Genomic DNA, 55,088 nt, shown 5'->3' on the forward strand with positions numbered 1-55,088 from the left:
AGGGTACAATACAACAACGAATGAAGGAACTGCGAATATATATAATGGTGCCCAGGGAAGCACCACCGGCTGGTACTATCCGGGAGGGGCCTGGTTTTACTATGATGACTATGGAAGAGCAGCCACCGGATGGAAGTATATAGGAGACAGCTGGTATTACTTTGACAATAAGGGCCAGATGATGACTGGATTCCTGGTGGACGGTGACGGAAGTACTTATTTTCTGGATCCTACCTACGGAAGGATGCACACCGGCTGGGTGTTTATAAACGGCTTCTGGTACTATTTCAACAGCAGCGGAAGGATGCAGACCGGATATCTTTATGACGGAGGCAAGGTTTACTATCTTGATGATTTTGGCCGGATGATGGCACAGCAATGATTAAATTTACAGTGTACTTAATAAAGGGGGATGTGTTATATGCCACTTATGGAGTCTATCTCAGAGATCAATAAAACCGGAAAGGGAAGACCTGAGGGAACCACCATTCTTTCGAAGGATACAAAAACCTTCAAGAATGTTCTGGATGGTGTAAAGGCTGCGGGAACAGCTGAGAAAACAGCCGAGAAAACAACCGCTAAAACGGTTTCCGGAACGGCCGGTAATCTTGACTCGATTTTCAAGAAAGCCGCCAGTACTTACGGGGTTTCTGAGAAGCTGTTAAAATCGGTTGCAAAAACAGAATCGGATTTTCAGGTAACTGCAGTATCCAAAGCAGGCGCAATGGGGATAATGCAGCTTATGCCGGCAACTGCTAAGGAACTGGGAGTCAGCGATCCCTTTGATCCGGAGCAGAATATCATGGGTGGTGCCAAACTTCTGGCAGCCAACATTAAGGAATTCGGCGGTGATCTGAAGCTTGCTTTAGCAGCCTATAATGCAGGTTCCGGAGCTGTGAGAAAATATGACGGGGTTCCTCCATATGAAGAAACCCAGAATTATGTTAAAAAGATAATGGCAGATCTGCAAAGTGATGCTGCCATAGACATCAATTCTGTACTTGGAACTGTCTCGGAGGCAGGATCCGGTTTCATAGGTGAAGGCAGCAGCGTTGATGAACTGAAATCCCTGATATCAACTCTTGGATTCGGTTCTTCACAAAACAGCGGAATGATGGGAATAAACACCATATTCTCCGGCCTTCTTAACAAAGAAATTGATGAGACGGGTACGGTAGATAAAGAGATGTTTGCGAATTTCATCGAGATACTGAGGCTTCAGATGCTCATGAATACTACGAACAGTATCGGCGACATGGATTTTGATGATGACTGATACTATAGAATAATTAGAACCGTAATGATAAGAGGTAACAGATGATACTTAAGGATTGTCACAGCGGCACCGTTAGATATGAGGATAAGGATTATAAGGTCAGAGTGGTAAGCGGAATTGACAATAAGCCTGCCCTGTATTTTAAAGACCCTAACCTTCAGGATATTCGAATGAGCAGGACAGAAGTCATTTTCAATGACAATATAAAGGGCTGCATCAAAGCAAAATGTGATGTGGTGGTTCGTAAAAATCCCGGATATCCCAGAATGAGTGAGTTCTGGATGGGAGAATGTGAAATCCTGGAGGTTGTCGAGATCATACAGAGGCAGCAGGATATAAGAGCTTCTGTGGATATAACTGTCCAGTTTACCTCGGAAAATAATGGGAAAAGCTTTTTTGGTGTCATCACCAACATAAGCGCAGGCGGTATATATATGGTTACTTCTGAGCCTTTGACCATAGGGGAGATCCTTAATTTTCACTATACCTTTAAAAATGTTGAAAGACCCTTCAGGTGTATGGTGCTTTGGGGGCAGATGGATGAGTCCGGAAGTAATGGCTATGGTTTAAGATTTATAGAGCTTAATGAAGGCGGAGAAACCGCCATCCGTGGATATGTTTTTAATGTACTCAGAGAGCAGCGTAGAAATGAGGCTGAGGAGAGCGGGGAACAATGATCGTAAACTTAGTGATGATCGTAAAAAATGAAGAACGTTGTCTGGAAAAATGTTTAAGTGCAGCTGCGCCCTTTGTGGACAATATAGTTATAGCGGACAGCGGCTCCACAGATGGCACCATCGAAATAGCTAAAAAATTCGGTGCCCATGTTTACGATTTTCCCTGGGTTAATGATTTCTCCGAAGCAAGAAACTTCGCCCTTGGTCATTCTGAAAGGGACCATGGCGGGGAGATACACCTGATTCTGGATGCAGATGAGTATCTAAAGAATGATGAAGAAAGTAATCCTAAAGCATTAAGGGATTTTATAGACATGATGTATGACCGTCAGGGTATGAGATGGCTGGGTCTTATAAAAAGAGAGGATTCGTATCCTAACGGGGATGAGATAGACAGAAGTATTACTCAGATAGCAAGGATAATTCCCGCAGGAATCAGATACAGAGGAAGCATCCATGAGCAGGTTAATGCCAAAGTAGTTAATAAGATGTCTCCACTCTATGCGGAGCATGACGGTTATCTTCAGGAGGGTAAAGGTCAGAGGAACCTTGAGTATCTGATCGAAGCTTTGAAGAAGGAACCAAACTATCCTTACTATAATTATCAGATGGCTATAACTCTTCGTAATTTAGGAAGAGAAGAGGAGAGTCTTCCCTATTTCAGGACCTTTTTCAGGTTTTCCGGCAAAAAGGAGATACGACAGGCGCCGTACTGGACTGACGGAATCATGAGATATCTTTATACTCTTTATGATATGGATACCGAGGAGAGTCTGGAGGAAGCAAACGATATCATGGGAAAGGTCCAGTACGATTTCACAAGAAATCCGGATTTTTATTTCTACTCAGGTCTTTTCTATATGAAACTGGTACTTAAGAATACTGAGAAATATCATCATTTGCTTCCGTATATAGAGAAAAGCTATCTTAAATGTCTGAGTCTTGGGGAAGTTGAGAGGCCGGAAGGGGTTATAGGAACCGGTTCCTTTAAGGCAGCCTATAATCTGGGAACCTGGTATGAGGTGTCCGGACAGAAGGAAAAGGCGCTTCACTATTATAAGCAGGCAGCAGAACAAGGGTATAAAAAGGCAGAGGAGCGCATAAAAGTTTTGTGACAAAAAAGGGGATGCTTAGATGGGTAAGATCAATGATTTTTTTGACAGGTTCAATCAAGACCATCCATTAAGTACATTTACCAGGATCCTTAATGGCAATGACAAAAGTCGTGAAGAACCTGTGGATTATCAATACAGCAATAAGCCGGTATCGCTTTACAATATTTCCGGAGAGGAGATAGTGGAGCTTACCCCGGAAGCCAGAGTGAACATAAGGAAAAATGAAGGCAGTAATCAGCTTATAGTTGAATCTGTAAATGGCCAGGGCACGAGGACCGTCATTACGACCTGCGAAGCATCTGATGATCAGGGGGATCAGAATGAAATCAATCATATGCTTAGTATTCTGGTTCAAAATATACAAAGAGCCAGAAGAAATGGTGTAGAGGGTCTCACAGTTCCCATAAATGAATATGAACTGGTAGCTTATATTCAAAATCGTCCTTCCATAGAGATCGATCTTGACCGCCTGGAGGAGGCCATAAATTTCCGTCAGCGGGATGAGGTACTTTCGGATTTCATCGGTGATCTTCACCAGAATAAAAGGGTGGATGTATATACAGCATGCAATAATATATACAATGTTGAGGCTGCCAATATTTTAAAAAACGAGTATCAGAAGTATTCCAACATCCATTTTTACGAGTTGAAGGAAAACTATAATCATATGGTTTTCTGGAATGACGAAGTTATCCTTAACAACATCAAGAGATCACCTGAGGCGGTGATCATCGGCATAGGACTTGCGGGTGAAAAGCCCATGCATGCGATATCCATACGAAATGACAGGGAGTCAAGTGTTATAAGGAAAGTATCCTTTCTTACAAATCATACAATGAATGTAAGAGAGGAGATGTTAAATGCCCAGTTTCTGAGACATGCCTCAGGTGTTGAAGAAGTGGCGAGAGCCAGGAATATGTCTGAAGAAATAAAGAATAAGATCATTCTTGAGCTTGCGGTAGCGGAAGCCAAATACAGATATGATGATGTGAGAATCCATGATTTTCTCAGAGCCATTCTTAACATTTATTATACAGAGACGAAAATGAAGCTTATAAGGGTGCCCTTCAATGACCCGAATCTCATCATGAATCTGATCCCGGAAGCTTCATCCGGACTTCTTGCGGAGATCAGAGAGGAGCAGATCATCTACTACGGTTTTGATTCCGCAGCCAGAATACTGGTGGATGAATACGGATGGATAGATATGGGTTACGGAAGAGCCGGTCACGATGCCTCAAGAGTTAGTATGAGGACATATGAAAAGCAGGCTTCGGAAACTACCATAAGGGCAAGATATATATCTGAGATGAATCAGGTTCTGGTGGCAAACGAAAGACGTTCTGCCACGGTTTCTTATAAGTATGTAAAAGACGTGGTGCTTAAATACAATGATATAGGGCTGGATGCCGATGCACAGATCGGTCTGCTTTCGGAGATTCCGTCAATTAACGATCCGGGTTACAGGGTATCCATAACTAACATCATAAAGGAAACCTTAACGAAGGAATCACCTTTCAGGCTGTTCGGTGAGATAAGAAGGCGCGCAAAGCCAAAGAAGAGCGATCCGCAGCCCGAAAACAGACTTTCCGAAAGCCCTATTGGTTATGAATGAGATTAAATTTTCATCCCGGGATAATTATAAAAATATAAATTTTTTGAAAAAACGTTTATAATTTTGAGAAAGCGTGCGATAATAAAGGTGTAAAAAAAATCATAATAAAAGGCTTGGTGCTCAGGAAGCTGAGTGCCGGTTTGGACAAGGATGTTCTTACACGGGCCGACAATAGGAGGAATTTATGGTTATACAGCACAACATTTCAGCAATCGACTCTTACAGAAACATGTCTAAGAACACAAACGCTCTGAGTAAGAACTTAGAGAAGCTGTCATCCGGTTACAGAATCAATAAGGCCGGCGACGACGCTGCAGGTCTTGCAATTTCCGAGTCAATGAGAAATAAGATCAATGCACTTGATCAGGCAGAGGCCAACGCAAACGACGCCATCGGACTTATCCAGACAGCTGAAGGTGCTCTTACAGAGACACATGCGATGCTTGAAAGAATGACAACCCTTGCAACACAGGCTGCTAACGGAACTTATGGTACAGGTGCAGATGACACTGTTGGTGACAGTACCACAGCAAGACAGAATATCCAGCTTGAGCTTAACGAGCTTAAGAGTGAGATAGACCGTATTGCAACAGCAACCGAGTATAACGGAATCAACGTCCTTACAAATACTAAGGAAAGAAAGTTCCAGATCGGTGCTTCTTCAGGAGAAGTTTTATCACTGAAGGGAGCCAATATGAAGTCATCAGCACTTGGTGGTACTAATAAGGTAAGTGGTATAAGTGCTTCGTCTGTTTCTTCAGCAAATACGGCTATTGAAACACTTAAGAATGCAGTAAATGAAGTATCAAAGTTCAGAGCTGAGCTCGGAGCAAAGCAGAACAGACTTGAGCATACCATTAATAACCTTAAGGTTAATAATGAAAACACAACGTCTGCAGAGTCCAGAATCCGCGATACTGACATGGCTAAGGAGATTTCAGCTTACACCAAGAACAATATCCTTAACCAGGCTGCACAGTCAATGCTTGCACAGGCAAATCAGTCACCTCAGGGTGTTCTTTCACTTCTCGGATAATATACTCAGATCTACAAATATTGATTATTGGAGGAAGAGCTTTTGCTCTTCCTCTTTTTATTGTGGTATCACTTAAAAGATTATGTCTTCTCTGAAGATAAGTGACCCGTGGGCGAAAAAGAAAAAACCTGCCCTACTCTATTTGCCTGGCTTATTAAGTATAAATCCTGGGCGATATAATAGTATGAAGGCAGATAGTATTTATATGATCGGAGTGTCTTAATGAAGATTTCGCAGGCAATGATAGTTAAAAATGAGGAAAAGAATATAGGAAAGGCACTGGGATGCGTCAAAGGGGTGGCATTTGAGCAGATTGTTGTTGATACAGGATCAACTGATGATACAGTCCGGATAGCTGAAGAAGCCGGAGCAACTGTTTATCGTTTTAAATGGATAGATGATTTTGCAGCAGCAAAAAATTTTGCCATAGATAAGTGCAAAGGTGACTGGATTGTATTCCTTGATGCTGATGAATATTTTGAGGATGCCTCCAATCTTTGCGAAGTAATATCAAAGGCTGAAGAAAAAAAAGAATACGTCATAGCTTCCAAGTTATTGAACCTTAATGATGAAGGAAAGGTGATCGGAACCATAACTCAGCCCAGAGTTTTTAAAAATCATGTCGGTATAAAATATGAAGGAAAGATACATGAACATCTGAAAAATGATCAGCCAACAGATATATATGATGCAACAGATGAGTTGATAATTTATCATACAGGATACAGCGAGACGGTGTATAACGAAAAAAATAAAGATAAGTTATACAAAACCATGTTGGAAAAAGCTATAGCAGAGAATCCCGGTGATTCGGATCTGTATGGATATCTCGGAGATATATATGCCAAGAACAAAAAATACGCAAAAGCTGAGGAACTGTATTTTAAATCAATAAAATATATGGACGATAAAGTCACCGAAGAGTCAGAGAGAAGAGGCGATACCCTCAGACATCTTCTTATGATCCTGGGTGAAGATAAAAAAAGAACCGGGGATATACTTAAGATTTATAACTATGCAAGAGCAATACTTCCTCATGATGCTGATTTTTCCTGTGTGGTGGCAGATCATTATTACAGGTTTAAGAAGTATAAAAAGGCTGCGGATTATTATAAAGAAGCAATCGATATATATGATAAATACGGATCGTTTCAAAGATCAGACCATGTTGAAGCATATTTTCCAAAGATATGCTCAAAAATGTTAGATTCCTACTATCAGGAAAAAGAATATACAAAGGTAGTGGAAGAGTCCGGATATTGTATCGGAAAACAAAAATATAATGCAGAGTATCTTGGTTATTTGATGTCAGCTTTTAAGGCACTAAGGCAAAACGGAAATGTTGAATTGAAAACCCAGGATGAGATTAAGATTATAAATGATTTATATGATCTTGGTACTATCAAGGATAAGGCATTTGTTTTTGTGAATTCTTATAAAACAGATGATAAAGAAGTATTTGAGCATGTCATAAGTTTATGTTCAGCGGCAGAGCTGGAGGCATTTAAACAACAGTTATTATGAAAAGTATACTCATATGTAATCTTTATAAACATTATACAATAAAGCATATAGCCGATTCATTCAAGGAAATGGGATTAAAGGTGATTGAAAAGAGCTACTTTACTCCTAAGGATATGTATCATGATGAAAAGCTTGAAGAGATGCTTAGGAAAGATTTTGGGTCTCAGAACTATGATCTTATCTTTACTGTAAATTACAGTCCCATTGTTTCCGGGGTTTGCTATAGACTGAATATTAAATATGTTTCGTGGACTTATGACACGCCTATGGATCTTTCATCAATGGAAACTATGGACAATCCGAATAATTATATTTTCATTTTTGACAGAGGAGAATACCTTAAGTATAAAAACATGGGGCTTGATAATGTCTATTATCTTCCTTTAGCGACTGGATTTACTCCTATGTCGGAAATTTTAGATAATTATGATTATGAGGTTTCTTTCCTGGGGAGTCTTTATAAGTCGACATGTCCATATATCATGGAGAAGCTGGATAATTATCATAAAGGGTATTTGGAAGGGATCATGACTTCGCAACGACTGATATATGGAAGTTACTTTGTCCTTGAGCTTCTGGAGGATCAGGAATCGGAGCTAAGAGCCATAAATGAAATGACAGGGTTTGATCTGTCTCCCGGACAGTTATCATATTCCATGGCATCTTATATGACATATATTGACAGAGTATCTCTTCTTTCTTTAATGAGCAATCGATTTAAAACGGCCCTTGTAACAGGTGCTATAGAGGATGAGAAAAAAATGATGCCGGATCTTACAGTGCTTCCTAAAATTGATTATTACACTGAGATGCCTGACTTTTTCAGAAAATCCAAGGTTAATCTGAATCCGCCTTTCAGAGCAGTGTGGTCGGCAATTCCGCAGAGGGCCCTTGATATCATGGGTTCAGGAGGTTTTTTGCTTTCAGGGTATACAGATGAGCTGTCATATTACTTTGAAAATGGTAAAAATCTGGTTCTGTATGATTCTATAGAGGATGCTGTGGAAAAGGCATCATTTTATATAAAAAATGATGCGGCAAGAGAAAATATACGTAAATCCGGAATGAAAAAAACACACGATGAATTCACGTATAAAGACAGAATATACAGTATAATAAATATTGTCGAATCGTAACCTGAATAATTTTGATAAACCTCACTAAGCTATGGTGATCAATGAACTATCCTGAATTGAATTCAGGATAGTTCATTTTTGTATTCTTCAAGAAATACTTTTCTGTAATGATTAAAATTAAGCAGGGATAAAATGTATCCGTCATCATGAAGACACCATGGAGTTGTCTGTTCGGGTACAACTATAAGATAACCGTGTCTTTTAAATTCAATACTTTGGGACATGTCATAAAAATCCCAGCCATCAAACAAATCTTCTCTCCATGGAATGTCAACACCGGTTACCATCAAAAAACCATCTATAGCGGAAACGATATGCGGGGGAGATGCAGGATTATATTGTTCTGATATATAGGGTTTATCACCTTCGGAACGAATCATAGTACATCCTACACGATCTGAACCCCACATTATAGCTGCTTTATTTAGTTTGACGGCACCCACAAGCCCTAACATGCCTATCTTTTCGTTGGACTTAAATATATTCAGAATATTAATGAGGAAGTATTTGTTTAATATAAAAACGTCCTGGTGCATGTAAATTTTATACTTTGCATCGGAGGCTTTCATGGCTTCATTATATCCGGATGCCATGGATTTTGCGTCCTTTATGGTCAGAACATCGATAGAATAACCATCCGGAATGATAAGGTTACTGATATATAAAAGACATTCTTTGGTATAATCTTCATTATTTGTGCAAATTATAAAGCAAAACTGATGTTCATTCATTTTCGCCTCCGAAAGAAGATGTCAATGATTGTAACTGAGAGATAAGTTTGTTTATCTCCTCATTTTTATGATCAACCATTCTGAGGTAATAAACAGAATATTTATATTCTTTTGACTTAATATGTTCCATGGCTAAACTTATGAAAACATAATCCTTCATAAAAACCGGAGATGTAAGATCTTCATAAATGGTCTGTAGTATAAAAGGAGTCATCTTTATCAAATGATCAAAACTTTCACGTTTATAAGCATCCGGTAAGTCGAAAGTTAAGCGCCTCAACATAAAAATAGTTTTGTTGTATTTTTTAAGCAGATCCTTCACGTTATCAGTGTCTTCCCAGAATAAATTAAAACCATTGCTGTATTCCTTTAACAAGGCATCTTTTATATAATCCAGTCTCAGCAATTCGGTAGTTATAAGTGAATGATCATGCTGCTTATCAAGATCAAAGAATTCATTCAATTTTTTTTCAAAAGAATTCAGGTCATGACATCTGATACATTCATTTATGGAAGTCTCATAATCGGATCTGTATTTTAAGATGACTTCTTTATTCTTTTCCAGTTTTTCGTATGTTTGAACTAAGTTTTCCAGTGTATCCATAACAGATTCCTTATAGTTTATTCATCATATTCTTTTAAAATCATAACAGGCTTTTTATGGTAACTGAGAATATGTGCATATGGGCTGGGATTACCCGCATAGGCATCAATGTCTTCCAGCTGATCAGAAGAAATGTGTTCTGTAAAAGTTCCCCATCCTTCATTATTGAATTCACGGGATATTCCCAGATAGTCTTCATACAGTTTTTTTCCGTCAGGGCAATCCTTTGAATTAAGGACTGATTTCATATTTTCAGAAACGCACCATATAACATTCAGTCTTCCGGAAGATTCTTTTAAAAGTGATAAAGAGGATCGTATCTTATCAAGAGATTTAGTGCCGTTTAATGCAATAGGTGCCACATCAGTGTAATATAAGATCGTCTTTTTCGTCTTACTGTGATCATTTTTATCCGAAGCATCATGTCTGTAATCTTCAACATGGATTTTTTCGTTCCAGAAAGATTCGTCCGTGTCTCCATTTGAAAATTCTACCAGGGCTCTTACATATTCTTCCTTAAGACGTTCGGTAGGTACGTATATGGTATCCGCATGAAGTAAAACGGGCATTTTGGCAATGAAATTGAGTCCAAATGCTGATTTTTGATCAGTGGGTTCAAAATCCTCCATATCGTACATAGGTACATAAATCAGTTCATCGGTGTATTTTAAAAGTTCACTGCTGTAAAATAACGGATGAACTGTCATGCCCGGATTCATATCATCATAGGGGCATTGAATATAAATACGTTTTGGCTGACGCTGACCGATATTGTATTCTTCATAGGTGGTCACAGGGATTTCATATCCCTCCGTCACATAATGGGAACGTGTGGCATCACCGTTAAGGGCTGTATCAAAATAGGAGATAGGGATAACATATACATCAGTATCCGGCTTGCTGTTTTCCATATCCCAAAAGTGAGAAAAGTTTTTCCAATACTCCGGACCCAGAGTCAAGAAGACAACTTCGGTTCTGGAATTTGGCTTTTCAATTTCGAGTTTTAATTTTTCGATCTCAGGTCGGATGTCTCCATATATATCAGGTGCAGAAGATATCAAAGCTTCGAATTTATGTATTTTTTCAGTGATCAATTTTTTTCTCAGATTTTTTTCTTCACGTATCCGTGAAGCAAGTGTCAATTCATCTTTGTCCCACTGATAATCCCAGGATTTCCATCCATACTCTTCGGTGAGTACAACTTCCTGCTTTTTATAATAGGGATATTCATGCAATCCTCCGCTGCGATTTACCTTCATGTAATCCCCATAATGGGCTTTCAAAATAGCATCATAGCATACCGGAACCTGCAGGGTAGTGCACTCATACGGAACACGCATAACCCGGTCACAATATTTTTTCTCCCAAAAACAGGAATGATGTTCCAGCCAAACGGCGGTAAGGCATACTTTTGAAGCATCAGCCCGATCTACTTCGGTCATGGCTTTATCTACAAGCCGGTATAATTGTTTACGTATAGAGCGGGAACGATCAAATTTGACATTACAGGCAGTTTCGATTGACTTGATCAATGATTTGACAGAAGCACAGGAGCTCACATCGTCTGTTATTGAATTTGCAACGTTCATATACATTTTAGCCCGTGCCTGACGTTCGTTTTCTTTGACGGTGTCTTCGTACATATAGTCAAGAACAAATATATCTATTCCGACAGAATAGGGAAATCCATGATAATAACTTAAAAAATCCTCATCAAAGCGAACACAGGTTGTATTTACCACACGTGTAAATGCATCGATCCAGTCCTCGTCCTCCCACCAGTTTAATATAGAATAATTCCCCGGAAGTTCACCCGCATGCTTAAGAAACAGTTCGTAGTCTTCCCTTAACATACATATATCCAGATCATCATCCCATGGAATATATCCGCCGTGACGAATTGCGCCTAACAGTGTGCCGCAATCTCCAAAATATTTAATGTTGTATTTAGCACACAGTGCATCAACGTCCTCAAGAATTTGAAGCTGTGCTGCCCAGCAACGTTTCATCATACTTGTGATAAAAAAGCCTTCACGTACTTCGTCTTCGAAAAAATCATCAGGAAATGTCATAAATAAAAGAGCTCCTATTCCAAAACCATTTATTTCTCTTTAGTTGGATTCAGTTAATATTTTTTCTAGATGTTGCTTAAAAACATCGTATGTAAAAAATGTTTGATAGACCTTTCTTCCAGATAATCTTAATTGGCTGAGATTATCATTATTGTCAATAATATATTTAAGAGTTTCACATAACTTTTGAGAATTACGTACTGGGACAACAAAACCGTTTTGCATATTTTTAATATACTTTGCTATCCCACATCCTTCAGTACAAACAACTATTTTGTTTTTCATGAGCCCTTCTACAGCAACTGCACTCATTGTCTCTTCCATAGAAGTTACGACAATTGAATCTACAGTATTCATCAACTTTAAAAATTCATTGTGATCCATTGTATCCATGAAGCGAGTATTGGGGAGCTTTGACGCAATTTCTTTAACTAATATGGCATATTCATTTTCATGATCATGATGGGTCTGACCAACAATGATAAATTCGGATTCACAAATATAGTTTTCGGGAAGATTGAAAATTGCATTTAACAGTATCTCCGGTGCTTTGTTCGGATCCAGAATACCAGCCCATAAGAACACAGTCTTATTGGATGTGAGTTTATAAGAAGTTCCCTGATCCTCTATGCATATATTGAATAGAGTAGAATCTAAACCCATGTATTATTTTATATGATCAGAACATATTTCGCTTACAGCAAGAATTCGCAATCCGGAAGTATTTGGAATATCAGTACAATATTTATCTTTGAACAAGTAGGAACTTTCATGTATCCACCAAAAAATTTGCCTGTTAGCACCAGACAAATACCTCACAAAGGAAACCATGGGCAGAGTATTTACAAAAATATATTTAAAGCCCCTGACCAATTCATTTACCCATTCTGCGGATTTAGCCGGTCCTATTCCGCAAATGATTGGGACATTCATTTTTATATAATCATCTATAAGATCACCCTCGGATAAAGAATAAACAATAGGCTGGTATCCGAGATCAATCAAAGCTTTAGCAAGAATATACAATTGAATAGGAGCACCGCTAAGTGTTAATTCGTGCGAGATGAGAAGAACACCCTTTACAACTTCAGTGTTTTCTGTTAAGAGTGCAGGAGGCAAATGTATCGATATATCATCTCTGTCAATTCTTTCGATATAATCTGAAATATTCATCATAATATATTCTTATTGGTTGATATTAATGGAATTGCTTTCTTTACCGGTGTATAACATTATAAGGTATATATATCTCGAAATTTACAATTTATATTCATTAACGATGTCTATTATTTCTTTAACCCGCACATCAAAGGTATGTTGTTCTTGAATCTTTTTATGTGCATTTTTGGCAATATCAACACGTTCATTTTCATTGACAAGGTAGTAATCTATCTTATCGAGTAGATCCTTTCTGTTCTCATAATAAACAAAATCTTCTCCCGGGACAAAATGGTACGCAAGATCATGCTGGAAGTTGGACATAAGGAACCCGCCGGAACCCAGAATATCATAAACTCTGAGAGGTATCGCATGCTGAATACTTCGGAGGGTGATGTTCAGATTTATCTTGCTTAATTTAAACACAAGAGGCATTTCCGTAAAATAGTCGGTAGGCCCCATATTTTCTACGCCTTTCGGAGAAAATGAGTTATTCTGTTTATAGGTATATAATTTCAAAGGATGATGAGCTCCTATAAGGGTGAGAAGTTCTTTTCGCTCAATTATTGTAATTTGTCTGTTTATTATGTAATTGGCATAAAGATATTCCAGTGTTTCTATGCTGTCAGAATAAGGGTAGATATTGCTTACTTCCTGTATTTTTTTTGTGATTTCCGGAGTGAGACATTCTTCTACAAAATTCACTCCGTCAACCTGTAACTGACTTTTTATAATTCCCTCTAAATAGCCATGAGTGTAGGGATCAAGTTTTGGAACAATTTCTTCGTAATACTGTTTTCGTTCTGTATATAGAGAACCCACAAAGGATATGTCAGCGGAATATTTCTTTTTAGCAGCCTTAGTAGGGATAATGGAATCCAATCGTTTGGTGGAGGCAGCTAGCGGAAGATATCTGACGTTTTTAATTCCTCCAACCATGAACTCCATATACTGTTTCGAGTCGAACATCAGCACTATATTACAGGGGTTCTTCATATTGTAATTGTACAGAAAGATTTCAGGGTTATCATAAATCCATGAAACGTAGATGACACCTTCTTTATTACATACCTTAGAAATGACTGGAAGAAAGTTCAAAGAAAAAACAAAGTCAGGACAATGAGTTTTCAGATCTTTTTGAAACTTCTCTTCAAAATAAGGATCATTTCGTGCTGTATCCTGGGTATATTTATAGTTATACTTAATAAGCTCCAATGGATTTCCATCGGAATCTCTGTATGCTTCAAATGCTTCAAGCATGTCTCTGTTAGCAAAGAATGTAGTTATATTAAGATGCAAAACTTTCATAATGGTCTCCCAAGAATAAAGTTTTTGGCGTTGTGCTGATTAGATAAGATTGTTTTTTGATAAGTAACTTCCCCATTTATTAATAAATTTTTCGCGGTTGATGTTATAGATATCTTCAAAATGTTTTGGGTTTTTTCCAAAACTTTTCGAACCAAAATGATAGATGTAGCTGTTATGGCAGAGTGTACATTTATAGCCTTTTTCCATAATTCTAAGACCATAATCATTGTCCTCGAAATTTCCCGGGGTAAACAATTCATCAAGCAATCCGACGGAATTAAGACATTTCCTCTTAATAAGCATGGCAAACATGATCAAAAAGATTTTTTCCTCATAAGGATTTGTATCAGGGATATTTATACCTGTCCCAAAGCGAATATACTCTTCAATAGAATTAAATTGACTACCTACAATCTGGTTATTAGAAGCATAATTTGTAACTGCTCCTGTTGCGCCTACATTCTCATCATTATATAACCCAATCCTTAACCAAAAGAGTGAATTGGGAAGCATAATTGTGTCATTGTTAAGTAAGAAGATATCATTATCCGGTTTGGCTGCATTTATACCCTGATTGCATCCGGCGGGGAATCCTTTATTCTCATTGTTTTTAATGAGAAATATATCGTCTTGTTTAGATAACCACTCAACACTTCCATCATTGGATGCATTATCAACAACGATGATTTCATAACACTGGGAAAAGCAGGTTGTCCGTATACTTTCGATACAAGCCTTTGTGTAATCCAGGGTATTATATGAAATGATCACAAATGATACTTGTCTTGCAAACTGTATCGTTGAAACATCAGTATTCTTTATAAGTTGTTCTATAAAGTTGCGATCATCATCATTACCTGTATTTATACAATGATACAAAGCATTTTCATAGGAAATGTGAGCTTGTATCATATTTTTCGTACTGTAATAATTTCCCAAAAGTAAATATAATTCATAATTGAAAGGATTGATTTTCAATCCGCCTCTGATGAACTCAAACATGGAATCATATTTACCAAAGTGTTCCATTATGGTTGCGCCAATGATACAAGTTTGCTAATCAAATTCATGATGATTTGTGTATTCAATAAATTCTTTTAGCGCTTCATCCCAATGATTATCATTTAACAATTTTAAAATAGTGTTCATATGCTATCCGCCTTGATTCCATAATATTTAATATCGTTAATAATCAGAGGATTTATAAGGGAATAGTTCAACGAAAAACATAGTTTATTATGTTAATACAGGCGCACTGTCTAAGTACAATTATAAACCTTAATTACTTATAAACTAAACAAATCCAGGCGATATTAATTATTATAATGTATGGTTGTCGTTTGCATCCTGGAATGGAGTCTATCATTACGGGGAATAGGACATATTAATGAGATACAGATTACTTGTTTAAAGGAGCTTCCTGTATGGCAAATATGAGTCTTGATGAATTTGTAGGTCTTTGTGAATCTTTGGAAAGCAACAAAGATAAGTATCTTGCTTATATTGAACATTACAAATCAAGGATGAATGAAAGCATTAAGAATCATAACCTTGAAGACTTAGATAATATTATGGATGAATATTATGATTTGAATGAAAAGCATAGTAATAATTTGTTGACTGCGGATTTCATAAAAATTAATCAGATTATAAAGGCTTTATATAATGAGAGACGTTTTGGATTCATGTTATTTTGGGACGATGTTGATGGTTTTGATAGCTTAATTGAAAAGTATTGTAAAATAGCTTTGATGTTAAGGAGGTTAGTATTTGATATTCAGATACAATTTAAAAATAATGCGCTTGATTATCTGGCAACCGTTTCTCCTTTTATTATTAAGACTGCTTATGAAGATTCAACAAATCTATTAGGTATGGAAGGAAATGTATATATTACACTTGCAAAGAACAGCCTTAAATTGTCAGATCAAGTATGATACCGTTTCACAGGTAGACGGCTTTACTGATGGAGGATTGGCATTGTATAGAAATGCTATAAATTATATTTTTAATGATCCGACTCTGTCAGCAGAAGATGCAGTAAAAAAATATCTGGATGAGACAGGAATAAAAAGCGGCAGGGATGAGTTATATAAACTATTTATAGTTGATAAGGTGTCAAGGCAGATAGAAGACATAGTGAGAAGACACTATAAGCTTTTGATCATGCATGCACTTGATGATGCCGACATTAAGGTGGATGTTTACGGAGAAGGATGGGAGGATGATGAAAACCCTTTTTCTGAAAATATACGTATACATGACAGGGTTTCCCCGATGGAGTGCCATAAGCTTATCGGAGATGCCAAGATCGACCTGAGTATCATGCCATGGTTTAAAAAGGGAAGCAGTGAGAAACCTTTCGCCGGCATGATGAATGGGGCTGTATGTGTATCTGATTCTTCGACTTATCTTGAAAAGAATTATATTGATGGAACCGATATTATGCTATTTGATCTAGATCAAGTTGAAAAGGCAGTAAAGGATATTAAGTGGTTGCTTAGTAATCCCGATCAGGCAGAAATCATTGCCAGGAATGGTTATTATCATGCTGTGGATTCAGACGGTACTGATGCTAGAATCAGACAGATGTTGGAACTTATGATGAGATGATAAAGATATAGTCAATGGGTATGAATATGATAAGACTCGATGAAGGATTTTATAAAGAAGAAATCTTATGTGGTTTTAGGGTTACTGAAAAGAGAAAAAAGTGTTGGTCAGTTCTTTTGAATATGTTGCAGGAATTTGATACTTTTGCTAAAGAGTTTTCCTTGCAATATTTTGTTGGTTTCGGAACACTTCTTGGTGCTGTCAGACACAATGGGTTTATACCATGGGATGATGATATTGATATTGTAATGAAACGTGACGAGTATATGCGTATGGAGGGATACGCTCGCGATTATTTTAATGGAAGGGAATTAAGAGGAAGAAGATTGCTATATGAGGATGCATATAACGATGAAGCAGTTATTAAATCATATTTTTCAAAGATTAGAGATCTTGGAACAACAATTGCAGAACCGTCCATGAGAAAAAATGGAGTATTTTCGGGTATTTCTATTGATATTTTTCCATTAGATGCTGTGAGTGATGGTACAAATGAATTGGCTATAAAATCGAGAATGAGAGCCGAACTGTGGTTGTGTTTTATACATGGCGTTAATTATAAAAAGATATTTAATGAATTATTTAATGGTCAAAGTATTTTGAAAGATGAGCTGTTATTTAGAATAAGTAATCTACCGATGAAAGAACGCTTCAGAATGTTTGAGGATTTTTCACTTTCAATGTGGGGAAAAAGTAATATTGTTGGTGATCTTATCGAAAATTTGAATCTAAATGGGAAACGTGATAATGATTTATCCTGGTGGCAGGAAGAAAAATATCTACCTTTTGAAAATCTGATGGTGCCAGTACCTTCCGGATGGAATAATGTATTGTCTGCAGAATATGGAGACTATAAGGAATATGTAAAGGGAGGATCGGCACATGAAAATAGCTTTTATGATCCTGATACACCTTTTAGTGAATACCAGAATGGAAATATTAAAATACCTGATGACTGGAGGGGAGAATTATAAGGTGTTTAAGTATAATCTTGATTTTTGAATTACTAGAACTGATAATATAAACAGAACTATAAATAATAGTAGACAAAATGTGTGCCAGTGAGTGAGTCTCTGGCACACTTTTTTTAAAAAAATAGTGGTTATTAGGTTTATGTAGATTTCTTAATTGTTTATACCTAGTTCTTTTAATAACGTGTCTGTTTTTATGGAATACTCATGCCATAAATAATAGTACTCTGCCTGTCCAAGCTTCAGAATATTAAGATCATTTAATGTGCATTCAGACTTATAGCTTAAAAGATTTGTACGTATGGGATATTTCATATTCCACGGTTTCTCGCTTCCGGCAAAGTGAATTACTGTAGGCGAATAAGCGGGTTTGACCGATTTAGTGTTGAAATACCACATACAAAAGTTATGTGGCATATAATAAAGGTCTTTATATTCGGGGAAACCAAATACGTTCATTTGACCTGCGAATGCAGCAGACAGGAGACCCTGGTCACCCCAGTAAACATTTTCTTCCTTGCCCAATACTCTTGATAAGGTTATCGCAAGACTGGTGTAGTCAGCTATTCCAAAGTCTAAAGTTCACATCATTTTAAGATTAATAACATAGGAGCCGGAATTCATAAGTCCTCTTACAATTCCCGGAAGTAAAGCCATGTTTGATAGATCACTTTCTAAATAAAGTGCAAGATTACCTTCCGGCGTAACTTTAAATCTTATAGGAGTTACCGTAAGAGCGTTGTCTTGAAAATCTGTATCATAATATGCAGAAGGATCTGGAGCTATAAATGTGTCACCTGCATCTATGTACATAATCCGATCAATGTCGTTCGGCAGATAACGATGAACATAACTGAACTGCGATATACCTAAGCAGATTAACGTCCGATGATGTCATTATGTTTATAGATTTTGTCATAAGGTAACACCCCTTGGAACTAACCTATCCGGTTTAATTCAGAATCCGAATATTTTTATAAAAGAAATATTCCAGCTTCATTGTTTAAATGCATTAACAGCGTTCAATATACTTGCAACTGTCTGTTTCCATGTGTATTTATCAAGCACTATAGATTTACCGTTTTTTAAAACAGTTTTTGCTTTTTCGGGATTATTTAATATTTCTTCAATGATATCGGGAATATGGTTTAGTTCCGTTAGTTCATAATAGTATATGGATTCCTGATCCTTAAAGTTTTCTTTCAAGTAAGTACTTGGATTGGTCAGAGAAACGGATTCACGAAGTAAAGTGTTGAACACTCTTTCATGAGTGCCGTCCTTAAACCATGGCATAACATTAAGATTTATTCTTGCGTCTGCCATAATATCAAGGGAATCTGCAAATGGAATACGTTCCGAGATATGATGAAAATGAGGATGATTGCACTTGGGGTAATTATTCCATCCACGACCTACTATCCAAAGATCCCTGCCGGAATTAAGAACAGAATCAATAACCTTTTCCCTATAGTACATTCTGATAAACCAGTCAGCTTCCTCGCCTGATTCCATGACAGACAATCTGGTTAGATCGTCAGCATTGTAGTCTGCATAGGACAAGATTCTGTCAACTGCTGCTGGAAGAGAAAATGAGGGATTAACTTTCATAAAATCCATTGCATCAAACAGAATCTTCTGTACTGCACCTGAATATTTCTCTCTGATGGTTCTTATATATCCTTCTGGTTTATAGTATGTGCCCGAAAACAAAATGTCATATTTTTTGTTTTCCCAAGAGGGTGGCTCATTTTCAGGAACGGAAGCCCCATGGGGAAGGAAGTAGACATTGGGGATCGTATCTGAGCAAAAACGCTTGCACCAGGTTACATGCTCCATATCACAACAGAATCGGAGGTAAGCCTTTGGCAGAGCCCGGTTATACTTTCCGAATCTGAAAGGTGGGTCTACAAATATTGAGATTACCGGGATGTTGAGCTCATTCCACAGTTCAACATAAGCAGGTCCGATTGCAGGCATCTGATCATAACCTATAGCTGCGTCAACCGGCGTCTTTGTATATTCATAGAGATTTCTGAGAGATTGTCCCGGTGTGTTATTGGCATCCCGTAAATCAAGAATGAATGTTTCATGACCTAAATTATGCAGTTCTTTATTAATTTCATCCGTAAAATAATTAAAGGATTCTATTCCTGAGTAAAACAATATGATCCTCATATAAACTCCCATAGCAAAAATGCCTTGGACTTAATAATAGTTAGAATTTCTATAATAGTTAATATCGTTTAAAGTCGGAGTATTTATAAGAGATGACTTCACAAAAAGCCAACATTGATACACGATAAGGTAAACCTGTGACATTCCGCTTTAACGTAAATATAGTCTGAATTTAGACGATATGAAAATGATTGATGGTGTGTTAAGGTGTATGGGATCAAAAATACGCGTATGATTTGAAAAATACTTAAATTGTGTATACATGTATAAAATGATAATATGAAAGCAAAGGAAGCTTACATTAAAGGATTTTTTTTTCAAAGGGAAGGATATTCGTGTTGATTGTAAAGTAAAGATGCTTTATGACGGAGCACAGGGTGATATCATCAACCAGTACGTAAGATTCTGTCATATTTTTAATAAACAGGTGAAGATTTACGGACGGACAAGGAAAGCTGTGGATGAGACTATCAGAATCTGCCAGAGGGAAGCGGTTCTTGAGGAGTTTCGAAGTGTTAAAAGATCGACTAAGGAAACAGATGCATAAGAAACAGTGTGACAGTCTCAACATAGCGGAGACTGCCACACCATTTTATCTTACGTTATTCCGGCTTCCGTCAGGATTTGTTCAACCCGGACATTGAAGGTATGATCCTTCTTTATTTTCTCATAAGCCCTTTCAGCTATGGCTTTTCGCTCATCCTCATGCTGGAGATAGAAGTCGACCTTATTTAAAAGATCACTTTGTGATTCATAGAATACAAAATCCACATCGGGTTCAAAATATCTGAAGAAATCCTCCTGGAAATTGCTGAGAAGGAAGCCTCTGCAGCCCATGATATCAAAGCATCTTAAGGGGATGCCTTTTTTTATGCTCCTGAGGGAGATGTTCAGGTTTATATCTGATCCCTTAAATACGTAGGGCATGTAATCATAGTAGGTTACTATACCGTGATTGTTGATTCCGGGGGCTGAGAAAGATTCATCTTTTGTATAGAGATCCACAGGATATTTTCTGGCTATTTTCGTTAGCAGTTCAGCTCTTTCAATTCCTGTTATCCTTCTGTTTATCACATAGTCGGAATACAGATAGTTCTTTGTATCAACACCGTCTTTATGAGGTTCAAGGGGGAGAGCATCATACATTTTGCTGATGATATCATCACTGAGGCAATTCTCGATAAAATTGTAACCCTGTATATGAATCTGTGACCTCATAAGTCCTTCCAGATATCCGTGGACATAAGAATCCAGTTTTGGAAGCATGCGCTCATAAAAATTATGCTCCTCTGTATACATTGAACCCACAAATGAAACCTTTTTTGACCTGTATGAAGCTGCTTTAGCATCACTCATAGTAAACTTATCAAGTCTCTCTGTAGATGCAGCGAGGGGCATGTAATGAACGGTTTTTATGCCCTGAGATGCATAGGTTTCATACATTTCTGAATCAAAGAGAAATACCTCATTACAGCTGTTCACCAGAGTATAGTGATACAGAGCCACCTGCGGGTTATCATAAACCCATGAAATATACTTAAGCCCTGCCTTCTGGCATACTTTCGAAACTAAGGGGTAGTAATTAAAAGAAAATGCAAAATCCGGAGACTCCTTTCTTATGCTTTCAAGCATATCGGATTCTCTATCAGGATCATGCCATACTCCTACATTGGAGTAAGCATATTTAAAAATTTCTGTTTTCTTTCCGTGAAGTCTGTACTTCAGTAATGAATCAATGAAATCATTGGCACAGAAGCTTTCAACGTCTATATAGAATACTTTCATCAGTCCCCCGTCGATACTGCCCACAGCGGTCCGCCGCCGTCATAAGCTGCCTTCAACTCTTTCAGAATAAGGTCCAGAGGCCATGCTTTCTGACAGTTGGCAAACTTGGCTGGGTCTGCGATCATGACATCTCCCTCGGGAGTCAGCTGAGTGATGACCACAAAGTGCCCGACATCGGTAAGAGACCCCTTCCCCATAAGAGCCACTAGAACATGTCCTGTCTTTAAAAGCTCTGTTACATTTTCGGGAGTCCGGTCTGTAACGGAAGTACAGTTCAATCCATAATGCTCCAGAGCTTCCGGAATGAGACTATGATAACTTCCGCCATGGATGGCATAAAGTTTATTCTCAACTGCCCAGTCAGCAACCTCTACCGGAGTAATGGGAGTATCTGTTTTCGCAAAGCTGTTTACCAGCATGGAAATGGTTACAGGTCCGCAGCCATAAGCGCCCATACGGTCAACCCCCGCAATCCTGTAGTCTTTCCAATGGCTGTCACTCTGACAGAAGTAGAGCATTGAACCCAGGACCGTGTCAAGAACGGAGTTGTAGTCATTATACACATAATGAAGAGTCTCCGGCAGGAGCATCGCTGTTATGTTCCCATTGGCATCCGCCGCGTAAATCATGGGGTTACCTTCTGCACCGGAAGCGGAGAGGTGGGACTCGATCTGTTCCTGAGCCGCAATTTCTGCCCTTTGCTGCGCAGCAAGAGCCTTCTTTGCGGCTTCATCGGCAGACTGCATTTTGGAATACTCCCTGTAGACATCGAAAGGCATATGAACAGTCTTATCGACAGAATGAACCGAGGATTTTCCTACATCCATAACATCCTGTGCAGTATAGGGATGAACCAGATATGCAGCGCTCATGGACAAAGTCAGGGCGGATAATGCTATCCCCGTCCGAAGAGCATGTCCAAGAAAGATCTCCTCCTCTGTGAGATTTGCCTTCAGGTTCTGGTTTTCCGCCTTCCGGGCATCTATATAGTCCCGGGAGGATCTGCGGAAGTCCTTAAAACGCTCTAAGAGGGTTTTATGCGCACCTAAACCACCGGCAGCCGCGCTGCCGGCCACATATGTCTCCTTACGGTCATAATTCAGACCGTCCCATGACTTTGTGCTATTGTTAGCGGTCTGTGTGCTCATTTCTCCCTGCTTAAGTTTCTCACTTGGTTATACCAAGCTGTTTATAAATAAGTGAAGGAATGTTCAAAAGTGATGCCTGCTGACATACAGCGCCAATTTTATAAGCTTCCATAGGCATACCGTAAACTACGCAGGATTCCTTATCCTGTCCTATGGTGAAAGCTCCGTTCTTTCTCATTCTGAGAAGTCCCACAGCACCATCGGCACCCATGCCTGTAAGTATGACACCAAGAGCATTTTCACGAACATTCTGGGCTACAGAATTGAAAAGGACATCTACTGAAGGAGCATGTCCGTTGACTCTGTCTTCTTCTGTGACACTGACTGTATAACCGCTGCCCATTTTCTGGACTCTCATCTGATAGCCGCCGGGAGCCAGAAGCATACGACCCTGTTTAACCTGATCGCCGTTCTTGGCTTCCAGAACCTCCATCTTGCAGATACGGTTCAAACGTTCAGCGTACATTGTGGTAAACCCTGCAGGCATATGCTGGGTAATGACTACACCCGGCATATCGGCAGGAAAGTTACGTACAACACTGAGTATCGCCTCGGTACCACCTGTAGAAGCACCTATGGCAACAATCTTCTGTGCGGAACCTGTCGGTACCTTGAGATTGCCTGAAGTTTCCTTCAGAAGAGCACTTTGTGAAACCGTCATTGGCTTTCCGGAATCCGGATGAGCCTGCTGAGGCATACGTACTTTCGAGAAGGATGCGATGTATAGCTTGCTTCTCAGTCTGTCCACAAAAGATATTGAAGCATTCTGGTCATTGAAATCCGGTTTATGCACATAATCAACCGCACCTGCAGCAAGGGCGTCGAATACACGGATATTAAGGGTCGAAACAAGTATTACGGGTACCGGATACTTAGGAAGAAGTTCTTTCAGAAAATCTATTCCGGACATCCCGGGCATCTCTATATCCAGCGTAACAACGTCGGGTTTGGCTTCAGGTATCTTCTTTGCTGCATCAAAAGCATCAACCGCATGACCAACAATGGCGAAACGATCGTCCACAGCTATGTTGTTCATGAGGAAATTACGATATAGAGCGGAATCATCTACAACAAATACCTTTATCTTTTCCTTTAAAGCCATAAGATACAACCCCTTTATGTTGATATGTTAATGATGTGCATGGGTTGATGATAGTTTCAGCTCATGTAAAACATTAATTTAACTTAAGTATATCACAAAAAAATTTCTTTAGTTAAACCTTTTGATAAATCGCCGGCATTAAATATTTATAAGGGCAATTCGCCTTATTGAGACCCTCTGAATGGCCTATAAAAAGGTAACCGTTAGGATCAGTATAATCGTAAAAACGCTTGACCAGAGCATCTTTAGTAGGCTGGTCGAAATAGATCATAACGTTACGACAGAAAATGAGATCAAAATGGTGTTTCCATTTTATGGGATTCATCAGGTTAAAGGTCCTGAAGACAACATTATTCTTTATGACAGGAGCGATTGTGTAGTTCCCGTCCGGCTGTTTTACAAAATACTTTTTCTGCCATGCGGGAGGGAGCTTTGATAAACTGTCCTCGCCATAAGTCGGATTCATGGCTGAGTTAAGTATATTCTGGGAAATGTCACTGGCCAGGATGCGGAGATCCCATTTCGAAGCTTCCGGACCAAAGAACTCCAGAAGATACATCATGATAGTATAAGGTTCTTCCCCGGAGGAACAGCCGGCGCTCCATATATACACAGCCTTGTCCATTGCATGCTTTTTCTTCATCTCAGGCAGAATGGTATTCCACAGAAAATCAAAATGCTCCTTTTCACGCAAAAAATAAGTGTAGTTTGTGGTTAGCTTGTTAAGCATGGAAACAGTTGATTCCTGATCCCTGCCGCTTAATATAAGTTCCACGAAATCATGGAAGCTTTCATAACCGTCAGCGGTGAGAGAGTTGGAAAGACGGCTCACTATGAGCTGCTTTTTCTTACTGAGATCTATGCCGTAGTTTGTTTGTATATATTTATATAAACGGTTAAAATCTTCATCTGTTAATGTGACCATTATGAGTTCCTCTTTATATGGCAAAAAGCTATCCGGTTTTGCCCGGATAGCTGCCGATTTTTACTATAAGACATTAGCATTGATAAGTGCATCGCAGTCAAATGACATTGCGACGGTGCCGTCATCCATATTGAGCATTCCGTTAAGAAGCTTCTTCTGACGCTTCATAGGAATAGGCTTAACGGTGTCAAGGTCGATATCAACTACCTGACGCACATTGTCAACAACAATTCCGATAGGTACATTTTCAATATTTAAAATAATGATACATGTCTTACTTGTATATTCTGTAGCGCCAAGTCCCATAAGAAGACGAATGTCTACAACTGCAAGTACGGAACCTCTCAGATTGATGATTCCCTTTACATAGTCAGGAACAAGTGGGAGAGTTGTTATGTACTGGTCTGTAATGATTTCAGTAACATAATCAGTGCTCATATACATGATCAAGTCGCCTGATTCAAAAGTTAGGCAACGTTGTAAATTCTTAGGCTCCTCTTTGATAGCATCTTCGGAAGTGGTTGCCTGTGTATTAATTTCTTCTGCCATGTATACTCCTCCTCTCAGGCATTTTCGATGGCTGCATTGTATACGCCAAGTACGTCAAGAATGATACTGATGGTGCCATCACCGAGAATCGTACATCCGCTGATGCCTCGTGACTTCAGATCAAAGATCGAAACAAACTGAGGAAGCGGCTTAACAACTACCTGCTGTTCACCTATAAGCTCATCTGCATACAGGCAGCAGCTCTTGTCTCCATACTCAACCCATACCATGATACCCTCGGTCATATCGTCGTCATGCTTTCCGCGGATATTATAGAATTCATTGAGCTTAACGATAGGATAAAACTCTCCGTCACGGTCAATCATTTCATTTCCGTTTTCATCACGTATGACCTCAACATTATCGATCTTGAAGGAAGATCTGATGTTGGCGATAGGGATGGTAAATGTAGTATCACCTACAGCAACCTTCATACCATCAACAATTGAAAGTGTGAGAGGAATCTTCATGGTCATGGTGGTTCCCTTGCCAAGGTCTGAGTCAATGCTCAGTGTACCACCTACGGACTCAAGATTCTTCTTAACTACGTCCATACCAACGCCTCGGCCTGAATATTCGGTAACCTGCTTGTTGGTTGAGAAGCCCGGCAGCATGATGAGACCGAGAGCTTCCTTCTTGGAGTACTGATCCTTCGGCTTTGTAAGGATACCGCGCTCTTCACCCTTCTGAAGAAGCTTGTCGGGATCCATACCATAACCGTCATCCTTAACTTCTATAACGACCTCGCTGGAAGTGTGTGTTGCTGAAAGGATAAGCTCACCCTGAGGATCCTTTCCTGCAGCTATACGCTCCTGAGCGGTTTCTTCTATACCATGATCCATGGAGTTACGCACGATGTGCATGATAGGATCCTGGATTGCATCAACGATGGTCTTGTCAACTTCTGTATCTTCACCGATAACAGTAAGACGTACATCCTTATTGAGCTTGGTCTTCATATCTCTTACGATACGGCTCATCTTCTGGAAAACACCGGAGATGGATACCATTCGGAGAGACATTGAGATGTCCTGAAGATCGTCTGTTAACTTACGAAGCTGTCTTGCAGACTTCAGGAAGCTGTCCATTTCTTCCTGAGGAAGCTGATTGAGAACAGGAGATGAGGTTACCATTGATTCTGTGATAACGATCTCACCCACAAGGTCGTTAAGTGCATCCAGCTTCTGGAGGTTAACGCTGATAAGACTGGACTTAACAGGTGCGTTGCTCTTTGCTGCAGGCTTCTTATCGGCTGCAGGAGCAGGAGCAGGAGCTGCAGGCTTAGGAGCCGCTGCTGCTGCAGGAGCTTCTGCTGCGGGAGCCGGTGCAGGTTCGGGCGCCGCTGCGGGAGCAGGCTCCGGTTTGTCCTCCGGCTTAGGAGCATCAAGAGTCTCAGTGCTCTTGATATAGGCCTGAGTCTTCAGACCTTCCTCTGCCATATTTGCTGTATCCAATGAATCAAACGCGAGATAGAAGCCGTCCTCTATTATAACCTTTGCACTGTCAGGATTCTGATCCATATCTGCAGGATAGAAACGGAAATCAATTCCGTTTTCCTTCAATGCATTTACTATCATAAATGCACGGAGATTCTCCATTCCGATTCCGTCTTCAAGGAATATATGGATAAATACCTGTGCACTTGGATCGTCCGGAAGATTGGATGATCCTGCAGCTGCAGGAGCCGCTGTATCACCGCCTGAAGCGGCAGCAGCACCTTCGGCACCGGCTTCTCCGTCCTTCAGTTTCTGAAGGTAGGCCTCGATAGCAGACTGGAATTCGGTTATATCCGGATCGACTTCCTCACCAGCTTCAACCTTACCGACCTCACCACGGAGATAATCTTCTGATTTGAACATCAGATCAAAGAGGCCCTTTTTCTGATCTTCATTAAGGAACTCAATGCCCTTATCTCGGATGAAGAAGAAAAGGTCTTCGATACGATGGGCGATTACGGAGATAGGAGTTAACTCCATCATCGCACTTGAACCCTTGATCGTGTGCATGATACGGAAAATCTCGTTTACATTGTCTGTGGAGAATTCACCGACTTTCTCGGCTTCCATTAGGATCTCGTCCAGACGGTCAAGAAGACCATTAGTCTCAAAGAGATAAGTATCAAGCATTCCTTCCATTTCTGCATTCATATGATTCTGTACCACCTTTAATTAAACAATTTCAACACTAGTAGCTATTTCGTCAAAACATTTTTAAAAAATAAGAGTAATCTTACGAAAAAATGATAATACAAAAATATTTTTCTAAAATTACGGTTATTTTTATTTTCTGTGTAATGCGGACCCTCCGGTAAACTGCATCAGAATGTGGCCACTGATTCCTTTAAACGGCTGAAGTCGTTATTCAGAGACTGGACCATAAGCTGATACTCATAAGTTGTCCTTACAAGTTCTACCTGTTCCTGGTCCATATCTACGTTGTTGCCGTCAAGCCTTGTGGACTCATTTGTTGTTGTATGAACAGTAGCTCTTGAACTGTCGATGGCCCTCTCGACTTCTTTTGCTGTTGCCGACTGAAACTGGGCAGCTCTGATTTTTCTTCCCATAACATTCTCGAAAGTAACAAACTTGGATTTATATCCCGGAGTATCAACGTTCGCGATATTGTTCAGGGTGATGTTCTGTCTGCCCCACAGAAAATCCAGCGTGCGTTCCGTCAGATTGATTCCGTTCCCATATAGATTAAGCATAATGACTCCTTATCGACGATCCTTCGTTCGATTGGATTCAGATCCTTCTGAATAATTGATCGATCGGTTATTTGTCCAAAATGCTCTGATGGCTATCATCAGACATCCTTAATAGTCTTTCGACGAAGAAATGAGCATATATAAGGGAAATAGTGTTATTTTTTCCAAGTCTGCGCATATTTCTTTGACTATATTAAGGAAGAAATTTTCCAAACTCTTTGAAAAATAAATAAATCGCTTATAAATCCTTATAATGATCGGCCAAACAGCCGATAACAAGGTTATGTAACAGGTACGCAGTTTTAACATGGAGTGAGGCGTAGTAGATATGAAATTTAATAAAAGATCTGGAAATTCAGGGATGAAGGATTTACAGCTCAGCCAGAGATTGTCTTTGGTTGTAGGTGTGGCTATTTTTGTATGTCTTGTGGTACTTACGATTTTTGTAACTGTTATTTCCAATAAGACTATTGATAAATTTGCATCGGATTCCCTTATAGAGCATTCCGTATCAAGTGCCGATAAGGTAGACGCCATATTGGTAAGAACCAATGAAATCTATCATAGCCTGAAGAGCGCAATTGATATCATTAACCAAAAGGAAGATGACATTAACGGAGCCTTCACTACAGGCTGGACTTCAGAGGTTAAATCCGGTATTGAAACAGCCAGCGGAAAAGGACTTAATCTTATAAGCCGTGTTACGGGAACTCCCATTTCACCAAGCCGTTTTGAAGCTGAAACCATCATAGTTCATGAGCTGTTTGAAGCAGTCAGGGATAACGACCAGGTATATGGAGTAGGTTTCCTGCTTGAGCCGGGAGCATTTTCCAAGGATATTCCGCAGTATGCACCATATGTTAATAAGGATGATGCAGAGCAGAATCTTGTAGAAAACCTGGAATATGATGAATATTCGGAAGAAGATTATTATACAAGAGCTTTCTCGGAAGGACATAACGGATTCTCAGATGCTTACGTAGAAGACGGCACCAATATGATCACCGGCTTTTATCCTATAAAGGATAGTACGGATACTATTGTGGGTGCTGTTATCATTGATATCTATTCAGACATATTCAGTGTTGTGGATGTTGATAATGATTCATTCCCTTCACTTTACAGCAACATAATTAATGAAAACGAGAATATTCTCTATTCTTCACATACAGATGTTATCGGAAAGAATTTTAAGGATACTGTGTCTGAAGATGCCTACAACAAGATCAAGGCAAATTTTGAAAATAAAACCACTTTCGAAGTTGTGACTTCATCTTCCTCAGGGAAGGTTAATCGTTTTTATGCACCTCTCAACATGGGAAAGAGGACCTGGTGGGTGCAGACAGCGGTTCCTACAAGAGAGTTTAATGCTGCGGCTAACGGAATCAGAAATACTATCATTGTTGCAACTATAATCATAGTTTTGATCCTTTTGGGCCTTGTTTATTCCATGGTCAAGAAGAATCTGGCACCTCTTTCAAAGATTTCATCTGCAGCAGCGGAAGTATCTCAGGGTAATTTTGATATCGATCTTAAATATGACAAAAACGATGAAATCGGAGTTGCTTTCAATGGCCTCCGGGGAATCATTAACAGAATACAGAATATCATTACAGATCTTTCAAAGAAACTGGGAGAGATAAGCAGCGGTAATTTCCAGGTGGATCTTATAGATGCTGATAATAATTATGTTGGAGCATATGCACCGCTTCTTGGCTCCATGCAGTCCATAACTGAAAACCTTAATCAGACTTTACTTGATATCAGAGAGTCTTCAGATCAGGTATCAAGCGGAGCAGAGCAGGTTTCTGACGGCGCTCAGGCATTGGCACAGGGTTCCACTGAGCAGGCATCATCTGTTCAGGAGCTTTCCGCAACCATGAATGAGATTTCAAACAAGGTTAAGGTTACAGCATCAAAGGCAAAGGAGGCTTCCGAGCTTGGTGCCGTTGCCGGACAGGCCATGAAGCTTTCAAACGATAAGATGACGGAAATGTCATCGGCCATGGACGATATCATTGATAAGTCAAATGAAATCAGCAAGATCATCAAGACAATCGATGACATCGCTTTCCAGACCAATATCCTTTCTCTTAATGCAGCAATTGAGGCCGCAAGAGCGGGTGCCGCAGGAAAAGGTTTCGCTGTGGTTGCAGATGAAGTAGGAAACCTTGCAAAGAAATCACAGGAAGCAGCACAGAATACAGCCACACTTATTGAACAGACAATTGAAGCTGTACAGCGAGGCGGACAGATTTCTGAAGAAACGGTTTCTGCAATCGGAACTGTTACTGAGAAATCAATTCTTATCACAAATCTTGTTGATGAGATTTCCAATGCTTCCGATGAGCAGGCAAAGGGCGTTGCCCAGATCACTGAGGGCATCGATCAGATAGCTTCGGTAGTTCAGACCAACTCTGCTACGGCTGAGCAGTCGGCAGCAGCGGCAGAAGAGCTTTCCGGTCAGGCAAATGTTATGAACGGACTGGTTGGCAGATTCAGTTTGAAGGGTGGTTCATCAAGCTATAGAAGTAACAACAGGAAAACAGACTATATACCTCCTGTAATGACGGATGATAACACGGGCAGTACAGCAGCTAAAGTAGCTCCGAAGAAGGCTGAGAGTAAGCCTGTAGTTAAGCCACAGACAACGGCACAGGCTAAACCTAAACCGGCAGCTGCTCCGAAACCGACAGCATCTGCTCCCAAACCTGCAGCAGCGGCTGCGACCGCAACTGTTAAGAAGGCAGAGCCCAAACCTGCAGCATCTGCTCCTGTGAAGTCTCCGGCTTCGGCCCCTGTAAAGACGGAGGAGCCTAAGAAGACTGAGACCGCACCGGTAACTGCGAAACCTGCAGCTGCGCCTGTTAAAAAGGCAGAGCCTAAACCTGCAGCAGCACCTGCAAAGAAACCGGATGCGCCAAAACCTAAGGCACCGGCTCCTAAGCCAAAGAAGGAGATTCCATATATTCCGCCAAGTCAAAGTGATGGATTCATCCCTTCCGAGTTTGATGGAATGGATCTCACCAATGTTGATCCTGCGTCAGTATCATTTAAGTCTTATGCTTCACCTAATGGGGCAGACAAGTATTGATTTGGGACAAAAACAAAGTGTATGAAGTAGGACTCTACTTTATATAAACATCCCCAATGTAAGGGCAGTCGCCAGAACGTTCCCCTAAAGCGTGGCGGCTGTCCTTTTTGTATCATTGTGAAATGGTACAGAAAATGCAGGGGATGGGAGACGGGGTAGGTGGTGAAATGGTACAGAAAATGGAAGGGATGCGTGACGGCCCACGTGGTTGAAATGGGCCAGAAAATGCAGGGGACGTGCGACGGCCCACGAGATTGAAAGTACAGCCGGCTTGGCATGTTCGTCCCAGATGCACTGACGTGCGTCTGTGCCGTACATGCCAAACCGGCTGTTCTTTCAACTCGCAAGCCTAGTCGCCCATCCCCTGCATTTTCTTCACGTATTGAATCATGCCACACATCCCTTCCATTTTCTTCACATATTGAATCATGTCGTACATCTCCTGCATTTTCTTTACGTTATTAAAAGCGGTACGAACATGATACATGGGGGACATCCTAAAATGGGGGAAGGTTATGGCAAGGGGGAAGTAAAAAAGACCGTCCAACCGGAAATGGTTGGACAGTCTTTGAATTATTATTCTTCGGCTTCAGCTTTCTTCTTTTTCTTTTTTCCAAAGGGGAGTTTGATTTTTGGAAGTTTGATTTTCGGGAGTTTGAGGCCTTTCTTTTTTTTCTTGCCTCCTTCTTCGCCTTCGGCTGCGGGGGCTTCGCCGGCAGCGGCTTCGGCTTTTGCTTTCTTCTTTTTCTTGAGGGTTTTGAGTAGGATAAGGATTCCTGCTGTGAGACCTTCAAGGAATATGACTGTGAAGAAACCTATAAAGAAAGATAGTATGTTGAAGCCTCCTGATTTCTTCTCTTCTGTTGCTTCTTCGGTGCTTTCCGATTCGGATTCATCTATAATGATGTTTCCGGCCTCGTCGGTGTTCATGGTAACGTCTATAACGGGACTGCCGTCTTCGTTTGTTTCACCTACAACAGCGGAAACCTCACCGGTATCTTCATTATATTTATTGCCTCCGGAATCGTTTGCATTGCTTTCTTCGGCCTCTTTAAGTTCTTCCGGTGTAATGGCATTGAAGGTTACAGGTGAACCTTTACCGTCGACCTTTACGAAGCCTTCTCCCCAGTTGCCGTTAAATTTATCCCGGACCATTTCTGCTGCAGTTTTTGCCTGTATATGAGAGAGGTCCTCGAGTTTTACATAGCCCTCCTTAAGATCTGCATAGACGGTATAACCCCATAGTACCCCGTCAGGATCTCTTGCATTCTCAATGATGTGAAGAACTGTATTCTGGGGGATAGGGATGTTAATGCTGTAAGCACTGTCAACTGATGGTTCCTGATAGAATTTTGCGCCCTCAGGGTTAGTTACTATAGCAAAGTAACTTAGATCAGGTGCCGTTGTTTCAGGCTCTGTGGTGGTCTCTATTGGGTCACCATTTTCATCGGTTTCTACTTCTTCAGTAACCTCTTCTCCCTCTGCGCCCTCTTCGGAGACAGCAGCTTCTTCGGTTGACTCTTCAGCTCCGTAACTATATATAGGATATGAGACAATAGTCGTCGCTATGCTGAGAAGCAATAGCGACGTTAGAAGTTTTTTCTTCATGTTTTTTTATGCTTTATCATCTTTATCAAGAGAAAGAGTAGAAACAACGTCTTTTATCTGAGTAACAACGCGTTCGATCTTGTCATTTGCTTCAGAACTTGCATCAGAGAGCTTTTTTACTTCCTCAGCTACAACGGCGAAACCACGACCTGCCTGTCCTACCCGGGCTGCTTCGATACTTGCATTGATGGCAACTATCTTCTGGCGTTTCTGGATGCCTTTAAGGGTATTGGTACTGGAAATAACTTTCTTAACCAGACCGTTAGTTTCTTTGATGCCATCGGAAAGACGTGACAGAACCTTATCATTGGCATAAACGTAATACTGGTTTGAAACATAGCCGTTTAAAAGGCTGTCGATCAAAGGTACAACCACAGAAAAATCAGCTTTTGTCTCATCCGGGTCTGTTACGGTTACTGTACCCACAACTTCGTCACGGATCTTAAGCTCAACAGATGCGGTACGTGCATAGGTTGAATCGGGATTTTCAGTTTCGCTCTCTGAAAGTCCAGGATCCGGAGCATCCTGTGAAGAATCCATGGAAGTTGCGATAACATTTCCGTCGGTATCGGTGATATCTACTTTAAGGCCTGTAAGTTTGGACCAGTTTCGTGTTATGGATGAAAGCTCCTGCATGTTGCAAAAATCATTTATTTTCATGTTCACGTCTCCTTGATTGATTATCAAAATCATTGCTATATGTTTAGTCGACGGTTTGGTTTTATTTAATAAGGCAATATGCGAGGAATTTCAATATATTTTGAGGTTTTATTCACAGGAAATCAGATGCATTTAAGTTTTGGAATATGGGTGGACTGTTATTTTTTTTCGGAAAAGATTTTCTATTCCGGGGTTTTACAATATTCAAAAGGTTGGAATTATGATAAAATATAGTATTATTGGAATATTTAATAGTGTAACGGTAGTTTTTTTTTCAGACATTTTCCGCAATTGAGGAAGACATGACAAGCAATTTAGAAATTTCCATTGATAAACTTAAGTCCGGGATGGTTATAGGTAAGTCCATAGAGGACAGACTGGGACGTATTCTCATTGAGCCCGGAACAGTTGTTACTCCATATGCAATTGATGAGCTCAAGAAGAGCGGGGTTCAGTATGTCACCATAAAATCAGGGCAGGCCAATAAGAGTCCGAATAAATTATCAACGGCTGCCGAGTATATGGTGAAAGAACTGAGAAAATCCGATCCTCCGACAGTGGTACTTGAATCTTCAGTCAGGAAACGTATTTCCAAGGGAATTGAACTTATATACCAGAATCCTGATCCCAAAGAAACTGCTGCGGCTGCAACAAGTATCACCAATGATCTTATGAGTGCCATAGAAAAGAATAATGCTGTGGCCCTCAATATTAACGCCCTAAAATGCAGTGACGAGTATACCTTTAAGCACAGTGTGGATGTGGCATCCATAAGTATGGTACTGGCAAAAGAGCAGGGAAAGAGTAAAAAAGAAATATTTGAGGTAGGCATGGCAGGACTTTTGCATGATATAGGAAAGACTCTGGTGCCTCCGGAAATTCTGAACAAGCCCGCAAAGCTTACCTCTGAAGAATTTGAAGTCATGAAAAAGCACAGCACCTACAGCTATCAGCTGGTGGCTGAAAATGATGAGATTCCTATGGATGTTAAGATCGCCATGCTCCAGCACCACGAGAAGATCGATGGAAGCGGCTATCCATATGGGGCAACAGCCGATCATATACATGAATATGCAAAGCTTCTGACTGTGGCCGATATCTTTGATGCCCTTGTGACTGAGAGACCCTATAAAAAAGGAAAGTCTCCCAGAGAGGCGGTAGAGATGCTCATGGCCATGACAAACGAACTGGATATGGATGCATTGAACAGCTTCATGCAGATGATGATCCTTTATCCGGTGGATTCCAACGTTCAGCTTAGTAACGGTGAAACCGCAAGGGTTGTACAGCGAAATCCGCAATTCCTTCTGAGACCGGTAGTGGTCGGGGTTGAGAGTGGTAATGTCTATGACCTTAAGTCTTTGAAATGTGCCGGAATTGTAATCGTATAGGATTGTACCGGCCTATATCTGTGATAGTTTGATATGACGACATACCGATCCTGTAATCTTATCAGGTTGTGATAGAAAGTGTGCCTTTCCGGACATACCGGTTTTGACAATAGAATTGATATTTTCTTACAAACTCCTGCAGTTTCGAATGTGGGAGTTTTTTTGTGGTAAAATTTGGGAAATAAAGGAATAAAATTTACAGTAAATACATAAGAGGATATGAAAATACTTCACATCACTATTTGTACAGCCGGCTGAAAGCGGCGGAATGGAGATCATAATGAAAGGAAATATCAGTAAGGTATTAACATCTATACTTATAGCTATGTCTCTGACAGTGTCAGGAACAGGAGCTGTTGCCGTTGCCGAAACAGGTCCTGCAAGAGGAGCGGAAGCATTGAATATCGGGCTTGATACTTCGGGACCGGGTGTGCCGGGGGCATCATCAGCTTCAGGTGAATCTTCCGGAAGTTCATCTTCAACGGCAGCATTCACGACTACACCTGCATCATCTGCCCCGGGTTCAACGGCATCTGTACTCAGCCCTTTTAACACAAACATATACGGAACCCCTGTTAATGGCTACTACTGTGATGCTGTCACAACTTATACCTATGAGAATTTTGAATCGGATATATCAAGACTTGTTTCGGAGTACGGTAGTGTGGTAAAGTCTTCTGTACTTGGAGTCAGTGCTGACAACAGAAATATATATGAATTGATTGTGGGGGAACCCTCTGCGGAAAACCAGATACTGCTGACAGGAACCACACATGGAAGAGAGTACATTACTTCTCAGCTTGTAATGCGACAGATTCATGATCTTTTGTCCATGGCAAAAAATGGCGGAGGATTTAAAGGTCAGGGCGTGGCCTCCCTTCTTCAGACCACCTGCATTCATGTGATTCCGATGGTCAATCCGGATGGTGCTGTCCTTAGCCAGTTTGGAGCTTCAAAGGTAAAGAGCCAGACGATCCTCGGCAATCTCAAAGCCATGATCCAGCACGATCAGCAAAGGGAAAACTATACAGGAGACACAGACTGGTACTATCGCAGATGGAAGAACAATGCTAACGGCGTAGACATTAACAGAAATTTCTCCATAGGCTGGAAGGAGCTTGACGATTCAAGATATTACCCTTCATATGAGTACTATAAGGGGCCGTCAGCGGAGTCTGAGGCAGAGACTCAGGCACTTATAAAGGTATTGAATGAGGCTTCTTTTGATGAGGTTATCAACTATCATGCGCAGGGAAGCGTAGTTTACTGGTCCTTTGGAGGAGCTCCCGAGGGAGTAGAGGCAAGAAGCAAACAGCTTGCGGAGCTTGTGAAGCAGGACACAGGATATATCCTGGGAGCGGCTTCCACAAACAAAAACAGCGTAGGCTCCGGCTCATATAAAGAGTTTCTTGCCTTAAAGGGTATCCCTTCGGTTACCATAGAAGTGGGAATCGGTTCATGCCCGCTGCCGGACACAGACATTGACGGCATCTGGCAGAGAAATTCTGAGGTTTTAAAGGATCTGGTTTACGAGATAAATCACAGGTAAAATAATTTAGGAATGCCTTTCATTACTATTTGTGCTGCTGATTCAAAATGGCGGAATGAAGGTTAGTGTGAGAAATAGTTTTCAACATGATTTATGACGCAGACCCAAAGCGGTGGAATGGGGATTAAGATGAAATTTGATGTCAAGAAGGATCTAAAAAGACTTATCGTGGTATTGATAGCATCAATGCTGATGGCGATAAACATTAAAACCTTTGTGCGTACAGGGGGCCTGTATCCGGGAGGAGTAACCGGACTCACAGTGCTTATTCAGAGAGTTTGCCAGTTGTATTTCCATTTTGAAATTCCGTATTCTGTTGTGAATATCGCACTGAATTTTATTCCGGTATATATAGGCTTCAAATTTATAGGAAAAAAGTTCACTATTTATTCCCTGATCATGATCCTATGTACAGGCTTTCTGACAGATATGCTGCCCGGACATGTCATAACCTATGATACCCTTCTTATTGCGATTTTCGGCGGTATCATTAATGGTATCGTTGTGAGCCTGTGCTTAAGCGTTGATGCTACCTCCGGCGGTACGGATTTTATCGCCATCTACTTAAGCCAGAAGAGGGGCATGGAAACCTGGAATCTGGTCCTAGGTTTTAATGTTATCATCCTGGCAGCTGCCGGTATCCTTTTCGGATGGGATAAGGCGCTGTACTCCATTGTTTTCCAGTACGTTTCCACCCAGACTTTACAGACCTTCTACCGGGCATATCAGAGACAGACACTGTTCATAATCACGGATAAGCCTGAAGAAATATCAGAAATGATTTTTGAAATCAGTCATCACGGCGCAACTTTGATGACTGCTCAGGGAGCCCATGAGCATAAGCAGCTTCACATAGTTTATTCGGTTATCGGAGCTGATGACGCAAAGAAAGTCATCCTTAAGACTAAAGAGATCGATGAGAATGCTTTTGTGAATTCTTTCAGAACTACGGAGCTGGCCGGTAATTTCTATATGAGGCCGAAGGACTGAGAATAAACCGGCGGGATTTCCCGCCGGTTTTCTAGTGGTTTTTGTCGATTACTATATCTTCTAATTTTCGCTTGGGAACGAAGTGGGTGCCGCTTTCATCGCGGTAGTAGTTGATGTTTCCGTCCTTTGGGATATCAACAAGTTTTACTTTTTCGGCGGGTTCGCCGAGGGCTATCACCATAATAGGAACAAGATTTTCCGGTAGATTCAGGAGCTCTGTCAAAGGCTGAAGTTCGAAGTTTCTTATCATGAGACCGCCGAGGCCTTTTTCTGTAGCTGAAAGCAGAAGGGTCTGGGCAGCTATACCAACATCAATGAGCACAGCCTGAGTGTTTGGCTGAATATCTGTGTCCTGCAGCATGATGACAAAGGCTGTGGGATGTGTTCCGAATTTTGGAAGATGAAGTTCCGGAAGGGCTCCTCCCCACTTTGTCAACTTGAGAATTTCATCAACCTCTGTTTTGTCATTGGAAATATAATATTTTACCGGCTGTCTGTTTGCCGCAGAACCAACAAGTCGTGCGTCATCCAGGATTTCAAAAAGTTCTTTTTCCGATATTTTTCTTTCTTCATTATATCCTCTGTAGCTTCTGTTTTTTGCAACAAGTTCACTGAACATGGTAACCTCCATCAGTATTGATCATGTGAAATCATCTATGGTTATCTGATACATTTTTTCAAACTACACCATAGACACTCCAGGTTTTCGGTTTTAAAGATTTTATCTAAGGGCATTATAAACTTGATTACACAAATTTAATATTCAGAAGTTATAAATATTGAATAAATTTACGACATTCATGATAGAATATTGTTAATGACTATGATACTTTGATTTTTAGAAGGTATTCCCTATGACGACCAGAGAACTATTATATGTAAAAACAGTTGCCGACACCCATAATATTTCCAAGGCTGCAAAGAAACTTTTTGTTGCACAGCCTTCCCTGTCTCAGTCACTTCAAAGAATTGAGGATACTATAGGAACGCGTCTCTTTATCCGAGGTTCCGACGGACTCAGGCTCACTTATGCAGGAGAGAAATATTATCAGATGGCCTGCACGATACTGAAAATCTACGATGATTTTGAAGCTGAGATCAGTGATATGAATGATCTGAAAACCGGTCATATCAGTTTCGGTATCACAAATCATCTTGGGGCGATAATGCTTCCAATGGTGATGCCGCAATTCAAAGAGGAGTGTCCCGGAATTGATCTTGATATTTTTGAGGGATCAACCGAACTTCAGGAAGAAAAGCTTATCTCCGGAGACCTGGATTTTTCCATAATGCATGCTCCGGTTGAAGATAACGAGCCTAACCCATCTCTCAATTACGAAATACTTGCGAGACATCCTTTCGTTATCGCGATTTCGAAAAAAGATCCCCTTGTTAAGCTTGCTGTGCCAAGGGAAGGCTACACCTATCCGGTTCTCGATGTAAAGCTTCTGGAGGATCATCCCCTTCTGACGCTTCATAAAGAACAGCGAATCCGTCATGTCACGGATTCCGTCATAAAAAAAGCCGGCATACATCCGGTGATAAAATTCGTATCCAGAAACTACATGACCCTTGAGAAGCTTGCCGCCGAAGGCATCGGCTTCACCCTTCTTCCTTCGGATTACATAAACGTCAACCTATACGACAACCCACCGGCCTACCTCTCAATCGATGACAAATATTCCGCTTACTGGAGCCTCTGCATCACAACCGTAAAAGGCGCCTTCCTATCCCGAGCCGACCAGCGTTTCCTCGATATCATAAGAACAAACGCAATCAAATAATTTGAACAGTCGTCCCCGGTGGATTCCTATTTGCTCTTTAATCTACCGTTAGAGAAAAAGTGAGAGCCGGAGGGCATACATTTAAAGGCGACCCGCCTTTAAATGTATGTCCTCCGGCTCGTACCATTTATATATCTCACGGTACAAACCGATACCCCAGCCCCCTCACAGTAACTATGTGAGCGGGCTTTTTTGGATCCTTTTCAACCTTGCTGCGGAGCCTGTTGATGTAAACCATGATAGCATTATCATCAACGGCGATGGCATTGCCCCAGACATGCTCGTAGATTGCGTCCTTGTTGAAAACCTGCTGGGGATTCTTCAGGAATAAAAGGAACAAAGCCGCCTCCTTTGAGGACAAAAACAACTCTTCTCCATCTTTATAAAAACGCATGGAAGAAGTGTCATAGGAAAAATCCCCAACAGTTATGGAATTACTGTTCACAGAGGTGCTATCGGATAAAGCCTGCCGGTTACGTCGAATGAGAGCCTTAACCTTGGCCCCCAGAATCATGGGGCGGAAAGGCTTGGTAATATAATCATCCGCACCGATGGAAAGCCCATAGACCGAATCGTAATCCTCATTTCGCCCGGAGATGATGATAACCGGAGTGGATACATGGTCCGCCCTGATCTTCTTTATAACATCAAATCCTTCCATATCACCGAGATTGACATCCATCAGAATTATGTCATAATGCTCCTTCGCGATCTTCTGCAGCGCCTCCTCACCTGAGTTTGCGGTTTCGGACTCAAGCTCATTGCTGTGCATCACCTTTTCCAGAAGCTTGCAAATATTTACATCATCATCAACTATCAAAACTTTATCAGACATTATTCACCTATATCGTATCTGTGCGATTAATTAAGCACAGCCTGTTTCTCATAATTTTTTTAAGGCCGCATAAACTGTCATGAAAATCCAATCCGGAGCGGCCAACTAAATAGTGCAGTCAATTCATATTACACGACTCCTATCTTAATACAATATTCAAATCTTAACAATTATTAATGTTTATCAGAGGCTTAAATGATATAAGCTATGTTTAAAAGGAAATTTGTTTTTCTTATCTCCTGGGATATCGATACGAGTTAAGGACATTCTTATAGATCAATTCCAAAGGGTTAAAGACATATGATAAACGAAAGAGAAAAGCCGGATTCAGGCATAATCGGAAAAAATGAAAAGATAAACTGGAAATACATGATACTTGCTTTGACGGGTATCCTTATCACCGGATTTTTGCTTATAGCTGGGATTAAGATTTTCCGTGACTACAGAAATACTCTTATGAAAAACCAGCAAGACCAGCTGCTGCTTATGGCTAAAACCTTAAGCCGCAACATGAGTTCCGATATGGAAAACTATATAAAGGAGCTTGAGTTTTTCTCTGATATAAGAGATGGTGCGGATAAAGATACCATCATAAAAAAGTATGTGGAAAATAATCTTGATTTTGCAGTTAATGTCTACCTCGAGGACAAGGATGGCAATATCCTGAGGTCGGCTGTTCCCATGAGCATATTTGAGGCAGATTTTGACGACAAAGGCGGAGTTACGGATTTTTACCGAAAAAAAACTCCTGATAATGCTTATACAGGAAGTGAAGCTTCTTCCGAAGAACTTGTGATTACGGAGCTTCAGTTTGTGACCGATGCCGGGGATGGCATCACTTTCTGGCAGGGAAAAAGAGGAGAAGACCGTAATACCCTTATATTTAAGAAAAGGCTTAGTGATACTGTAGAGGGCTACAGCATTGGCTTGGTAATAGATGAAGACAAGTACTACGAAAATGTAATTTCGGATATCCACATAGGTACAAACGGATACATTGTCATCAAGAATTCCAACAATCTCATGCTGATGCACCCATCAAAGGATCAATGGGGCATAAGTGTCATTTCCGGACGAATGGAGATGTATCCGGGGCTTGATTACGGAAGTCTGGAGAAACTTCTTGATGATCAGAACCGAGGGGAAGAGGGAGTTGCGGATTACTATTCCTACTGGTGGATGGAAGAGGGTGTCCCAAGAGTACGAAAGATAAGCGCCTACAGTCCCGCAAAGGTGGGGAATGATTTCTGGGTGGTCAGCGCCGTGGTTGACTATGATGATTTTTACCGCCCCATTCTCAATGGCTTCAGCGGCATCCTGCTGGTGGCCACCGGCATTCTCATGGTATTTTTGATTGCTTTCGTGGGCATGCTGAAACTTATTTCGGAGAACACAAGAGCAGCCAGGGAGATCAATTATTTGAAAAACCTTAATCAGGTGCTGGAGGAAATGCATCGTAGTGAAAATGCCATCGCCCACCAGCAGAGGCTGCAGATCATGGGTACCATGACCGGAGGCATTGCCCATGAGTTCAATAATTTCCTTACCCCCATCATGGGACATGCCGAGCTTCTCATGATGTCCCTGCCGGAGGATTCCGATGAATATGACAGTGCGAAAGAGATACTTCAGGCATCGGAAAAAGCAAAGGATGTGGTTCATCAGATGTCTGCCATGAGCAGGAAAAATGCCGAGACCATATTCAGAAACATTGAAGCCTTTAAGCTGGTTAGCAGATTCTTCCGGATGACGGATTCCATATGTCCCGAAAATGTTTCTGTGGAAAAAGAGAACCGCGTTAAGGATGAATTCATCCTCGGAAACAGCACCCAGATAAACCAGGTGCTTCTGAATATTGCAGTTAACGGCATACAGGCAATAGGCGATAAAAATGATGGATGCCTGAGTTTGTCTGCTTATATTAAGGACCATTCGGATATTAAGTTTAAAGAGCTTCCGAAAGGAACTCTTTTCAAAAGATATCTTGTATTTAAAATAAAAGACAATGGCTCGGGAATGAGCGACAAGGTCAAAAAGAAGATATTTGAACCCTTCTTCACCACAAAGAAATCCGGTGAGGGAACGGGTCTCGGACTTGCACTGGCAGAGCAGATTGTTGATGCCCATAAAGGCTTTATACATATCGATTCTCAAGTGGGAAAAGGAACTACATTCTATGTGCATTTCCCTGTGGTGGAGACTGAAGCTAACAAAGATGATCTGAAGTCAAAGAGTAAAACGTTAAATGTTACCAGTGGAGCGAATGATGCGAAGGATATAATTGTGGATGGCATCGTGGAAGAGGCTTATGTGACGGAGGGCACAGCCTCAGGGAAAGCTGATAATGTTACGGCCGGAAACATTGTCAGAAAAATCCAGATACTGGTGGCGGACGACAACCACAGGATCCTTTCCATCCTTAAAGATACCCTTAATGAAAAGGACTTTATCCATGCGGTAATGTGCGATTCTGTGGAAACTCTGCGGGAATCCTTAAAGGAGATGAAGCCGGATATAATACTTATAGATGAGTCCGTGGGACATTATTCCGGTATCGAGATCTTCATGTCTGAGTTTACGGAGGAAAAGGAAGCATTAAAAATCATAATGGCAGACACCATAGACAGGGAGATAGTGGAGTCCAGAAAGCGCGGCATCATCAACGGCTACATGGAAAAACCGGTGTCGGCGACGGAGATCATTAGTCTTGCGGAACGTATCTCCGGAAACATGGAGAACCTTAACAAACTGTAAGGTTCAGATTAAGGAATATTAATGTATACACGATATGCAGTTAAGGTTAATTTATTAACATACCTCATGTAAAAATCAATAAGCGACAGCGTTTCGGAAAAAGAATGCTTCGTTTCAGTTAAAATTCAAAGGGGGAAAATCAATGAGTACAACCGTAGTTGGTATTCTTGGATTTCTGACGATCATTGCCATCGTCGTAACGCTCTTTAAGAGCAAAACTATTCCTAGTATCGCGTTCATCGTATTCCCGTCAATCCTTGCAGTTATTCTCGTGCTTGGCGGCTACTACAACATCGGTCAGATCGGAAAGCTCATCAAGGGTGGTTTCGGAAGTACCGGAGCAACCGCTGCACTGTTTGTATTCTCAGTGCTTTACTTTGGTATCATGACTGATGCCGGAATGTTTGACGTAATCATCGATAAGCTTATGAAGCTTGTAGGTGACAATGTTATCGGCGTAACTGTTATGACAGCCGTTATCGCTCTTATCGGACACCTTGACGGTGGCGGAGCTTCAACATTCCTTATCGTAGTTCCTGCAATGCTTCCTGTTTACAAGAAGATGCATATGAGAAAGACAACCCTTCTCAGATGTGCCGTTCTTTCAATGGGTGTTCTTAACCTTATGCCATGGGCAGGTCCTACCATGAGAGCTGCTTCAGTTCTTGGTATCGAGGCAGGTCAGCTCTGGAGAACAATCATTCCTATCCAGGTTTTCGGTATCGTTCTTTGTCTCGGACATGCTGTTCTTGCAGGTTTCCAGGAGAAGGCAAGAGGTGCCGGACTTAACGGTAAGCTTGCTAAGGAAGCTGTAGTTGAGGAGTCTGAGGAAGGTACAGAGATCAAGCAGGACAATGAGCTTGCAAGACCTAAGCTTTTCGTATTCAACATCTGCCTTACAATTGCAGTTATCGCACTTCTTGTCTGGGATCAGTTCCCAAGCTATGTACCTTTCATGCTTGGTGTTGCAGCAGCAATCCTTGTTAACTACACACCTGTTAAGATGCAGAAGAAGATCATCAACCGTCATGCAGGTCCTGCTCTTATGATGTGTTCAACACTTATGGGCGCAGCTGTACTTATGGGTATCCTTGTTTATGGTTTCAATGCTGACGGCGCAGCAGCTATCGCTAAGCCGGGTGTTGAGATGCAGATCACATCTGTTGTTTCAAACATGGCTGAGATCATCACTATGATCCTTCCTGCATCACTCGGAACTCATCTTCCACTTGTTATCGGTATCCTTTCTGTTCCTCTTGCTCTTGCATTTGATACAGATTCTTACTTCTACGGAATGCTTCCTGTTATGATCGCCATCGGCGCATCCTTCGGACTTGATGCACTTCCAATCGCAATCGCAATGGTTGTTTGCCGTAACTGTGCTACCTTCATCAGCCCTATGGTACCTGCTACACTTCTTGGTGTCGGTGTTGCCGAGGTTGATATCAAGGATCACATCAAGGCATCCTTCGGATATGTTTGGGCTTTCTCAATCATCTGCATGCTCTTCGCTGTAGCAATCGGCCTTATGCCTATCTGATGAATTTATATCATTGACCATTTCTGACAGTTTGCCGGACTGTCGAAAACCTCAATTAAGAATTTTGTAAGTGTGGGGGGGCTGCCCCCCTTACAAAAAAGCGTCTCCGAGAAATCGGAGGCGCTTTTTTGCTTTATGGGAAAGTACATCAACCGGACATTCGGCATGACATATGTTCTATAGTCCTCGGGAACGGTTTCTAACCATGAGAACCATACCTGAGGACTCTTTTATTTTGGAGGGGCATCACTTTTTGGAATGGCATCATGAGCTTATTATATTTCTTCTGCCAAAGGGTTAGAAGTTAAAATCAGAATATCGGAAGAAATGATTAACTTTCAGGAGGAAAAGAATGGGAGAGTCACTTACCAGAAAAATAATAAAGTCACATTTTGCATCAGGGTCCATGACGCCGGGAGAGGATGTATTTGTAAAAGTTGATCAGACACTTACACATGATATAAATGCGGTTATGACTTATCTTGCATTTGAGCAGATAGGACTTAAGAGAGCACGTACAGAGATCTCGGTTTCAAATCTTGATCATAACCTTCTTTATATAGATTTTAAAACGCCGGATGATCACATCTATCTTCGCACTGCGGCTGAGAAGTATGGAGTTTATGTATCAAGACCAGGTAACGGAATCTGTCATATGGTCCACACCTGCAGATTTGCGGCTCCTGGAAAGCTCCTTATGGGTGGAGATTCACATACGCCTTCAAGCGGTGCTGTAGGATCTCTTGCAATCGGTGTTGGTGGTATGGATGTTGCTACTGCTATGACCGGTCTTCCCATGAGACTAACGATGCCCAAGGTAGTTAAAGTTAATCTTACTGGCCGTCTCCGTCCGGGTGTAAATGCCAAGGAAGTTATTCTTGAAATGCTTCGCCGCGTAACCATCAAGGGCGGTCTCGGAAAGGTATTCGAATATGTGGGACCGGGAGTTGAAACCCTCGAGGTTCCGGAGAGATTAACCATTGCAAACATGGGTGCAGAGATGGGAGCAACCACTTCCATATTCCCTGCTGATAATGTGGTTAAGAAATTCATGGAAGCTCAGGACAGAGGTGATGAATTTATTGAGATGGGACCGGATCCTGATGCTGAATATGATGAGGTAATGGAGCTTGATCTTTCATCTCTTGAGCCGCTTATAGCTCTTCCTCATCAGCCGGACAATGTTATTCCCATCAGTTCTCTCAAGGAGCATCCGGTGGTTCATCAGGTATTTATGGGCTCATGCACAAACGGATCCTATTCTGACTTTGCAAAGGCAGCTCTTGTAATGCAGGGCCATCATGTAGATGAGAATGTCCAGTGCACCGCAGGTATTGCCAGCAAGCAGATTCTGAAACAGCTTATGAGGGACGGATACCTTGATATGTTGGTTGACGCCGGCGTACGTATCATGGAGCTTAGTTGCGGCCCATGCTGTGCCATCGGACAGGTTCCTCCTACAAACGGTATCGCAGTTCGTACTTCAAACCGTAATTTCCGTGGTCGCGCAGGTTCACCAAATGCCAATATTTATTTAGTTTCACCTGAGTCTGCAGCAGCTACTGCCATTAAGGGAACATTTGCATCAGCCTGGGATGTTATGGGAGACGATGTGAAGAAACTGGCAGAGGTCCATGAACCGGATCACTATTTCGTAGACGATTCCATGCTCATAAAGCCGCTTCCTGAGGAAGAGGCTGAAAAGATAGAAGTAGTCAAGGGACCGAATATCGCAAGTCTTCCTGTGCCTGAAAAACCCGAAAAGAATCTTCAGTGCAGAATCTCTCTTAAGGGGCGTGACAATATCTCTACCGATGACATTACCCCTGCCGGAGCTGAGTTCTCTTCCATGAGATCCAACATTCCACTTATGTCAAAGTACTGCTACAACCGTTATGATCCTGAGTTTTCCGAGAGAGCGAGAAACCTCGGAAAGTCCATCATCATCGGTGGTGAGAACTATGGTCAGGGTTCATCCCGTGAGCATGCAGCCATCAATCCTATGTACCTTGGCGTTAAGTGTGTTATTGCCAAGAGCATTGCCCGCATCCATAAAGGTAATCTCATAAACCATGGCATCGTGCCCATGCTTTTTATGAACAATGAGGATTACGACAAGCTTGAGCTTCTGGATGAACTTGAAATAGACAACTTCCCTGAGCAGATCAAGACAAGAAAGGTCACCGTCCGTGACAAGACAAAGGGTATAAGTTTTGATTGTAAGCTTGAGATTTCAGACGCCGAAATGGAAACCATTCTTGATGGAGGACAGCTCAGACATCTGAAGCAGCAGCTGGTGGATCAGGGAATAATAGAGGAATAAGTAAATATTGCAGTGGCATTGTGAGCGTGAAAGATATGCAATGTCGTGTAAAAAGAGAAGTTGTGGCATGAGGATGACAAGTGAGCCCAAGTACTGTTTATGTAAAATGCCACATCATCATATGAAATTAGTGAAGGAGATTTTTATGAGTTACGCGTATGTTGGCTGCAGATCCACGGAATTACGAAATGCACGTGGAAAAGGATTAAGAGTATTTGAAATCAATGATCGTACGGGTGAATGGAAGGAGATCCAAACCCTGAAAACTCTGGACAACCCGTCCTATCAATGCATGGACCTGGAGGAAAAATACCTCTATTCAGTTCATGGGGATTTCACTCAGGTTTCAAGCTACAGAATCAAAGAAGACCATACTCTGGAGCATATCAACACCATCGATACTGTGGATGGTAGGAATCCTGTATTTATCACGCCGGATAAGACCAATCAGTATCTTCTGGTTGCGACTCTTCAGGGTGGAAGAGTGTATGTTATCAAAAGAAACGATGATGGCTCACTTGGAGATATAGTGTTTGTTCATTTTGCGCCAGGTATCAAAGAAGGCAGCCACTCCTTCGCTCACCAGTGCATATGGGATCAGACACAGACTTACCTTTTTGTTGTTTATCAGGGAAGAGATCAGGGCTATGGTCAGGTCAAGGTTCTTAAGTTCAATGCTGAGGACGGAAGCCTTACACAGACAGATGAGTTCAAGGCAAGAAAGGGCGCAGAGCCTCGTCATATAGCTATACATCCCAACAACAAGTGGGCATACCTCATTAATGAATGGGGAAATACAATGGAGTATTTTGCCTTTGATCCTGAAACAGGAAAGCTTACTCCGAGACAGTATCTTCCTACACTTCCGGAGACGTATACAGGTGACGGACAGGCAAGTGCATCACTTCTCAATCAGGATGGTTCAATCCTTATCGGATCCAACCGAATGCATGAGTCCATAGTGCTTTACAGAGTAAACCAGGATACCGGATATATATCGACTCTCGGATGGTATCCGACTCTTGGGCTTACGCCCAGATTCATGACCTTCAATAAAGATTATTCAAAGTTTTACGTTGCCAATGAAGACTCCGATACTATCGTGGAATTCACTCTTGATGCAGCAAGGGGGCAGATGTATTACACAGGGAATATCATTCACACTGAGAGTCCTGTTTGCATAGTGTTTAAGGATTGATATACGAAAGAATTTTCATATTAAAAAAAGGCAATAGTTAAAAATCAACTATCACACTTATTTGAAGAGTTAGGTACAAGCCTGGATGAATATGGCTTTCACTAATCTATGGAGGAAAATTATGAATTTGGCGGTTATTTCACTTTTGGCACTTCTTGTTGCCATAGCGCTTGGATACTTTAAAAATATGAATGTTGGTATCGTGAGCATTGCACTATCAATGATACTTGGACTTTTATTTAATGTTAGTTCAAAGGACCTTCTTAAAGGTTTCAGTACGTCACTGTTTTTTCAAATGGCAGGTATCACATTCCTTTTCGGAATTGTAAAGGCCAACGGAACTTTGGAACTGACTGCCAAAAAGATCATTCATCTGGTGGGCACCAATCCTGTAGTCATATGCATTGCCACCTTTTTTATCGGCGCAGTACTCAGCGCAGTTGGTCCGGGAGCTATTCCCTGCCTTGCAATCATGCCTGTTATAGCAATTCCCATAGCGCTCTCTGTAGGCATTAACCCTATCATGCTTTCCTGTATCGGAGATCTCGGCGTTCAGGCTACAAGAATGTCTCCTCTTACACCTGAGGCTGCAGTTGTACGTGATCTTATGGAGCAGCAGGGAATCGATGGCAATACAGTTCCGCTCATGATAGCACTCGCCATTACCTGCATTATCCTTTCGGTTATTCTGTTTATTTATTACAAAGGATATAAGCCTGACACAAGTGTTGTATCATCCGTAAAAGAGGAACTTCCAAAGCTTAATATGCATCAGATAGCATCGCTTATTGGACTTTTTGTACTGGCTGTCGGTGTCCTGTTCTTCAGTTTTAATGTTGGCTTCGCGGGCTTTACCATTGGCGTTGTTCTTGTTCTCCTCGGAGCAGGAAAGGATAAGGAAGCCCTTAAGGCAGTACCCTGGAATGTAATCTTCATGGTAATAGGTGTTGGTATTCTTATGAACATTATCTCAATTTCCGGTGGAATAGACCTGATGGTGGAAGGCCTTGAAAAGGTTCTTTCTGCAAAGACAGCTTCCTGCGGTATGGGAATACTTGCCGGCGTAATGTCCTTCTTCAGTTCCGGGCTGGGAGTGGTTTTCCCGACACTTATCCCTACCGCCGGTGAGCTTGGAACAGCCCTTGGCGCAAATCCGGTTGAAATCTGTGCCGCTATAGTTATCGGTGGAACAGTTACCGGTTATTCACCTATATCTACTGCCGGAGCCCTCATGATGGCAGGTGTTGCCCAGCAGGAAAATGCAGAAGAACGCTTCCCTTCAAAGAAGATTTTTGTAGAACTTTTTGCGGTTGCATTTATAGCTATGGCACTTCTTGCGGTGCTTGCAATCATCGGAGTTTACGCAGTGGCAGTAGGCTGATTTTAATAATGTGGGATTTTAAGTTCTGCCTTACGTCCTGTAAGGCAGATAATATAAAAAGGTGATATAAAACCCTAAGGGAAAGAGGATAAAAGAGCTTCTTTCCTTTGGGGACTTTGTGCTATATTGCGAGCATACATGTTAAGATAATGAATAAATAATCTGTAAAGAAATCAGTTATAAACTGAAGGTAATATGGATTAAATACATTAACATTAATTGGAATCGGTTTCTTTTATTTTGAATAGAACGGGAGTTATTTATGAAAGACAGCGACTGGAGAATAATCAACGCATTACATGAGACTCAGAGTATAACGAAAATTGCTGCAATGATGTATAAGTCTCAATCTGCCATCACAAAGAGACTTCAGATCATGGAGCAGGAACTGGATTGCAAGATAGTGGAACGTACACCATTGGGAGTTGTCTTTACAAAAGAGGGGGAGTTCCTCTACAAAGAATCCGTCAAGCATATTGCATTTGAGAATGAGGTGCTTGAAGGGCTAAGACTCATAAAGGAACAGACTAAAGAGAATATCATAATAGGCTCTGCATATACCTATACAAAGTACTCTTTATATGATGATCTTGATGGTTTTATAAAGGCACATCCCAATGTAAGCATTCGCGTTGTAAACAGGCAAAGTAACCTGCTTTATCATATGCTTATGGAGGGAAAACTGGATGTTGCATTTATCCGATCCGATTATATTGATAATGTCTACCACGAATTGATAGATCACACTGCGGGATATATCGTTTCCAAGGATCCGGTTCGGATTGAAGATTTACCTCGCATGGAGCGTATTGCTTATCAGACTAACAGTAAAACCGTGCAGAAGATTGCAGACTGGTGGCAGGAGCAGTTCGGCACAATGATTCCTGAAGCGACTGAGGATGTAGGTTATATAGAATTTGCTTTTAGGAATATTTCTTCAGGAAATAAATACCTTCTTTGCTTCCTGCCGGATAATTTTGTTAATGAATATAATCTGACACTTCAGCCAATGCTGAAGCCTGACGGCAGCAGTGTATCAAGAAAAACCTGGTTCATATACAAAAAGGAAAAGAACAGAAGAGCCATAGTGGATGAACTGATAGATTATGTGGATAAAAATGTAAAGATAAAGTGATGTGTCACTTTCTGAAATAAAGACCTCTTCATATTCATGAAATGTGGATAAGGAGGGGCTTTAATAGTAGCTATAACATAGATAAAATCATATGTGATACATAACCATATATATATTTTACTATATATCAGTCATCACATATAATTTAAATACAGACAAAAAAGGAACGACGTGAATGATTGTTAAATTTTATACAAATTAAGTACCAGCCATAAGCATAAGCTGAGGGTTGGTGTTACACGATTAGTTGAGTTTAGAGCAAAAAAGGAGATGGAATCTATGGGTACAGAAGAACAGATCAAGGCAGCTGAAGCTAAGTTTGGAGATCTCATCAGAGCAGAGCTTGCTCGTATAGAGACCATGAAAGAGGACAGTGAGATTAAGGATTTTTCAAAGCTTGATCATATCAGGATCGGTATCCTTCCTGGAGACGGAATCGGACCTATCATAATGGAGCAGGCATTAAGAGTAGTTAATGAGCTCCTTAAGGATGAGATTGCTTCAGGAAAAGTTGAAATCCACATAATCGAAGGCATGACAATCGAGAGAAGATCAGAGCTTAATGAATCTCTCCCCGCTGATGTTATGGAAGAGTGCAAAAAGTGTGATGTTCTTGTAAAGGGTCCGTTTGTAACTCCGAGACCGGGCGATCCATGGCCAAACCTTCTTTCTGCAAACTCACTTCTCAGAAGAGGCCTTAATCTTTTTGCAGCTGTTCGTCCTATCAAGATGCCGGACAGAAACATTGACTGGACTTTCTTCCGTGAGAACATTGAGGGTGAGTACATCCTTGGAAATAAGGGTATAGAGGTTAATGAAGACCTTGCCATCGATTTCAAGGTTCTTACAAAGCCCGGTGCAGAGAGAATCGCTCGTGCTGCTTTTGAGTTTGCCCGCAAGAATGGTAAGAAGCATGTAACAGTTGTTACAAAGGCCAATATCGTAAAACTTGTTGACGGTAACTTTGTAAAGACTGTTCATAGAATAGGTGAGGAAGAATATCCGGACATCATCGTAGATGACAAGCTGGTTGATGCAACCGCTGCCAAGATGCTGGATCCTGAGTTCAACAAGGACATGGAAGTAGTTGTTCTTCCTAACCTTTATGGTGACATCGTAACTGACGTTGCAGCAGAGCATCAGGGTGGACTTGGTACAGCTTCAAGCTCCAATATCGGAAACAAGTATGCTCTCTTCGAGGCTATCCACGGAACAGCGCCATATCTTATGAGTCACGGACGCGGACATTATGCTAACCCATGCTCACTTATCCGTGCAATGGGCGAGATGATGGCACACATCGGTTACGCTGATCGAAAGGCTATCCTTGATAAGGCTCTTGACATCACAACCGTTACTGAGAAGAAGATCGTTCTGACAACAGAGACAAAGGATGCTTCAACAGAAGAGTTTACAGATTACCTTATTGATACAATAAAGGGTCTTGAGGGTTGATGGTAATTGGCATTTTATTTAGTGTCAGCCGGATCTGTAATCTGTATGTCGGATATAAACGGCTATATACATTCATTTATAGATGAGGATGTACTATCGTAGTGATAGTTTAAAAGTGTAAATATTCAAGCAAATAATGTGGTTCTGTATGAACGCTCTTTTCGGATTAATATTTCGGACGGTTCATACAGAACCTTTTTTAGTAAGTTGAGGATTAAAGGATATGGAATATAAAGAATACAAATACGTGCTGAAAATCGCAGAGCTTGGGAATCTCACAAAGGCAGCAGAAGAACTTTATATTTCTCAGCCGTCTTTGAGCCATTATATCGCAAGGGTTGAAGAGGAGTTGGGTGCAAAGATTTTCAACAGGAGTACTAATCCCATATCACTTACTCCTGCAGGTGAAAAATATTATGAAACCGCCAGGATGATTCTGAACCTGGATAAAAAAATGAAAAAAGAGGTTTCAGAGATCACAGAGAATAAGTCAGGGGTTATCACTTTAGGTCTTTCCCACGCCAGAGCTTCTTATATATTGCCCTATATCATGCCTGAATTTCACAAAAAGTATCCGGGTATAGATATACGGACCAATGAACAGAAATCAAGTCTTGTAGTGCTTTCTATATAGGAAAATGCGTAGTCCCCGGAGTTCCTGTCATGACACCTTTGGACAATAAAGATCTCCGCATAGTGTTAAAGTCTGGTGGATTTGGTCAGGCGGATTTCTTTGAAAGAGCGGTGAAAATCACATCAGAATCCTGAATTAAAATATGTGGGCAGTCTTTGCAGGACTTGCTTGTTCTTATAGATTTAGGGATTGATGGGAAGAATATAAAACAGCGTTTAAATAGTTGAATAGAGTTGCATCTGCGAGTTAGATACTAAAATCCGATAGGATAGAGGGAATATAAATGTCTAATAAGAGAATAGCTTTAGTGAGCATAACTGAAAATGCTGTTATGCCAATGACTCAGTATATAAAAGAAAATGAACCGGATTATGAGGTGGTGAATTACCTTGACGGAAACCTCATGGGGAAGATAAGAAAGGAAAATGGAATGCCGGAAGAAGTCGATATGTATACGGTGCCTGAAGCTTTTAAAGCAGCGCAGGAAGGAAATATGAGTGAGTGTGATCGTATAGTTGCCGAAAAGGTTATGGAACTTGATGTCATGTATGATCAGATTGTTCTGGCGCAGATATCAATGTCAGGAGCAACCAAGCCCTGCAACCCGACTCATGCCCGTCTTATCACAAGTCTTTCCGAAGCGGTTAATCAGTTAAAAAGCGAACTGACAGAAAGTGATTCTCATCAATGATACGATCATAACTGTATCTGGGTTTTGTCTATATTATGCTCAAAACAAGCGTAAACAGATGAGCGCCACATATAAGGATATTTTGATTTTTAGTTCATGTATTTAGATGTAAATAATCATTATGGGTTCGACTTAAAGAACATATCAGTAAGGTTACAAATAGATAATTCGGGTTATTACATTTATAATGATTCGATATGGCATGAAACTGATACTAAGTCACAATTTATGTTATGATTTCATTTGTAGTCAATACTAAGGAGTTCTAAACATTATGAACATAAAATCTTTGATCGATCTTCAGGCAGTAATGTTTCTGGAGATGGCGACAGGATACATTATAAGAAGGTTCGGTATTGTAAAAGGTGAATCAAAGAAGGTGTTAACGTCGTTGATTGTATATGTAGCTTTACCATGCAATATTGTGAAAGCATTTATGATATCCATGACGCCTGAGATTATTAAGCAGGGGGCGATGATGCTTGTTGCCTCTGTTGTTATACAGATTCTGCTTGCCATTGCAGCAGCTTATTGTTATAACTGGCTGCCTGCAAAAAAGAAGATGGTATTCCAGTATGCAACGGTTGCGTCCAATTCGGGAATTCTGGGTAATACCATTGCCGGGGAAGTATATGGTGCTTTAGGATTACTATATTCAGCATTGTATGTCATACCACAAAGAATAGTAATGTGGTCGGCAGGACTTTCATACTTCACTGAAGCTCCCGATACCAAAACAGTTATTAAAAAGATCATGAAGCATCCCTGCATAATTGCGGTGTGGCTGGGAATCATTATAATGTTTCTGCAGATTCAGTTCCCTTTATGCATTACAACCACGATACAGAATCTTGGCAATATGACATCGCCACTTACCATGATGTTCCTAGGGATAAACTTAGCGGAAAGCGGTTTTAAAAGCCTTGTGACTAAATATAGCTGTTTATATTCGGCGATACGACTCGTGATAATACCGGCAGCGGTTATGGCATGCTGCTATGCTGTACAAATGGAAAAAACGGCAGCAGGTGTAGCAATCGTCCTTGCAGCAATGCCGGCGGCTTCCATGACAGCGGTAGTAGCCAGCCAGTATGACGGTGATGTGGATTTTGCAGCAGATATTGTGGTATTTTCAACCATACTCAGTTTGGTAGTCCTGCCTGTATGGGTTATGATAGTGGCAGTAGTTTTTACATGAATGATCACGACAAATATTTAAAGAAGGTATGCTGATATTCATCGGCAAGCCTTCTTTTTCTATGTTATAAAATGTGAAAAAAGTGAAATGAAAAAAGACAAAAAATATTTCAAAAAGTGTTTGACATCTCATTCTCAAATTGCTATATTAACTGAGCGCTCAAGAGAGCGAACTAATAGAACCTTGAAAATCAAAGATCGATTAATACACAGACCCTGAAGATTCTATATGAAGATTCAGAAGCAGAAGATCTTTAAAGATCTGAAGCGAGACCAAAAAGGTCTAAAGCGAAAATACAATCGCAGTAAAGAAAACGGACAGAACAAATAAAGCCAAGCTTTTAGTTCTGAACGGGAAGAACTTAAAAGAGAGAAATCTCTTTCGTATTTAATATGAGAGTTCGATCCTGGCTCAGGATGAACGCTGGCGGCGTGCCTAACACATGCAAGTCGAACGAGCGAGAGATGAAACCTAGTGATTCTCAAGCGAGTGGCGGACGGGTGAGTAACGCGTGGGTAACCTGCCTTACAGAGGGGGATAACAGTCTGAAAAGACTGCTAATACCGCATAAGCACACAGTACCGCATGGTACAGGGTGAAAAGATTTATCACTGTAAGATGGACCCGCGTCTGATTAGCCA

Annotated in this window: 49 protein-coding genes and 1 rRNA gene (1 of these 50 running past the window's edge); 29 read left to right on the forward strand and 21 right to left on the reverse strand. The window is 40.9% G+C overall.

What is annotated here, in order from left to right:
- From T357_RS0104825 to T357_RS0104860, 8 genes are all read left to right on the forward strand, one after another.
- Positions 1-382, forward strand: partial view of a hypothetical protein gene (locus tag T357_RS0104825; RefSeq protein ID WP_049962278.1) — the end only. The gene continues 812 nt to the left of window position 1, outside the view; the window shows 382 of its 1,194 coding nt (coding positions 813-1,194); its start codon lies beyond the left edge, outside the window; it ends in the stop codon at positions 380-382.
- Between the two features lie 39 nt (positions 383-421).
- Positions 422-1,276, forward strand: coding sequence for a lytic transglycosylase domain-containing protein (locus T357_RS0104830; RefSeq protein ID WP_049962279.1), 855 nt, complete (start codon positions 422-424; stop codon positions 1,274-1,276).
- A gap of 41 nt (positions 1,277-1,317) precedes the next feature.
- Positions 1,318-1,953, forward strand: coding sequence for a PilZ domain-containing protein (locus T357_RS0104835; RefSeq protein ID WP_031549322.1), 636 nt, complete (start codon positions 1,318-1,320; stop codon positions 1,951-1,953).
- Positions 1,950-3,068, forward strand: coding sequence for a glycosyltransferase (locus tag T357_RS0104840; RefSeq protein ID WP_031549324.1), 1,119 nt, complete (start codon positions 1,950-1,952; stop codon positions 3,066-3,068). Before T357_RS0104835 ends, T357_RS0104840 begins: the two co-directional genes overlap by 4 nt.
- Before the next feature lie 19 nt (positions 3,069-3,087).
- Positions 3,088-4,683, forward strand: a complete 1,596-nt coding sequence (locus T357_RS0104845; protein WP_031549326.1) for a hypothetical protein — start codon at positions 3,088-3,090, stop codon at positions 4,681-4,683.
- Positions 4,684-4,867: 184 nt separating this feature from the next.
- A complete protein-coding gene (locus T357_RS0104850) occupies positions 4,868-5,719 on the forward strand; it encodes a flagellin N-terminal helical domain-containing protein (RefSeq protein ID WP_031549328.1) in 852 nt (283 codons plus the stop codon).
- Between the two features lie 222 nt (positions 5,720-5,941).
- Positions 5,942-7,243 (forward strand): tetratricopeptide repeat-containing glycosyltransferase family 2 protein, encoded by a 1,302-nt coding sequence (locus T357_RS20020; RefSeq protein ID WP_049962280.1) that lies wholly within the window; start codon positions 5,942-5,944, stop codon positions 7,241-7,243.
- Positions 7,240-8,379, forward strand: coding sequence for a glycosyltransferase family protein (locus tag T357_RS0104860; RefSeq protein WP_031549333.1), 1,140 nt, complete (start codon positions 7,240-7,242; stop codon positions 8,377-8,379). Before T357_RS20020 ends, T357_RS0104860 begins: the two co-directional genes overlap by 4 nt.
- Positions 8,380-8,441: 62 nt before the next feature.
- On the opposite strand, the gene T357_RS0104865 is transcribed toward T357_RS0104860, so the two are convergent.
- From T357_RS0104865 to T357_RS19010, 7 genes are all read right to left on the reverse strand, one after another.
- Complete coding sequence (locus T357_RS0104865) at positions 8,442-9,110, reverse strand: glycosyltransferase family protein (RefSeq protein WP_031549334.1); 669 nt, start codon at positions 9,108-9,110, stop codon at positions 8,442-8,444.
- Complete coding sequence (locus tag T357_RS0104870) at positions 9,103-9,714, reverse strand: hypothetical protein (RefSeq protein ID WP_031549337.1); 612 nt, start codon at positions 9,712-9,714, stop codon at positions 9,103-9,105. Before T357_RS0104870 ends, T357_RS0104865 begins: the two co-directional genes overlap by 8 nt.
- 17 nt (positions 9,715-9,731) lie before the next feature.
- Entirely contained in the window at positions 9,732-11,786 is a 2,055-nt protein-coding gene (locus tag T357_RS0104875; RefSeq protein ID WP_031549339.1) for a LicD family protein, read from the reverse strand.
- A gap of 39 nt (positions 11,787-11,825) precedes the next feature.
- Complete coding sequence (locus T357_RS0104880; RefSeq protein WP_031549341.1) at positions 11,826-12,449, reverse strand: glycosyltransferase; 624 nt, start codon at positions 12,447-12,449, stop codon at positions 11,826-11,828.
- A 3-nt stretch (positions 12,450-12,452) separates the two neighbouring features.
- Positions 12,453-12,962 (reverse strand): hypothetical protein, encoded by a 510-nt coding sequence (locus tag T357_RS0104885; protein WP_031549343.1) that lies wholly within the window; start codon positions 12,960-12,962, stop codon positions 12,453-12,455.
- 81 nt (positions 12,963-13,043) lie between these two features.
- Positions 13,044-14,252 carry a CgeB family protein gene (locus tag T357_RS0104890; protein WP_031549345.1) on the reverse strand — a complete coding sequence of 403 codons (1,209 nt, stop codon included), beginning with the start codon at positions 14,250-14,252 and terminating at the stop codon, positions 13,044-13,046.
- Between the two features lie 39 nt (positions 14,253-14,291).
- Positions 14,292-15,281 carry a glycosyltransferase family 2 protein gene (locus T357_RS19010; RefSeq protein ID WP_031549347.1) on the reverse strand — a complete coding sequence of 330 codons (990 nt, stop codon included), beginning with the start codon at positions 15,279-15,281 and terminating at the stop codon, positions 14,292-14,294.
- Positions 15,282-15,676: 395 nt separating this feature from the next.
- On the opposite strand from T357_RS19010, the gene T357_RS0104905 reads away from it, so the two are divergent.
- Genes T357_RS0104905 through T357_RS0104915 form a run of 3 tightly spaced genes read left to right on the forward strand, consistent with a single transcriptional unit; the run spans position 15,677 to position 17,839 of the window.
- Positions 15,677-16,189: a hypothetical protein gene (locus tag T357_RS0104905; RefSeq protein WP_031549349.1), complete on the forward strand. Its 513-nt coding sequence runs from the start codon at positions 15,677-15,679 to the stop codon at positions 16,187-16,189.
- A 43-nt stretch (positions 16,190-16,232) separates the two neighbouring features.
- Entirely contained in the window at positions 16,233-16,865 is a 633-nt protein-coding gene (locus tag T357_RS19015; RefSeq protein WP_044916113.1) for a glycosyltransferase family protein, read from the forward strand.
- A 14-nt stretch (positions 16,866-16,879) separates the two neighbouring features.
- Positions 16,880-17,839, forward strand: a complete 960-nt coding sequence (locus tag T357_RS0104915) for a LicD family protein (RefSeq protein WP_031549351.1) — start codon at positions 16,880-16,882, stop codon at positions 17,837-17,839.
- A 150-nt stretch (positions 17,840-17,989) separates the two neighbouring features.
- Here T357_RS0104915 and T357_RS0104920 read toward each other — a convergent pair whose 3' ends face one another.
- From T357_RS0104920 to T357_RS0104930, 3 genes are all read right to left on the reverse strand, one after another.
- Positions 17,990-18,361: a glycosyltransferase family protein gene (locus T357_RS0104920; RefSeq protein ID WP_031549353.1), complete on the reverse strand. Its 372-nt coding sequence runs from the start codon at positions 18,359-18,361 to the stop codon at positions 17,990-17,992.
- 57 nt (positions 18,362-18,418) lie between these two features.
- On the reverse strand, positions 18,419-18,649 hold the full coding sequence (locus T357_RS0104925; RefSeq protein ID WP_031549355.1) for a hypothetical protein: 231 nt from the start codon (positions 18,647-18,649) through the stop codon (positions 18,419-18,421).
- 183 nt (positions 18,650-18,832) lie between these two features.
- Positions 18,833-20,011, reverse strand: coding sequence for a glycosyltransferase family protein (locus tag T357_RS0104930; RefSeq protein WP_031549357.1), 1,179 nt, complete (start codon positions 20,009-20,011; stop codon positions 18,833-18,835).
- Positions 20,012-20,366: 355 nt separating this feature from the next.
- Here T357_RS0104930 and T357_RS0104935 point away from each other — a divergent pair, with 355 nt between their 5' ends.
- Positions 20,367-20,558, forward strand: coding sequence for a hypothetical protein (locus T357_RS0104935; RefSeq protein WP_031549359.1), 192 nt, complete (start codon positions 20,367-20,369; stop codon positions 20,556-20,558).
- A gap of 50 nt (positions 20,559-20,608) precedes the next feature.
- Here the strand turns inward: T357_RS0104935 and T357_RS0104940 are convergent, their stop codons facing one another.
- The 7 genes from T357_RS0104940 to flgB all read right to left on the reverse strand — a co-directional run bounded on the left by T357_RS0104940 (position 20,609) and on the right by flgB (position 28,227).
- Positions 20,609-21,796, reverse strand: a complete 1,188-nt coding sequence (locus T357_RS0104940) for a CgeB family protein (protein WP_031549361.1) — start codon at positions 21,794-21,796, stop codon at positions 20,609-20,611.
- A complete protein-coding gene (locus T357_RS20025; protein ID WP_049962281.1) occupies positions 21,796-22,944 on the reverse strand; it encodes a C39 family peptidase in 1,149 nt (382 codons plus the stop codon). The genes T357_RS0104940 and T357_RS20025 overlap by 1 nt, the downstream gene beginning before the upstream one ends.
- Before the next feature lie 19 nt (positions 22,945-22,963).
- Positions 22,964-24,046, reverse strand: a complete 1,083-nt coding sequence (locus T357_RS0104950) for a protein-glutamate methylesterase/protein-glutamine glutaminase (protein WP_031549365.1) — start codon at positions 24,044-24,046, stop codon at positions 22,964-22,966.
- Positions 24,047-24,158: 112 nt separating this feature from the next.
- Positions 24,159-24,971 (reverse strand): CheR family methyltransferase, encoded by an 813-nt coding sequence (locus T357_RS0104955; protein WP_031549368.1) that lies wholly within the window; start codon positions 24,969-24,971, stop codon positions 24,159-24,161.
- Positions 24,972-25,034: 63 nt separating this feature from the next.
- Positions 25,035-25,520: a chemotaxis protein CheW gene (locus T357_RS0104960; protein WP_031549370.1), complete on the reverse strand. Its 486-nt coding sequence runs from the start codon at positions 25,518-25,520 to the stop codon at positions 25,035-25,037.
- A gap of 14 nt (positions 25,521-25,534) precedes the next feature.
- Entirely contained in the window at positions 25,535-27,667 is a 2,133-nt protein-coding gene (locus tag T357_RS0104965; RefSeq protein WP_031549372.1) for a chemotaxis protein CheA, read from the reverse strand.
- 170 nt (positions 27,668-27,837) lie between these two features.
- Positions 27,838-28,227 (reverse strand): flagellar basal body rod protein FlgB, encoded by a 390-nt coding sequence (gene flgB / locus T357_RS0104970; RefSeq protein WP_031549374.1) that lies wholly within the window; start codon positions 28,225-28,227, stop codon positions 27,838-27,840.
- Between the two features lie 361 nt (positions 28,228-28,588).
- On the opposite strand from flgB, the gene T357_RS0104975 reads away from it, so the two are divergent.
- Positions 28,589-31,321, forward strand: coding sequence for a methyl-accepting chemotaxis protein (locus tag T357_RS0104975; protein ID WP_081828058.1), 2,733 nt, complete (start codon positions 28,589-28,591; stop codon positions 31,319-31,321).
- Positions 31,322-31,897: 576 nt separating this feature from the next.
- On the opposite strand, the gene T357_RS0104995 is transcribed toward T357_RS0104975, so the two are convergent.
- Together T357_RS0104995 and T357_RS0105000 are read right to left on the reverse strand one after the other, a co-directional pair.
- The gene (locus tag T357_RS0104995) at positions 31,898-32,929 is read right to left on the reverse strand and encodes a hypothetical protein (protein ID WP_155991242.1); all 1,032 of its coding nucleotides are present in this window, start codon (positions 32,927-32,929) and stop codon (positions 31,898-31,900) included.
- A gap of 6 nt (positions 32,930-32,935) precedes the next feature.
- On the reverse strand, positions 32,936-33,589 hold the full coding sequence (locus T357_RS0105000; RefSeq protein WP_031549381.1) for a methyl-accepting chemotaxis protein: 654 nt from the start codon (positions 33,587-33,589) through the stop codon (positions 32,936-32,938).
- Between the two features lie 302 nt (positions 33,590-33,891).
- On the opposite strand from T357_RS0105000, the gene T357_RS0105005 reads away from it, so the two are divergent.
- The 3 genes from T357_RS0105005 (at position 33,892) to T357_RS0105015 (ending at position 37,519) form a co-directional block, all read left to right on the forward strand.
- Complete coding sequence (locus tag T357_RS0105005; RefSeq protein ID WP_031549383.1) at positions 33,892-34,980, forward strand: cyclic di-GMP phosphodiesterase; 1,089 nt, start codon at positions 33,892-33,894, stop codon at positions 34,978-34,980.
- A 280-nt stretch (positions 34,981-35,260) separates the two neighbouring features.
- Positions 35,261-36,529: a M14 family zinc carboxypeptidase gene (locus T357_RS0105010; RefSeq protein WP_049962283.1), complete on the forward strand. Its 1,269-nt coding sequence runs from the start codon at positions 35,261-35,263 to the stop codon at positions 36,527-36,529.
- Positions 36,530-36,658: 129 nt separating this feature from the next.
- Positions 36,659-37,519, forward strand: coding sequence for a YitT family protein (locus T357_RS0105015; protein ID WP_031549387.1), 861 nt, complete (start codon positions 36,659-36,661; stop codon positions 37,517-37,519).
- Between the two features lie 31 nt (positions 37,520-37,550).
- Here the strand turns inward: T357_RS0105015 and T357_RS0105020 are convergent, their stop codons facing one another.
- A complete protein-coding gene (locus tag T357_RS0105020) occupies positions 37,551-38,138 on the reverse strand; it encodes a nitroreductase family protein (protein WP_031549389.1) in 588 nt (195 codons plus the stop codon).
- 235 nt (positions 38,139-38,373) lie between these two features.
- Between T357_RS0105020 and T357_RS0105025 the strand changes: the two genes are divergently transcribed.
- A complete protein-coding gene (locus T357_RS0105025) occupies positions 38,374-39,303 on the forward strand; it encodes a LysR family transcriptional regulator (protein WP_031549391.1) in 930 nt (309 codons plus the stop codon).
- Positions 39,304-39,439: 136 nt separating this feature from the next.
- On the opposite strand, the gene T357_RS0105030 is transcribed toward T357_RS0105025, so the two are convergent.
- Positions 39,440-40,138 carry a response regulator transcription factor gene (locus tag T357_RS0105030; protein WP_031549393.1) on the reverse strand — a complete coding sequence of 233 codons (699 nt, stop codon included), beginning with the start codon at positions 40,136-40,138 and terminating at the stop codon, positions 39,440-39,442.
- 300 nt (positions 40,139-40,438) lie between these two features.
- On the opposite strand from T357_RS0105030, the gene T357_RS19020 reads away from it, so the two are divergent.
- The 12 genes from T357_RS19020 to T357_RS0105095 all read left to right on the forward strand — a co-directional run.
- Positions 40,439-42,892: an ATP-binding protein gene (locus tag T357_RS19020; protein ID WP_049962284.1), complete on the forward strand. Its 2,454-nt coding sequence runs from the start codon at positions 40,439-40,441 to the stop codon at positions 42,890-42,892.
- 142 nt (positions 42,893-43,034) lie between these two features.
- Positions 43,035-44,432, forward strand: coding sequence for a CitMHS family transporter (locus T357_RS0105040; RefSeq protein ID WP_031549398.1), 1,398 nt, complete (start codon positions 43,035-43,037; stop codon positions 44,430-44,432).
- A gap of 352 nt (positions 44,433-44,784) precedes the next feature.
- Positions 44,785-46,755, forward strand: a complete 1,971-nt coding sequence (locus tag T357_RS0105045; RefSeq protein ID WP_031549400.1) for an aconitate hydratase — start codon at positions 44,785-44,787, stop codon at positions 46,753-46,755.
- Positions 46,756-46,900: 145 nt separating this feature from the next.
- Complete coding sequence (locus T357_RS0105050) at positions 46,901-47,953, forward strand: lactonase family protein (RefSeq protein WP_031549401.1); 1,053 nt, start codon at positions 46,901-46,903, stop codon at positions 47,951-47,953.
- Between the two features lie 121 nt (positions 47,954-48,074).
- Positions 48,075-49,334 carry an SLC13 family permease gene (locus T357_RS0105055; RefSeq protein ID WP_031549403.1) on the forward strand — a complete coding sequence of 420 codons (1,260 nt, stop codon included), beginning with the start codon at positions 48,075-48,077 and terminating at the stop codon, positions 49,332-49,334.
- Between the two features lie 262 nt (positions 49,335-49,596).
- Positions 49,597-50,469, forward strand: a complete 873-nt coding sequence (locus tag T357_RS0105060) for a LysR family transcriptional regulator (protein WP_031549405.1) — start codon at positions 49,597-49,599, stop codon at positions 50,467-50,469.
- 279 nt (positions 50,470-50,748) lie between these two features.
- Positions 50,749-51,924, forward strand: coding sequence for an isocitrate/isopropylmalate family dehydrogenase (locus tag T357_RS0105065; protein ID WP_031549408.1), 1,176 nt, complete (start codon positions 50,749-50,751; stop codon positions 51,922-51,924).
- A gap of 223 nt (positions 51,925-52,147) precedes the next feature.
- Positions 52,148-52,558 (forward strand): LysR family transcriptional regulator, encoded by a 411-nt coding sequence (locus T357_RS0105070; RefSeq protein ID WP_049962285.1) that lies wholly within the window; start codon positions 52,148-52,150, stop codon positions 52,556-52,558.
- A 29-nt stretch (positions 52,559-52,587) separates the two neighbouring features.
- Entirely contained in the window at positions 52,588-52,692 is a 105-nt protein-coding gene (locus T357_RS22135) for a hypothetical protein (protein WP_139297904.1), read from the forward strand.
- Positions 52,693-52,841: 149 nt separating this feature from the next.
- Positions 52,842-53,249 (forward strand): hypothetical protein, encoded by a 408-nt coding sequence (locus tag T357_RS0105080; protein ID WP_031549411.1) that lies wholly within the window; start codon positions 52,842-52,844, stop codon positions 53,247-53,249.
- A 274-nt stretch (positions 53,250-53,523) separates the two neighbouring features.
- Positions 53,524-54,447 carry an AEC family transporter gene (locus T357_RS0105085; protein WP_031549414.1) on the forward strand — a complete coding sequence of 308 codons (924 nt, stop codon included), beginning with the start codon at positions 53,524-53,526 and terminating at the stop codon, positions 54,445-54,447.
- Between the two features lie 388 nt (positions 54,448-54,835).
- Positions 54,836-55,088, forward strand: a 16S ribosomal RNA gene (locus T357_RS0105095); the annotation flags it as partial.

It is taken from the genome of Oribacterium sp. FC2011 (assembly GCF_000701645.1).
GTDB lineage: Bacteria > Bacillota > Clostridia > Lachnospirales > Lachnospiraceae > Oribacterium.

What these genes read in the sequence shown, in the direction of transcription:
- T357_RS0105060 (WP_031549405.1), top strand. Translation starts at nt 49,597, where the DNA reads ATGAAAGACAGCGACTGGAGAATAATCAACGCATTACATGAGACTCAG.
- T357_RS20025 (WP_049962281.1), bottom strand. Translation starts at nt 22,944, where the DNA reads ATGAGCACACAGACCGCTAACAATAGCACAAAGTCATGGGACGGTCTG.
- T357_RS0104925 (WP_031549355.1), bottom strand. Translation starts at nt 18,649, where the DNA reads ATGTACATAGATGCAGGTGACACATTTATAGCTCCAGATCCTTCTGCA.
- T357_RS0104955 (WP_031549368.1), bottom strand. Translation starts at nt 24,971, where the DNA reads ATGGTCACATTAACAGATGAAGATTTTAACCGTTTATATAAATATATA.
- T357_RS0104960 (WP_031549370.1), bottom strand. Translation starts at nt 25,520, where the DNA reads ATGGCAGAAGAAATTAATACACAGGCAACCACTTCCGAAGATGCTATC.
- T357_RS0105055 (WP_031549403.1), top strand. Translation starts at nt 48,075, where the DNA reads ATGAATTTGGCGGTTATTTCACTTTTGGCACTTCTTGTTGCCATAGCG.
- T357_RS0104830 (WP_049962279.1), top strand. Translation starts at nt 422, where the DNA reads ATGCCACTTATGGAGTCTATCTCAGAGATCAATAAAACCGGAAAGGGA.
- T357_RS0104890 (WP_031549345.1), bottom strand. Translation starts at nt 14,252, where the DNA reads ATGAAAGTTTTGCATCTTAATATAACTACATTCTTTGCTAACAGAGAC.
- T357_RS0104905 (WP_031549349.1), top strand. Translation starts at nt 15,677, where the DNA reads ATGGCAAATATGAGTCTTGATGAATTTGTAGGTCTTTGTGAATCTTTG.
- T357_RS19020 (WP_049962284.1), top strand. Translation starts at nt 40,439, where the DNA reads ATGATAAACGAAAGAGAAAAGCCGGATTCAGGCATAATCGGAAAAAAT.
- T357_RS0104850 (WP_031549328.1), top strand. Translation starts at nt 4,868, where the DNA reads ATGGTTATACAGCACAACATTTCAGCAATCGACTCTTACAGAAACATG.
- T357_RS0104885 (WP_031549343.1), bottom strand. Translation starts at nt 12,962, where the DNA reads ATGATGAATATTTCAGATTATATCGAAAGAATTGACAGAGATGATATA.
- T357_RS0104865 (WP_031549334.1), bottom strand. Translation starts at nt 9,110, where the DNA reads ATGAATGAACATCAGTTTTGCTTTATAATTTGCACAAATAATGAAGAT.
- T357_RS0104915 (WP_031549351.1), top strand. Translation starts at nt 16,880, where the DNA reads ATGGGTATGAATATGATAAGACTCGATGAAGGATTTTATAAAGAAGAA.
- T357_RS0105025 (WP_031549391.1), top strand. Translation starts at nt 38,374, where the DNA reads ATGACGACCAGAGAACTATTATATGTAAAAACAGTTGCCGACACCCAT.
- T357_RS0104965 (WP_031549372.1), bottom strand. Translation starts at nt 27,667, where the DNA reads ATGAATGCAGAAATGGAAGGAATGCTTGATACTTATCTCTTTGAGACT.
- T357_RS0104875 (WP_031549339.1), bottom strand. Translation starts at nt 11,786, where the DNA reads ATGACATTTCCTGATGATTTTTTCGAAGACGAAGTACGTGAAGGCTTT.
- T357_RS22135 (WP_139297904.1), top strand. Translation starts at nt 52,588, where the DNA reads ATGACACCTTTGGACAATAAAGATCTCCGCATAGTGTTAAAGTCTGGT.
- T357_RS0105010 (WP_049962283.1), top strand. Translation starts at nt 35,261, where the DNA reads ATGAAAGGAAATATCAGTAAGGTATTAACATCTATACTTATAGCTATG.
- T357_RS0105030 (WP_031549393.1), bottom strand. Translation starts at nt 40,138, where the DNA reads ATGTCTGATAAAGTTTTGATAGTTGATGATGATGTAAATATTTGCAAG.
- flgB (WP_031549374.1), bottom strand. Translation starts at nt 28,227, where the DNA reads ATGCTTAATCTATATGGGAACGGAATCAATCTGACGGAACGCACGCTG.
- T357_RS0104930 (WP_031549357.1), bottom strand. Translation starts at nt 20,011, where the DNA reads ATGAGGATCATATTGTTTTACTCAGGAATAGAATCCTTTAATTATTTT.
- T357_RS0105040 (WP_031549398.1), top strand. Translation starts at nt 43,035, where the DNA reads ATGAGTACAACCGTAGTTGGTATTCTTGGATTTCTGACGATCATTGCC.
- T357_RS0105005 (WP_031549383.1), top strand. Translation starts at nt 33,892, where the DNA reads ATGACAAGCAATTTAGAAATTTCCATTGATAAACTTAAGTCCGGGATG.
- T357_RS0104870 (WP_031549337.1), bottom strand. Translation starts at nt 9,714, where the DNA reads ATGGATACACTGGAAAACTTAGTTCAAACATACGAAAAACTGGAAAAG.
- T357_RS0104845 (WP_031549326.1), top strand. Translation starts at nt 3,088, where the DNA reads ATGGGTAAGATCAATGATTTTTTTGACAGGTTCAATCAAGACCATCCA.
- T357_RS0105020 (WP_031549389.1), bottom strand. Translation starts at nt 38,138, where the DNA reads ATGTTCAGTGAACTTGTTGCAAAAAACAGAAGCTACAGAGGATATAAT.
- T357_RS0104975 (WP_081828058.1), top strand. Translation starts at nt 28,589, where the DNA reads ATGAAGGATTTACAGCTCAGCCAGAGATTGTCTTTGGTTGTAGGTGTG.
- T357_RS20020 (WP_049962280.1), top strand. Translation starts at nt 5,942, where the DNA reads ATGAAGATTTCGCAGGCAATGATAGTTAAAAATGAGGAAAAGAATATA.
- T357_RS0105085 (WP_031549414.1), top strand. Translation starts at nt 53,524, where the DNA reads ATGAACATAAAATCTTTGATCGATCTTCAGGCAGTAATGTTTCTGGAG.
- T357_RS0104840 (WP_031549324.1), top strand. Translation starts at nt 1,950, where the DNA reads ATGATCGTAAACTTAGTGATGATCGTAAAAAATGAAGAACGTTGTCTG.
- T357_RS0105050 (WP_031549401.1), top strand. Translation starts at nt 46,901, where the DNA reads ATGAGTTACGCGTATGTTGGCTGCAGATCCACGGAATTACGAAATGCA.
- T357_RS0105070 (WP_049962285.1), top strand. Translation starts at nt 52,148, where the DNA reads ATGGAATATAAAGAATACAAATACGTGCTGAAAATCGCAGAGCTTGGG.
- T357_RS0104950 (WP_031549365.1), bottom strand. Translation starts at nt 24,046, where the DNA reads ATGGCTTTAAAGGAAAAGATAAAGGTATTTGTTGTAGATGATTCCGCT.
- T357_RS0104940 (WP_031549361.1), bottom strand. Translation starts at nt 21,796, where the DNA reads ATGAAAGTATTCTATATAGACGTTGAAAGCTTCTGTGCCAATGATTTC.
- T357_RS0104935 (WP_031549359.1), top strand. Translation starts at nt 20,367, where the DNA reads ATGCTTTATGACGGAGCACAGGGTGATATCATCAACCAGTACGTAAGA.
- T357_RS0105080 (WP_031549411.1), top strand. Translation starts at nt 52,842, where the DNA reads ATGTCTAATAAGAGAATAGCTTTAGTGAGCATAACTGAAAATGCTGTT.
- T357_RS0105015 (WP_031549387.1), top strand. Translation starts at nt 36,659, where the DNA reads ATGAAATTTGATGTCAAGAAGGATCTAAAAAGACTTATCGTGGTATTG.
- T357_RS0104835 (WP_031549322.1), top strand. Translation starts at nt 1,318, where the DNA reads ATGATACTTAAGGATTGTCACAGCGGCACCGTTAGATATGAGGATAAG.
- T357_RS0105000 (WP_031549381.1), bottom strand. Translation starts at nt 33,589, where the DNA reads ATGAAAATAAATGATTTTTGCAACATGCAGGAGCTTTCATCCATAACA.
- T357_RS19010 (WP_031549347.1), bottom strand. Translation starts at nt 15,281, where the DNA reads ATGGAACACTTTGGTAAATATGATTCCATGTTTGAGTTCATCAGAGGC.
- T357_RS0105045 (WP_031549400.1), top strand. Translation starts at nt 44,785, where the DNA reads ATGGGAGAGTCACTTACCAGAAAAATAATAAAGTCACATTTTGCATCA.
- T357_RS0104995 (WP_155991242.1), bottom strand. Translation starts at nt 32,929, where the DNA reads ATGAAGAAAAAACTTCTAACGTCGCTATTGCTTCTCAGCATAGCGACG.
- T357_RS0104880 (WP_031549341.1), bottom strand. Translation starts at nt 12,449, where the DNA reads ATGGGTTTAGATTCTACTCTATTCAATATATGCATAGAGGATCAGGGA.
- T357_RS0104860 (WP_031549333.1), top strand. Translation starts at nt 7,240, where the DNA reads ATGAAAAGTATACTCATATGTAATCTTTATAAACATTATACAATAAAG.
- T357_RS0105065 (WP_031549408.1), top strand. Translation starts at nt 50,749, where the DNA reads ATGGGTACAGAAGAACAGATCAAGGCAGCTGAAGCTAAGTTTGGAGAT.